The following is a 57,480-nucleotide window of genomic DNA, read 5'->3' as shown; positions in this document are numbered from 1 at the left end:
AGACCACGCCGGCGAGCGGGGTTTTTGCGCGGGCGGCGACATTCGCATGATCGCCGAAAGCGGTGCGGGCGATGCGTCGGAGGCCAAGGCCTTCTTCCTGGCCGAGTATCGGTTGAACCACCTGATGTTCGACTATCCAAAGCCGATCATCGCCATCGTGGACGGCATCGTCATGGGCGGCGGGGTCGGCATTTCCGAGCCGGCCGACATTCGTGTGGCCACCGAGCGCACCACCTACGCCATGCCCGAGACAGGGATCGGCCTGTTCCCCGACGTGGGCGGCGGCTGGTTCCTGCCGCGCCTGCCGGGCCAGACCGGCGTGTGGCTGGCGCTGACAGGCGCGCGGCTGAAGGCGGCGGATACGGTGGCCCTTGGCATCCACACGCACTTCGTGCCCGCGGATCGCGTCGATGCGTTGAAGGCCGATCTGATGCGCGAGCCCGCCGATCCGTCGTCGGTCGTGATGCGTCACGCGGGTGACGCCGGGCCTGCACCGCTGTCGGCCCACCGCGAGGCCATCGACCGGCTGTTCGCCTTCGATACGGTTGAAGAGATTTTCCAGGCGCTTGAGGCGGACGGCTCGGACTGGGCGCTGCAGCAGTTGGAAACCCTGAAGACCAAGTCGCCACAGTCGCTGAAGGTCTCACTGCGCCAGATCCGGACGGGCGCAACGCTGAACAGCTTCGCCGACAATATGGCGATGGAATACGCCCTGGGCGGCCGCGTGGTGCGCACCCACGACTTCCAGGAAGGCGTGCGGGCGGTGATCGTGGACAAGGACAATGCGCCGAAATGGTCCCCGGCGGACCTGTCGCGCGTTACCAACGAGACGCTGGATGCGCTGTTCGCGCCGTTGCCGGACAATGAAAAATGGACGCCGCTGGCCTGACCAAGGCGCCGACAAAGGGAGAGAGACCATGACCAAGATCGCCTTCATCGGCCTGGGCAATATGGGCGGCGGCATGGCTGCGAACCAGGCCAAGGCGGGCCATGCGGTCGCCGCCTTCGATTTGTCGGCGCAGGCGCTGGAACGGGCCGGAGCGGCAGGTTGCGTCGCGGTCGGATCGGTCGCTGAGGCGGTCAAGGACGCCGAGGTCGTGATCACCATGCTGCCCGCCGGGCCGCACGTGCTGAAGGTCTATTCCGAACAGATCATCGGCGCGGCGCCGTCAACCGCCCTGCTGCTCGACTGTTCGACCATCGACGTCGAAACCGCGCGCAAGGTCGCCGGTCTTGCCAAATCAGCCGGTTACGCCTTTGCCGACGCGCCCGTGTCAGGCGGCACGGCGGCGGCGGATGCGGGCACGCTGGCCTTCATGGTCGGCTGCGATGAGGGCGACTTCGCCCGCGTCGAGGCAGCGCTGGAGCCTATGAGCCGCATCACCATCCGCGCCGGCGATCATGGCGCGGGGCAGGCGGCCAAGATCTGCAACAACATGCTGCTCGGCATCTCCATGCTCGGCACGTGCGAGGCCATCGCCCTGGCCGAGAAACTGGGCCTGGATCCCGAACGGTTCTTCGAGATCGCGTCCAAGTCTTCGGGGCAGTGCTGGAGCGTGACCAGCTACTATCCCTGGCCGGGTCCGGTGCCGACCGCGCCGTCCAACCGCGACTATCAGGGCGGGTTCGCCACGGCCATGATGTTGAAGGACCTGAAGCTGGCCCAGGACGCAGCGGCGAAATCCGGCGCCTCGACGCCTCTGGGCGCACAGGCCGAGGCGCTTTACGCTCTGTTCGACGGGATCGGGCACGGCGGCCGCGATTTCTCCGCCATGCTGCAGATGCTGCGCGGCAAGCTGGATGAGCTTAACCCGGCATAGATTCGTCTTTCGCATTGTGATTGCGGCCCGTGCAGCTTCGGCGGCGCGGGCCTTTTCGTATGAGGCCGCAGCCGCGACGCAGATCGCCGACGGCTGGTGCGACCAAGGCGCGCGCCCACCGCGTTTGCCTTATTCCGTTCGCCGGAAGGAGCCTGCGAAGAGTGAAGCTAAAGCAGCGGCTTAGCGCCCGTGGCTCGTTGGGACGGCTCGAGCAGAGATCGAAAATCGCCCGAAATTTGGCCGAACGGCGCTTGCGGCGCACATCGCTCCTGTGTCATGTAACCGCTTACATCGCTTATCGACGGATCTTCGAAAAGGGGCCGGGACGATAGGGAGCAGGGAGAATTTAATTGGACATGGCCGCGCCTAGCGCTGCGTCTGCACGGCAGGAGGGCCAGCCCTTCGCCAAGGCCGCCACCATGCGCGACGTCGCCGAACGCGCCAATGTATCGGTGGCGTCCGTGTCTCGTGTACTGAACGGCTTGGGCGTGACCTCGGACGCGACGCGCCAGCGCGTGCTCGATGCGGTCGAGGATCTTCGCTACGTCCCTCACTTCGGCGCCCGCAGCTTGTCGACCAGCAAGAACGACACGATCGGCGTCATCCTGCCTGACCTGTTCGGCGAGTTCTTCTCCGAGTTGATCCGGGGCATGGACCTGGCCGCCCGCGCTCACGGCAAGCACCTGATCGTCTCCAGTTCGCATGACGGCGCGGAAGACACCTTGGCGGCCGTACGTTCGATGCGCGGGCGGGTGGACGGCATGATCGTGCTGTCGCCGCATCTGGGCGCGGCGAACCTGTCGTCAGAGTTCGCCGGTCGGATGCCGGTCCTGCTGATGAACGGCGGCGCGGCCGAGCCCGGCCGGGCGTCCATCATGATCGACAACCACGGCGGCGCCGTCGGCGCGGTCCAGCATCTGCTGTCCACTGGCCGCAGGCGGATCGCCCACATTCGCGGCGCCGCCGGCAATATCGAGGCGGACACGCGCGCGGCCGGCTATACGGCGGCGTTGGACGGTCATGACCCGATCATCGTCGAGGGCGACTTCTCTCAGGCCTCGGGGCACCGCGCCGCGACCCAGCTTCTGGCTATGACGGAGCGGCCCGACGCCGTTTTCGCCGCCAATGACATGATGGCTGTCGGGGCGCTTCTGGCCTTCCAGGAGGCCGGCGTGCGCTGTCCTGAGGACATCGCCGTCGTCGGCTTCGACGACGTGCCCATCGCCGCGCTGATGCGGCCTGCGCTGACGACCATGCGCGTCAATATCGCGGAAATCGGCCGTAGGGGCGTCGAACGCCTGATCGGCCTGGTCCAGGCCGGCGCGACCGCCGACGCCACGGACACCGCTTGCGAAATCGTTCGGCCGATCCTGGTCGAACGCCAGTCCACCGCGGCGGCCTCGTCCGCCAGGTTCAACAAAGGGTAGGCCAGCCATGTCGCTGAAAACCGATCCCATCAGGAGGGGAGAGCTCAGGATGACCCAGTTCAACACGCGTAAGGCCGCCTTGGCCGCCGCATCGGCGCTTGCCATCAGCATGGCGGTCGTCGGCGGCGCGCAGGCGCAGAACGCAACGACGACGTTGCGCGGCGCGGTCTATGACGGCCAGACCGTCGAGACGGGCGCGACGGTCGTCGCGACCGAAGTCTCCACCGGTTATGCGACACGCGCGCGCGTCGGCGCCGATGGTCGTTATGTTTTGTCCGGCCTGCGCCCCGGCACCTATCGCGTGCAGGTCACCAGCGCGGACGGCCAGACGGCGGAAGAAACCGTGACCCTGTCCCTGGGTCAGGTCGGCACGTTGAACCTGGATGTCGCCGGAGCGACGACGACAGCCGCCACCGACGGCGCGACTGAGCTCGGCGACATCGTGGTCACCGGCCGCCGGGTCTTCGAGGTGCGCACGCCCGAAGTCGCCACCAACGTGACCCAGCAGCAGATCAATAACCTGCCGCAGATCAGCCGCAACTTCCTGAACTTCGCCGCCCTGGCGCCGGGTCTTCGCGTGACCGAGGACGACACCGAGCGGACGATCTCGGCCGGCGGCCAGACCGCTCAGGCAATTAACGTCTTTATCGACGGCCAGAACCGCAAGTCGCTGATTAACGACGGCGGTGTCGCCGGTCAGGACGACAGTCGCGGCACGCCGTTCCCGCAGGGCGCCGTGCAAGAGTTCCGCGTCATCAGCCAGAACTTCAAGGCCGAGTACGAACAGGCCGGTTCGGCCATCATCACCGCCGTCACGCGCTCGGGCACGAACGAGTTTCACGGCGACGTCTTCGCCTACTATCAGGATCCCGGCTGGATTGCTCAGGATGTGATTTCGGAACGTCGCGGCGACGCCAAGGCGCCTCTGAAGCGCATCCAGTACGGCGCCAGCCTGGGCGGCCCGATCATTCAGGACCGGCTGCACTTCTTCGGCGCCTATGAGCGCAAGGACGAAGAGCGCATTTCGCAGTCCTTCCTCAACCGCACCGAATACACCAGCTTCTTCGCCAACGACCTGGGCACGACCTCGACGCCTTATGAGCAGGACGTCTTCTTCGGCAAACTGTCCTGGCAGATCAACGACCGCCAAAGGCTGGAACTGAGCAGCGAGTACAAGACGGAAGAAGATATCCGCGGAGCCAGCGGCCAGAATGCGCCCAGCCGCGCGGCGCGCAACAACGGCGAAAATATCGCCTTCAATCTGCGCCATCAGTATCAGGGCGATCGCTTCCTTAACGAGTTCGCGATCGATTACTTCACGTCAAGCTATGAACAGTCGGTGATCAATGGGTCCGACTATGGGCGCCAATACGTAATCTTCCGCGACGACAGCGCAGCGACGCCGGGGTTCCAGTATAACTTCAACAACCGCGACTCTACCGTATTCACGGCCGGCGGGCGGGCTGATGCTCAGTTCCTCGAGCAGAAGAGCACCACGATCCGTAACGATCTGACCATTCCGGATCTGGAGTGGATGGGTACGCACACGATCAAGATCGGTGCGAAATACTCGATGCAGAACTATTTCGTTCAGAAGGATTTCGGGCGTAACCCCACCTTTACCTACGACATCGAAGCTCGCCCCGAGATCAACGGCAGCCGCGATATCCCCGTCTCGGTTGACCTGGGAGTCGCCGTTCCGCCTGCGGACGTCGATAACAATGTTCTAGGCCTATACATTCAGGACGACTGGCAGATCACCTCCAAGCTGGAGCTGAACCTCGGCATTCGCTGGGATTACGAGGACAATGCGGTCAACAACGACTACCGCACGCCTGATTCCATTCGCAACATGCTGGCCGCGATCCAGAACCTGCCGAACTACGACTTCCCGTCGTATTTCAACCCGGCGGATTATATTTCCGATGGTGATCGCAAGGCCTTCAAGGGCGCGTTCCAACCGCGCTTCGGCTTCTCCTACGACGTCTTCGACGATGAGCGGACGGTCATCTTCGGCGGTGCCGGCCGCTACTACGATCGTATCGGCTTCAACTTCGCGTTCGACGAGCGGTTCAAGCCCTTCCAGTTCAACAAGACGATCTACTTCTCGAACACGGGCGGGCCTCGTGGCGGTGTCCAAACCATCGCCTGGAACCCGAGCTATCTGACGCCGCAGGGTCTTGATCCCCTGCTGGCGGCCAGCCCGGGCGCCGGCGAAGTCTTCCTGGTGCAGAACGACTTCGAGCCGCCTCGCACCGATCAGTTTAGCTTGGGCGTGCGCCAGAAGATCGGTATGTTCCAGACGGCGCTGACGCTTGCAGCCGGCAAGACGAGAGGCGAATCCAGCTGGTATATCGCCAATGCCCTGACGGAGACGGGCGGACGGTTCAACGGTCCGACGCCGGGATCGGTGGGCTTCCCGCAGTTCCGCAACCTGATCTTCTTCCAGAACACGGATAAAGAGCGCGACTACAAGGCGATCTACTTCACGGCCGACAAGCACTACAACGCCGAAGATCGCTGGGGCGTAAACATCGCCTATACCTATATGGACGCCACCCAGAACGGCAGCCGCGACTCCGGCTATGGCGCCTTCGACTTCGATTACAATGTGCCTGGACAGTCGCCTGAGTTCCCGTCGAACACCGACGAAACGCATCGTATCGTGGCGTCCGGCACCATCGGTCTGCCCGCGGACTTCCTGCTGTCAGGCATCGTGACCCTGGGTTCGGGCTTGCCCTACACCGTGTTCGACTGCCCGAACGCTCCCGCCGGCGGCCCGAACATTTGCTGGAACGGCGGTCGTCCGGACAAGCGCGCCTTCTTGCCCGGTCTGAACTTCGCCTACCGCCAGATCGACTTGCGTCTGACGAAGGGCTTCGAAGTCTATGGCGGCCAGAAGGTGGAGTTCATCGTGGATGCGATCAACATCTTCAACTTCACCAACTACAAGTCCTTCGATCAGGGCTTCAACAGCCCGCGCTTCGGCATGGGGACGGAACAGTATCTGCCGACCCGCAGCTTCCAGGTCGGCCTGCGTTACTCCTTCTAAATCCTGAGCCTGGGCCGCCTCGTGCTTGTTGCGAGGCGGCCTTTCTTTTTCGATTGAGACCCAGTGAGCGTGCCCATGAATCGTCGAAACTTCCTGATGCGGACCACCACAGGCGCGGCGGCTCTGGCCGTAGGATTTCCGGTGATGGCGGCGGCGCAGCAGGCGGCGGCGACGGGGGCGGTCAATGGGACGCAGAGACGGCCGATGCGGCTGGATCAGGAGATCGAGGAGCTTCAGGAGCGGACGTTCCGATGGTTCGAGAAGGTCACGGATCGCAGGACCGGCCTGACGCCGGATCGCTGGCCCACGCCGTCCTTCTGTTCGGTGGCGGCGGTCGGCTTCGCCCTGACCTGCTGGCCGGTGGGCGTCGAGCGCGGCTGGATGAGCCGGGCCGAGGCGCGCGAGCGGACCCTGACGACGCTGCGCTTCTTCCACGATTTGCCGCAGGGCCCGGAGGCCAGCGGCACGGCGGGGTACAAGGGCTTCTTCTACCACTTCCTGGATATGGAGACGGGGCTTCGTTACCGGACCAACGAACTGTCGACGGTCGATACGGCCCTGTTGATCGGCGGTATGCTGTTCGCCGCCCGCTACTTCGACGGCCGTCATGCCGACGAGGCAAAAATCCGTCAGAAGGCTCAAGCCATCTACGAGCGGATCGAATGGCCGTGGGCCGTTATCCGCGACAACCGCATCACCATGGGCTGGCACCCCGAGAGCGGCTTCATTCCCTCCGACTGGCACGTCTACAACGAGGGCATGCTGGTGTTGCTGCTGGCCATCGGCAGCCCCACCCATCCGGTGTCGGTCAATGTCTGGCACGAATGGGCGGCCAGCTATGACGAGAGCTGGACGGATCGCTGGGGCAGCTGGCACCTGAATTTCGCGCCCATCTTCGGGCACCAGTACAGCCATATGTTCATCGACTTCCGCGGCATTCAGGACGCCTGGATGCGTGGGCAGTCGGCCCAGCTGGGCGAATACCTCGACTATTTCGAAAACAGCCGCCGCGCCGTCTACGCCCAGCAGAAATACGCCCACGACAACCCGGGCGGCTGGGCGGGCTATTCGTCCGAGGTCTGGGGCCTGACCGCCTGCGACGGGCCGGGCGACTTCAAACAGGTCATCGACGGCAAGGAGCGCGAGTTCTTCAGCTATTCCGCGCGCGGGCCCGGCGACCGGGACGACGGCACCATCGCGCCGACGGCGGCGGCCAGCTCCATCGCCTTCGCGCCCGAAATCGTCGTGCCCTGCGTCAAGGCGATGAAGGCGCGCTACGGCGCGGGCGTCTATACCGAGTGGGGCTTCCTCGACAGCTTCAACCCGACCCTGACGGTGCGCGACGGGCCGCTGCAGCACGGCAAGATCGTGGACGGCGTGGGTTGGGTGGACGGCGACTATCTGGGCATCGACCAGGGGCCGATCGTCATCATGACCGAGAATCACAGGTCCGAGTTCGTCTGGCGCTATATGCGCGGCGAGCCCAATATCCGCCGCGCGCTCGACATCGCGGGCTTCACCGGCGGCTGGATGAACGGATGAGTTTGACGGCCCCCAGGCCCAATCTTGATAGACGCAGCGCTCTGGCCCTGATGGCGGGAGGGGCGGCTGCGGCCTGCACCCCACGCCGCGACGGCGAGACCGTGCTGCGCTTCTGGGCCATGGGTAATGAGGGCGGGACGGTGGGCCAGCTGATGCCCGAGTTCGAGCGCCGCAATCCGGGCGTCCGCGTCTCGGTCCAGCCCCTGCCGTGGACGGCGGCGCACGAGAAGCTGCTGACCGCCTACGCCGGGGCGTCGCTGCCCGACGTCAGCCAGATCGGCAATACCTGGGTGGCGGAGCTGACCGCCATCGGCGCCCTGTCGCCGACCCCGCCTGAGGCCGCGAACCTGCTGACCGACCAGTTTCCGGCGGTGCTGGAGACGAATGAGATCGCCGGCCGCGCCATGACCACGCCCTGGTATGTCGATACGCGGCTGCTGTTCTATCGCAAGGATCTGCTGGCGCGTGCCGGGTTCGATGCGCCGCCCGAGGACTGGGCCGAATGGAAGCGGGCCATGCATGCGATCAAGCGTGTGGCGGGCGACGGCAACTACGCCATCCTGCTGCCGTTGAACGAGTTCGAACAGCTTTTGACCTTCGGGCTTCAGATCGACGAGCCGCTGCTGAGGGATCGCGACACGCGCGGAAACTTCTCCAGCCCCGGCTTCATCGCGGCCCTGGCCTTCTATCGCAGCCTGTTCGACGAGCAGTTGGCGCCGCTGGCCTCGTCAACGCAGATCTCCAACGTCTGGACCGAGTTCGCCAGGGGCTATTTCAGCTTCTACTTCTCCGGGCCGTGGAGCGTCGGCGATTTCCGCAGCAAGCTGCCCGCGTCGTTCCAGCCGAACTGGGCCACGGCGGGCGTGCCGGGACCGAATGGCCTGGGCGCCTCGGCGCCGGGCGGGTCCAGCCTGGCGGTCTTCAAATCCTCCCCGCATCAGGAGGCGGCCTGGGCCCTGGTCCGCTATCTGTCCGAGCCGGCTGTGCAGGCCCGGTTCAACACCATCGTCGGCGACCTGCCCGCACGCCAGAGCGCCTGGGACATCGCAGGCGTCGAGCGTGATCCGATGCTGGCGCCGTTCCGGGGGCAACTGGCGCGCGCCAAGGCCGTGCCCAAGGTGCCGGAATGGGAGCGGATCGTGACCGAGATGCAGATCGTCGCCGAACGGATGGTGCGCGGCGAATACACGCCTGAAGCCGCCGCCGCCGAGATCGACCGTCGTGCCGACCGCCTTCTGGAGAAGCGTCGCTGGATGATGGAACAGGGCAGGGCCGTATGACCGTCGTCGATCCGACACTGGTCAAAGTGAAGCCGTCGCGCGGACGCGGCGCCCGCGAACGGGCCGCCTGGGCCTTCGTCGCCCCGGCTATGCTTGCCATCGGCCTGTTCTTCGCCATTCCGGTGATCGCGGCCCTGCTGCTCAGCCTGACTGATTTCGACATCTACGCCCTGGCGAACCTGGACAATCTGCGGTTCGTCGGCTTGCAGAACTATCAGCGGCTGTTGACCAATCCCCTGTTCTGGGGGGGCGATGAAGAACACCCTGACCTTCGCGGTGCTGGGCGTGCCCCTGTCCATCGCCGCGTCCCTGGCGGCGGCGGTGATCCTGAATGCGCGGGTGGTAAAGTGGCGGCCGATCTGGCGGGTCATGTTCTTCGCCCCCTATGTCACGACCCTGGTCGCGACGGCCGTGGTGTGGCGCTATCTGCTGCATACCCGGTACGGCGTCATCAATTGGGGTCTGGAGAGCATCGGTCTGCCCGCCGTGGATTGGCTGGGCGACCCATCCACTTCCATTCCGGCGATCTTGATGTTCGTGGTGTGGAAGATCTTCGGCTACAATATGCTGATCTTCCTGGCGGTGCTTCAGACCGTGCCGGACGACCTGTACGAGGCCGCTCGCATCGACGGCGCCGGCCCATGGAAGCAGTTCCGCCATGTCACCCTGCCGGCCATCGCGCCGACCATGCTGCTGGTTTCGATCATCTCGGTCGCCAGCTTCTTCCAGCTGTTCGCCGAACCCTATGTGATGACCCAAGGCGGACCGGCCCAGAGCACGGTGACGGTGCTCTACTTCATGTACGAAGAGGGCTTCAAATGGTGGAATCTGGGCTCCGCCAGCGCCGTCGCCTTCGTCCTGTTCCTGTGCATCCTGGCGATCACCCTGGTCCAGCTGGCGGTCGCCAAGCGGGTGGGGGCGTATCAATGAAAATCCGCGCCATCCTGCTCAATCTGGCCGTGGGCCTCATCGCCCTGATCGTGCTCTTCCCGCTGGTCTGGATGGTGTCGGTCAGCTTCATGGCGACGGGCGAGGCGGCGGTCTTTCCGCCGCCGCTACTGCCGTCTCACTGGACGATGGAGCACTACCGCGACCTGTTCTTGAACCAGGGCATGGGGCGGTATCTGTGGAACAGCTTCGCCCTGGCGACCTTGGCGACGATCCTCGCGCTCAGCTTCACCGTCCCGGCCGGCTACGCCTTCGCCAAGCTGAAGTTCGCCGGGCGCGAGCGGCTGTTCCAGTTCCTGGTCGCCGCCCTGGTGGTGCCCGCCCAGATCGGCACCCTGCCGCTGTTTCTGATGCTGAAATCGATGGGCCTGGTGAACACCTATGCCGGGGCGCTGGTGCCGTGGCTGGCGTCGATCTTCGGCCTGTTCCTAGTGCGCCAGTATGCGCTGAGCATTCCCGACGAGATGTTGGAGGCCGCGCGGATCGACGGGGCCAGCGAGGGCCAGATCTTCCGCCGCGTGGTCCTGCCGACCTTGCAGCCAATCATCGTGACCTTGGGCCTGTTCGTCTTCCTGGGCAGTTGGAACGACTTCCTGTGGCCGCTGATCATTCTGACGGATCAGTCGAACTATACCCTGCCGGTCGCCCTGGCGGCGCTGTCGCGAGAGCATGTGCAGGACATCGAACTGATGATGGCCGGCGCCGTCGTCACGGTCGCGCCCGTGCTGATCCTCTTCCTCGCCCTGCAACGCTACTACATCCGCGGCATGCTCGCGGGCAGCGTGAAGGGCTGACCAGAACTGCGAGTTCCAATGCGTAATCTCCTGCTGGCCGCCGCCTCGGTCCTGACCCTCGCCCTGGCCGCGCCTGCCGTCGCGCAGGAGACGCGCGTTCTCGACAGCATGGACGATGCGACGCGGTGGGAGGCTACGGCCTCGACCGACGTTCACGCCGCCGTCTCCGCCGTCGCCGGCCATGACGGGAAAGCGGTGCGGCTCGATTACGATTTCGACGGCAAGGCAGGTTATGCGGTGCTCAGCCGGCCGCTGCCGTTCGACCTGCCCGACAACTACGAGATCAGCTTCTGGGTGCGGGGCGCCGGGCCGACCAACACCTTCGAGGTCAAGTTGACCGACGCCACCGCCGACAATGTCTGGTGGAAGCAGACGGCGCGCTACGACTTCCCCGACGGCTGGACCCGGTTCGTGATTAAACGCCGTCAGGTTTCCAAAGCCTGGGGGCCAAGCCCTGAAACCATCCTGCGTCGCGCGGAGCGGGTCGAGTTCGTCGTGGTCGCGGCGGAGGGCGGCAAGGGCTCGGTCGAGATCGACCAACTGACCCTGCGCGCCCTGCCGGTCGATCCGCCGGTTCCGCCCCAGCCGTTGGCCAGCGATGGGCAGATGAACTCGACCGCCGCCAACGCCGTCGATCTGGACCCAAAAACCGCCTGGACCCCGCCGGTGGGCCAAGACTCGGCCCTGACATTGGACCTGGGCTACGAGCGCGAGTTCGGCGGCCTGACCCTGCGCTGGGGCGAGCGGGGCGCGGCGAGTGACTATCGCGTTTCCGCCTCGATGGACGGGCGCGACTGGCGGCCGCTGACGACGGTTACGGGCGGCAATGGCGGCGTCGACTGGTTGCGGACGCCCGAGGCGACGGCGCGCTGGCTGAGATTGGAACCGCTGAAGCCCGTTCCCGCCTCCGATGTGGTCGGCTCGTCCGGCGCGGGTCAGCGGCTGGGCGCGGCCCAGGCCACGACCTATGCGCTGAACGAGATCGAGGTCGAACCGCTGACCTTCGGCGCGGACCGCACGGTGTTTCTGGAAGCCGTGGCCAAGGAAAACCGGCGCGGCGTCTATCCGCGTGGCTTCTCCGGCGAGCAGTCCTACTGGACCCTGGTCGGGGTCGATGGGGGCGGGGAGAGCGGCCTGATCGGCGAGGACGGCGCCATCGAGCTCCGTCGCGCCGGGCCCAGTATCGAACCCTTTGTGGTCGACAACGGGCGGCTGATCACCTGGGCCGACGTCAATATCGAACAGGGGCTGAAGGACGGCGATCTGCCGATCCCGTCGGTGACCTGGACCGCCGACGACTGGACGCTGAAGATCACCAGCTTCGCCGACGGGCCGCCCTATCAGGCGCAACTGTGGGGCCGCTACGACCTGACCAACACCTCCAGCCGGCCGCGCACCCTGACGCTGGCCCTGGCCGCCCGCCCGATGCAGGTCAATGCGCCGCGTCAGTTCCTGGCCATTCCCGGTGGCGTCAGCCCGGTGGAGACGATCGGCTGGGACGGCGCCGAACTGAAGCTGAACGACACGGTGCGGGTGCAGCCGCTGGCGGCCCCGGATCAGGTCGCGCTGGCGACCTTCGACGCGGGCAGCGATCCGCAGTCCCTGATCCTGCCGTCCGCGCGCCGACCGGCCGCCGAGGTCATGACGACGACCGACGCCACAGGTCTGGCCGCCGGCCTCCTGACCTACGAGGTGACGCTGCAACCCGGAGAGACGCGCACGGTCGGCTGGGTGTCGCAACTGTCCGGCGACGCGCTGGCGCCCGAGCCGGTGGGGCAGGCGGCGGCTGTGCTGGACGCGGTCGAGACCCGGCTGGCAGCTGAATGGCGCGAGAAGCTGGACCGGGTGGACCTGACCCTGCCGCCCGCCGCCCAGCGGATCGAGGACGCGCTGAAATCGTCGCTCGCCCATATGCTGATGTCGCGTCAGGGACCGATCCTGCAACCCGGCACACGCAGCTACAACCGCTCCTGGATCCGCGATGGGGCGATGATGGCCGAGGGTTTGAACCGGCTGGGCATGGCCGAGCATTCAGCCGACTATCTGCGCTGGTACGCCCCCTATGTGTTCGAGAACGGCAAGGTCCCGTGCTGCGTCGATGCGCGCGGCGCCGATCCGGTGCCCGAGAACGACAGCCACGGCGAGTTCGTCTTCCTGGCCGCCGAAACCTATCGCTACACCAGGGACGAAGCCCTGCTGCACCAGGTCTGGCCGCAGGTGCAAAAGGCCATCGCCTATATGGACGCGCTGCGCGCCTCGACCCGCACGGCGGCCTTCCAGACGCCGGACCAGCGGCATCTGTACGGCCTGCTGCCGCCGACGATCAGCCACGAGGGCTACTCGGACAAGGCGGCCTATTCCTACTGGGACGATTTCTGGGGCCTGCTGGGCTACAAGGACGCGGTCTTCATCGCCGAGACCCTGGGCGATGCGGACGTCGCCGCACGCTATGCAGCGGCGCGCGATCAATTCGCCGCCGACATCCGCGCCTCAATCACGGCGACGGCTGTGCATCATGGCATCGACTGGATCGCGGGGGCGGCCGACCGCGGCGATTTCGACGCCACCTCGACCACCATCGCCCTGTCGCCGGCGGGCGAACAGGATAACCTGCCGCACGAGCTTCTGTCGCGAACCTTCGATCGCTACTGGGAAAACTTCCAGAACCGTCTGACCAATCGCACGGCGTGGAAGGACTACACCCCCTACGAATGGCGGCTGGTCGGCGCCTATGTGCGGCTGGGTCAGAAGCACCGGGCGCTGGAGGTGCTGGACTTCCTGATGGCCGACCGTCGGCCCGAGGCCTGGAACGGCTGGGCCGAGGTGGTGGGCCGCGAAAAACGCGAGCCGCGCTTCATCGGCGACATGCCGCACGCCTGGATCAGCTCCGACTATATCCGTTCGGCGCTCGATCTGTTCGCCTATGAGCGGGACAGCGATCACGCTCTGGTGCTGGCGGCGGGCGTGCCGGAGGTGTGGCTGGACACGAAGGAGGGTGTCGGCCTGCGGGATCTGCGCACCGCCTATGGGCCGCTGACCTACGCCTATCGCAAGGAAGGCCAGGGCTACGTCCTCACCTTGGACGACGGCGCGACGCCGCCGGCCGGATTCGTGCTTCAGTGGGCGGCGGGGCAGGGGCGGCCGGAGCGCGTTCGGATCGACGGCCGCTCAGCGACGTGGTCGGGCGACGAACTGGTCATTCCGGCAGGGGCGCGGCGGGTTGTTCTGAACTGAGCCTTCTCTCTTGAAACGGAGGGGTTAGAGCCGCTTGAAGGCTTTCCCGTCCGCGTCGAACAGGTGCGCCTGTTTTGCGGGCACGTGCAGCGTCAGTCGCTCGCCCGCCTTGGCCCGCAGTTCGCCCGCCAGCTGAACCGTCAGCGTGTCTGGCGTCGCCGGATGCTTCAGGTGCGCCATGGTCGTGGCGCCCAGAGTCTCGACGAACATGACCTCGGCGCTCAGGGCGTCGCCGTCGTCGCTGAGGATCAGATGCTCGGGACGGACGCCCAGCGTCACGGTATCGCCGAGCTTGGCCGAGGCGGCGTCCACGGCGATGCTGATCGGCTCGCCGGCCGTCGTCTCCACCGTCGCGCCGGTTGTCGAGGCCTCGACGATCTCGGCAGTCAGCAGGTTCATCTTGGGACTGCCGATGAAGCCAGCGACGAACAGGTTGGCGGGGTGTTCGTAAAGCTCCATCGGCGCGCCGACCTGTTCGATCCGACCGGCGTTCAGCACCACGATCCGGTCGGCCAGGGTCATGGCCTCGACCTGGTCGTGGGTGACGTAGATCATGGTGGTCTTCAGCTCGGCATGCAGCCGCGCGAACTCATAGCGCATCCGTACGCGCAGGGCGGCGTCCAGGTTGGACAGGGGCTCGTCGAACAGGAAGACCTCGGGTTCGCGCACGATGGCGCGGCCGATAGCGACCCGCTGGCGTTGGCCACCCGACATCGCCTTGGGCTTGCGATCCAGATAGTCGGTGATGCTGAGCGCCTCGGCGGCGGCGCGCACGCGGCGGTCGATCTCGCCCTTGTCCGTCTTGGCCAGCTTCAGGCCGAAGGCCATGTTCTCATAGGCGGTCATGTGCGGATAGAGCGCATAGGACTGGAACACCATAGCGATGCCCCGGTCCGACGGCGACAGGTCGTTGACCAAGCGGTCCCCGATCAGAACCTGGCCCGTGGTCGCCTCTTCCAGCCCCGCGATGGTGCGCAGCAGGGTGGACTTGCCGCAGCCCGACGGGCCGACGAAGACGACGAATTCGCCGTCGGCGATCTCCAGATCGACGCCCTTCAGCACCTCGACGGCGCCGAACGCCTTCTTCACGTCGACCAGACGGACATTCGCCATGCTTCCTGCTTTCCTGACCCGTTTTGTTTTGCCGCAGCGTAACCGGTTACATCGCAGGATCAATGGCGCACGATGTCTCGCCGACGATTGAAATTGCAAAACTGCAAAATTGGGCTTTCGCAAAAACGAAGCGCTGGATAGAAGTCCGCTGCCAATGGCGGGGAGTATCCGAATGACAAAGCGCAACTTCTTGATGACGACAGCCTCGATCGCCTGGTTGGCGACGGCTGCGGCCGCCCAGGCCCAGGAGGCGTCGCGCGTGGACGATGTGGTCGTCACCGGCTCCCGGATCGCGGGCGGTGAGCGGATCGCCCCGGTAGAGACTGTAGCCCGCGAAACGATCGCCGCCGCCGGCGTCGCCGATGCCTCTCAGCTGATCCGGCTGGTCACGGCGAACTCGGGCTCCGAGGCCCAGGTCGATCAGCTGAACCAGCCGCAGAGTTCGGGCACGGCCCAGTTCAACCTGCGCAATCTCGGCCTCGGCTCGACCCTGGTCCTGGTGGACGGCCAGCGCTGGACCAACAGCGCCGTGGTGGCGACGGACGGCTCGGGCTTCGTCGACATCAACTCCCTGGTGCCGATGATCGCGCTTCAGCGGGTCGAAGTGGTCAAGGACGGCGCCTCGGCGGTCTATGGCTCGGACGCGGTGGCGGGCGTGGTCAACTTCATCACCCGGCGGGGCGTGGACCGCCCCGAGATCAGCGCCAAATACGCCGTCGCCGACGGGTCGGAAGAGAGCGTGATCGAGGCGCTCGGCGGGTTCGGCCTGCTGGGCGGCGACCTGACGCTGGCGGCTTCGCATTTCCATCGCTCGGCCCTGGGTTCCGACGAGCGGGACTTCACCCAGGCCGAACGCTATGGCCGCGCGGCCTGGACGGCCGTGACCAGCTATGGCCAGCCGGGCTCCTATTTCCGACCTAGCCGCAACGGTTTTTCGCCCGATCCGGCGTGCGGCAATACGGCGTTCGGCAGCGCCTATCTGAACACGCCGACCGACAGCTTCTGTCGGCTGGACTATTCCGACTTCTTCGACCTGGCCCCGGAGGAGACCCGCACGCAGCTGTTCGCGGACTACCGGCGGCCTGTGGGCGACATGACCCTGTCGCTGCAAGGGGCGTGGTCGGCGACGAACACCATCGCGCGCCAGTCGCCGTCGCTGCCGATCCTGGCGCGGTCGCTGACGGTCCCGGCGAGTCATCCCGACAATCCGTTCGGCGAGGCGGTGCTGTTCCGGGGGCGGCTGCTGGGGGCGGAGGCCGGCGCGTCGCAAGCGGAGTTCGACTATCGCACCTGGCGTCTGGCGGCCGGGCTGGATGGGCGCTTCGGCAATGGCTGGACCTGGAACCTGTCCGCGACCAGCAGCCGCCAGCACGTCGCCTATGACAAGCCCGACACCATCGGCAGCGCCTTGCAGAATGCGCTGAACGGCCTGGCCGGAGCGGGCTGCAATCCCGCGACGGGGACGCCCGGCGTCGGGGGTTGCCAGTATTTCAACCCGTTCGGCAGCGCCTATCTGGGGACCGGAACGGCGAACAGCGCCGCCCTGATCGACAGCCTTATCGGCTCGACCGGCCTGCGGGGCGCGGCGACCCTGACGACGGCGGACGCCTCCACCAGCGGCGAGGCCCTGGCCTGGGCCGGCGGATCGATCGATGTCGCCGTCGGCGCCCAATATCGCCGCAGCGGCTTCCGTCACGACTGGAGCGATCTGGTGAACCGGGGCGATCTGCTGACGGCGGGCGTGTCGCCGGATTTCGACGGCGATCAGGAAGCTCTGGCCGCGTTCGCCGAAGCCCGCCTCCATCTGGGCGACCGGATCGAGGCGCAGTTGGCCGGGCGCTACGAATCCTACGACGGCAACGAGGGCCGGTTCAGCCCCAAGGCCGCGATCCGGTGGGACGTCACCGATGCCCTGGCCCTGCGTGCGTCGTGGGGGCAGGGGTTCCGGGCGCCGTCGGTCTATGCCCAGTCGGGGGCGCAGGCGTCGCAGCCGTCGGTCTTCGACCGGGGGGCGTTCGTCTTCGTCAACACCCTGACCTCGGGCCGAGCCGACCTGAAGCCCGAGAAGTCCGAGAGCCTGAACCTGGGCGCAGTCTGGACGCCGATCGACGGGCTGGAACTGGGCGTGGACGCCTGGCGGTTCGACTATGCCGATCAGGTGGTCAAGGAGTCGGCCCAGGCCATCATCAACCAGGCGGCGGCCGATACGGCGGCGGGGCGGACCGGCACGGAGGCGCAGAGCCGCATTACCCGCTCGGCCAGCGGCGCCCTGACCTTCGTCCAGCTTTATTTCATCAACGCCTCGTCCATCGAGACCCAAGGGATCGACCTGTCGGCCCGCTATCGGCGCGGCCTGTGGGGCGGGGAGGCGACGGCCTCGGCGACGTGGACCTATGTGGACGCCTATGACATCCGGCTGGACGCGTCGGCCGCCAAGGTGTCGGGCGTCGGTTCGACCAACCTGAACAACATCGGCCGGTCCCTGCCGCGCAATCGCGGGGAGTTCGCCGTGGGCTGGAGCGGCGGGGCGAACGCGTTGACGGCGCTGGTTCACTATACCGACGGCTACGCCAACGATCGCAGCGGGATCACCGACGCCAGCATCGCCAGCCAGACGACGGTCGATCTGCTCTACAGCCGCACGATCGGCGCTGATCTCGATCTGTCGGTCGGGGTGGTCAATGTCGCGGACAAGGCGCCGCCGCTGGCGCAGTTCGCCCTGGGCTATGACCCGGTCGTAGCCGATCCGCGCGGGCGGGTGGTCAGCATTGGCCTGAGCAAGCGGTTCTGACCAAGCGGTTCTGATCGGCGGTTGCGCGGTCAACCGGGCGGTGTATGCATCCCCCAGGGGAGAATCCGATGACCGACGGCGAGACGACGCGCAAACAGGCGTTCAAGGACCTGTCCGAGGACGCGCTGGGCTTTGGCGGCGCCGAGGTGCGGACCGCGCGCGACCTGCTGGTGCGGCCCCGACTGGTGCTCCAGGCCTGGATGATCGAGGGGCCGACGGGGGGCGGGCGTTACGCCAAGCCGTTGAAGCTGTATCTGGCGCTGAACGCGATCCTGATGCTGATCGTCTTCCTGCGCGGGGGCTTGAGCTTATACCTGGAAGGCATGCCGGCCGACGTGCTGAACCCCCTGCTTCAGGAAGCGGGCAAGTCGCGCGACGCCTTCATGTCGGACGCCGACGGCTGGATGTCGCTGGTGGCCGTGCCGATCATGGCGCCGCTCTACGCCCTGGCGGCCATGCCGCTGTTTCGCCTGTGGGACGCCGAGGACCTGGGCCTGAGATGCGGGTTTCGCGCGGCCTTCGCCTATCTGAACGCCTGGACCGTGCCGTTGCTGCCGCTGGCCTGGTTCATGTTCAGCCCCGGCCCGCTGGCCGCGGCGTGCAGCCTTTTGATGCTGGCGCTGGGCATCGTGGCCTTCATGCGGATGGGGAGGGGACGGTGGTATCGGGGCGTGGTCCCCGGCCTGGCCAAGGGCCTGATCGTGATGATCGCCATCGGGCTGTCCAGCGTCGTTGCGACCTTCATCGTGATGGTCATCGGCGTGTTCGCCGGGTTCGCGGCCTAGACGGTCGCCTGACAAAAACACCGTCTAATTCGTCTAATTCGTCTGAACTCAGCGACAGAGCGAAATTGCACAGCGCGGAAAAAGGGCGTGCAAAATGCAAGACGGTGCAATTGCTGAGCGCTGCTGTTTTCAAAGACCCGTCGACATCATAATCCCGTTCGGGGATACGTACGGTCGATTGATGAAGGCCGTCTCTAAACGCCCGATACTAAAGCGGATTTGTCGGCGAACAATGACGGCAAGGGGGGCGCCGCAGAGCGTGGATCGATCGTCGCTCCGCCTCTGTCCCGAAACCTCATTTTCGGTAGTTGTCTTGTCGACAGGGGCGCGAGCGAGGACGACAGTGTTCGCTGAAGCCTCTGATGGTCTGCAATGTCTCTGCGTTTACAAGCCGCTCAGGTCGCTTGGCTGAATACGAAGCTGACGCTCGATTTCATCGCCGCATCCCGCACCTGGATCGACGAGGATTTGATATCCGCCCTGCTGACTGCGGGCGTCGTGGATGCGAACGTCAGAGGCGCCGATGACGAAGGTGCGGCACGCAACCCTTCCATCGGAGCCGGCATTTTGCCGAACGCCCTGCGGCGGCCTGTGAATGCGATCAGCATCGCCATGTCCCTGGGCGTGCCGCGCGAGAGCGCGCGCACAAAACTGGCGGGCCTGGTGGAGCGGGGGATCTTGGTCCGGACCGACGGCGGCTTCGTCTTGCGCGCCGAGGTGTCGCAGTCGAAACCGTTCAAGTCTGCGATGGAAGCCTTTCTGCTGGCCACGGTGGAGTTCGTCGATGGGCTGGCGATGCTGAATGCATGCGGCGCCCGCGACGGCGACAGGGTCGTCACGCCAGCCTGGCCAGTCGCCGGCCTGGCGACGCGGCTGATGACGGCCCACGTCCTGAAAGGCATCCAGCACGCCTGGTCGCTGAAGCCCGAAATCAGCATGACGACGCACTACGTCCTGCTCTGGCTGTCGCATCTCACCGGAAGCGCCTTGCGGGTCGTTCAGGACGAGCCGGACGCCGGCCGTCTCGGCCCCCTGAACCCGCCGTTCGGGCCGGTGAGCGTGATCGAGGTCGCCAAGGCCGCCAGAATGGACGACGAAACGGTCCGCCGGCACCTGGGTCAGCTTGAAAAGGCAGGCCTGGTGATCCGGGTCGCGGGCAAGAGAGACATCAATCTGCCGGATCAGACCCTGGTCGCGAACTGGCTCGATTTCCAAAGCCGGACGATCCTCGGCACGCAGCAACTGGTGCGCAAACTCTATGTCGCGGGCGTGATCGTCGATCAGCCAAGCGAAACCATCCGATTATTCTGAACGACGATGATGAGGTTCGCATCCCAGATCGATGCTGGAGCTGCATTCGTCGGTTGCTCGTCGAATGCCGTCGTCAATAGGGGGCGCGCCGATGCCGGCCCTTATTGACGCGTTCGATTGGGCGACGACGCCCCTGGGGCCAAGGCGCGATTGGTCGCCCGCGCTGAGCATTACCTATGACATGATGATGGGAATGGGTTTTGCGGCCAGCGTCATGTGGGGCCCGGAGCGCACCCTGCTCTACAACGGCGCCTATATGCCGCTGCTCGGACAAAAGCATCCGAACGCCCTGGGCCGTCCGCTGGATCAGGTCTGGCATGAGGTGTGGGACGATCTGCGCCCTCTGACGGAGCGCGCGCTGGCAGGCGAAACCGTTTTTCTGGAAGACCTGCCGCTGACGATGGTTCGAAACGGCTATGCGGAAGACACCAGCTGGACACTGTCCTACAGCCCCGTGCGGGACGGCGACGCGATCGTCGGCATTCTCAATATCGCCATCGAAACGACCGAGCGGGTGCGGGGCGAGCAACACCGGCAGATGCTGGTCGACGAATGCGGTCACCGGGTGAAGAACACCCTCGCCCTGGTTCAAGCGGTCGCCCGCAGCACCCTGTCGGGCGTCGATCGTGACGTGCTGGAGCGTTTCGACGAGCGACTGAACGCCATCGCCCGGACCCAGCAGACGCTGGACGAAAAGGCGTGGAATGGCGGCGACCTCGGTGAGATCGTTCGCGACGCGGTCGGTAATCTGGTGCGCAGGCCGGTCTCGATCTCGGGGCCGTCGGTGCAGCTGTCGCCGCGTGTGGCGCAAACGGTCGCCTTGATCATCCACGAACTGACGACGAACGCGTTCAAGCATGGCGCCCTCGCCAAGCCCGGCGGCCGCGTCTCGGTCGATTGGCGGCTGGATGAGGGTGAACTTGTCCTGACGTGGATCGAAGGCGGGGGCGCGCCGGCCCATCCGCCGCTCAAGACCGGCTTTGGCGTCAAACTACTCGCGAGAGGCCTGCTGGGGGGCGGCGGCGCGGATCTTCGCTATGGCGTAGAGGGGTTCTCGGCGACGTTCACAGCGCCGGCGTCGCGTCTGACCGACAGTTGACGATGCCTTGCGAGGGGGCGAAAGCGGCTGCATCCGCTTGATCCCCGACCTTCGAGAGACCCATGACCTACACCCTATATGGCATTCCCAACTGCGACACGGTGAAGAAGGCCCGGGTCTGGCTGGAGCAGCAGGGGGTCGATTACGTCTTCCACGACTACAAGAAGGCCGGGGTGGATGCGGGGCGGCTGGGCCAGTGGGTCGACGAGCACGGTTGGGAGACGGTGCTGAACCGGGCCGGGACGACGTTCAAGAAGCTGCCGGACGCCGACAAGGCGGACATCGACAAGTCGAAGGCGATCGCGCTGATGACGGCCCAGCCGTCGATGATCAAGCGGCCGGTGCTGGATCTGGGGGATCGGCGTCTGGTTGGGTTCAAGCCCGAGACCTACGCCTCGGCGTTTACCTGAGCCGGACGGTCGCGACGACGCCGAAGTGGTCAGACGGGTATTCGCCGTTGGTCGGCGTGTCGCCGAAGCGACAGGCGTCGCCGGGCGTGAAGGCGGCCTGTTCGACGAAGATGTGGTCGATGACGCGCTCGGGATGACCCTTGGCCGGGTTTAAGGTGGTCGTGACCGCGCCGCGGGGCAGGGCGCTGAAGAAGCGGGGACCCGTCAGGGTCGCCAGGCCGGAATCCTCCTGCGTCGCATTGAAGTCGCCCATGACGATCAGGGGCGTGTCGTCCTGCGGCAGCCAGCCGAGCAGCGACGCGATCTGGCGAGCGCGGACCGGGCCGGCGTCCTGCTGCCACGCCAGATGGGTGACGACGACATCGACCGGGCGACCCTGGACGGCGACGCGAAGCCGAAGCGCGGTGCGGAAATCGTCGAGCGGCTCGAGCTTGGTCGAGGCTTCGGCCAGAACAGGCAGGCGGGTCAGCAGGGCGTTGCCATAGCGACGCGGGGCGCCCTCCGCGTCGGTCGAGACGAAGGCGACATGATAGCCGCCCAGTTCGCGCGCCAGCATCCGGGCCTGGTTCTCAAGCCCGACATTGGCGTCCTCCAGCACCTCCTGAAGGGCGATGACGTCGGCGTTCTGGGCCTTCAGGGCTGCGATCAGTAGCGGACGGCGGGCGGCCCAGTCGCCCATGTTGTGCCAGATGTTGAAGGTGACGAGCTTCAGCTCGGCGGGCGTCTTGGCCTTTGGGGCCGTGGCGCAGCCTGCCAGCGGCGCCAGCGCGGCGGCGGCCAGCAGGGTGCGACGGGGGATCATCTCGGCCTCAGCCCTCGACGTCCGTCGAGGGGCGGTCGTGGCCGTCGGCGCTTTCGGTGACCCATTCGCCGGCGGCGGTCTCGTATTCTATGGCGGCGGTCTGGTCCGGCACGCGCTGCTCGCGTGCGGCGCGGACAGCGGCGGCCTTGGCGTCGTCGTGGCTGGCGAAGGTCTCGGAATAGGTGTCGCCGGACTTGTAGGCCCAGCCGCCGTCATGTTCGACGATGCGATAGGTGACATGGGCCATGGGGACGCGCTCCTGAGATTGATGAAACCGGACCCTAGACCGAACCGGCGGCGGCCGAAACGGCGACCTTACGAAGATTTCACGCAACGCCGCGCATCCGTTGAGGCGTCGGCCAGCCTCTTGTGATCAGAAGGCCGCCGCATCAGGCTGCTGCAACGGTTCAAGGGGTACTCGTCATGCAAGACTTCATTCCGATCTTTGCGCTGTTCGCCGTCTTCGGCACGATCACCGCCATCGTCTTCGGCCCGCAGGTGCTGAAGTATCGCGAAAAGCGCGACATGCAGGAAACCATCCGCCATGCGGTGGACAAGGGCCAGCAACTGCCGCCCGAACTGATCGACGTCATGACCAAGGACGTGCAGAAGAGCCTGCCGTCGCGCACCAAGGACATCCGGCGCGGCGTCATCTGGCTGGCGTCCGGCATCGGCATCGCCGCCTTCTCGGTCGTCAGCGAACTGGGCGGGAACTTCAACGGCAATCTGGACAGCGGCCTGCTGGGCATCTCGTGCATTCCCGTCACGATCGGCCTGGCCTTCATCGTCCTGAGCTTCTTCAACAAGGGCGCGGACTGACCACGGCGGGCGGGGGAAGCTCTGATGAGCAAGTCTCTACGCGACTTCCACGATGTGGAGTTGGCCGCCCAGGCGGCGGCCGGCGGTCGGCGGGAGTATGGCGAGCTGGTGCGTCGGCACGGGTCGGCGGTACGGGGGCTGCTGCGCCGGATGGGGGCGACGCCGTCCCTGTCCGACGACGTGGCGCAGGACGCCTTTCTGCAAGGGTTCCAGCGATGCGCGGAGTTTCGCGGGCAGGGAACGTTTGCGGGCTGGATCAAGAAGATCGCCGCGCGGCTGTATCTGAAGCGGGTGGCCAAGGAGGCGCGCTACGTCGCGGAGATCGAGGCCGATCAGGCGGACGTGGTCGTCGACCGCGGCGGTCTGATGGACCTGGACGAGGCGTTGAAGACGCTCAGCGAGACCGAGCGTGTCTGCGTCGCCCTGTGCCACGGCGCGGGGATGTCGCATCCGGAAATCGCGGCAGCCATGAATTTGCCGCTTGGCACGGTGAAATCGCATGTCAAACGTGGTCTGGATAAACTCCGTGCGCGGCTTCAACCGGCGCACGGCTCAGGCGGGAGGTCGGTCCATGTCGGCTGATGAATTTGATCCGATGATCGAAAGGCTGTTCGCCCAGGCGCCGAGCCTGCCGGACGAGGCCCTGTTCCTGGCGACGGTCAAGGCGCGCATGGAGACGCGGTCGCGCTGGCGCGCTCTGACCCTGACGGCGGCCGGACTGATCGGCGGCGTGCTGGCGGTGCGCGAGGGGGTGAACATCAACTTCACTGCCGACGGCGATACGACGCTGGCGCAAGGCCTGAGGGCGGCGGCCGTCACGGCGCAGGGCGCAGCGCAGTCGGGCCTGGACGGATTGGGCCTGCAAGGTCTGGGCGTCGGGTCGCTGGACCTGATGAACGGCTCGGGCATGATGGCCTTCTGGATCGTCGCCGGGGCCCTGGTCGCCCTGATGGCGGCGGGCGTGGCGAAGCTGTCGCAGGACGTGTGAGCGCGGCTGCAAGGGTGACACCGGCGGGGCAGGGGCCTATCTGACCCCTTCACGTCAGGAGGCCCGGCGATGTCCGTCCATACCCAAGAGAGCGTCAAACGCATCACCGTGCCCGATATCGCAGGGCGCAAGGGCGGCGAGCCGATCGTCTGCCTGACGGCCTATGACGCGCCGATGGCGGCCCTGCTGGACCCGCACTGCGACGTGCTGCTGGTCGGCGACAGCCTGGGGATGGCGGTTCACGGCCTGCCCAACACCGTGGGCGTGACGCTGGAGATGATGATCCTGCATGGGCAGGCCGTCATGCGCGGCGCCAGACGGGCCATGGTGGTCGTGGACATGCCGTTCGGCTCCTACGAAGGCGGCAAGGAGGTCGCCTACGCCAACTGCGTGCGCGTGATGAAGGAGACGGGCGCCCAGGCGGTGAAGCTGGAAACCAGCATCGATATGGCCGAGATCGTCGCCTTTCTGGTCAAGCGCGGCATTCCGGTCATGGGCCATGTCGGCCTGCGCCCCCAGGCGATCCTGGCCGAGGGCGGGTTCAAGGCCAAGGGCCGGACCGACAGCGAGCGCGATCGGGTGCTGGCCGAGGCCAAGGCCGTCGCCGAGGCCGGCGCCTTCTGCATCGTCATCGAGGGCGTCGCCGAATCGCTGGCGCGCGAGATCACCGAGACGATCGACGCGCCCACCATCGGCATCGGCGCCTCGGCCGCCTGCGACGGTCAGGTGCTGGTGGTCAACGACATGCTGGGCCTGTTCGACTGGACCCCGAAGTTCGTGCGCAAATACGCCGATCTGCGCACCGAGATCGACCGGGCGGCGGCCGCTTTCGCCAGCGATGTGAAAACCCGCCGTTTTCCTGCCGAAGTCGAGACCTACTTCTCGAAAAAGCCGGCTTCGCAGTAACGGACGACGTTGCGGGCGGGGAGCCGACCTTCTAGGGTCCGCGCCGGTTTGCATTTCGCGATTTTGGGGCGACGTTTCAGTGGTTGATGTCTTCGAGCAGGTCGAGGAGGAGCTTCGCTCCGACAAGTTGAAGCGCCTGGCCAAGACCTGGCTGCCCGTTTTCGGCGTGGTGCTGGTCGTCGCCCTGATCGGCGCCCTGGGCTGGTGGGGCTGGGACAGCCTGAACTCCAACAAGGCCGCCAAGGCCGCCGAGGCCTATGACCGCGGCATGGAGGCCCTGCGCGCCGACAAGCCGATGGACGCCCGCGCCGCCTTCGAGGAAGCGATCAAGGAAGGCAACGGCGCCTACAAGGTCCTGGCCCTGCAGCAGCAGGCCGGTCTGGCCGTCAGCGCCAACAAGGTCCAGGACGCGGTTCGCCTGTTCGACGAGGCCGCCAAGGCGTCCAGCGATCCGATCCTGTCGGACCCGCCCGCCTTGAAGGCCGCCTTCCTGATCATGGATACCGCGCCGCTGGCCGAGATCGAAAAGCGCCTGACGCCGCTGGCCGAAGACAAGCGCCCGCTGCACGCCTTCGCCCAGGAAGCTCTGGCCCTGGCGCGCCTGCAACACGGCAAGACCAAGGAAGCGCGTGAGGCCTTCGTGCTGCTGCAACTGGGTCAGGACGTGCCGGACTCGATCCGTCAGCGCGCCCAGATCGCCGTGGAATCCATCGACGCCGGCACCGCAGCCGCCATCAAGCCCATCATCGACGCCGCCGCCAAGGCGACGCCGCCGGCCGCCGGCGCTGCAAACGCGATGACGCCCTCGGCTGCTCCGGCTCAGGCTGCTCCGGCCCAGGCGGCTCCCGCCGCCGCGCCGGCCGCCCAATAGTGACGACCCCTTACAGGACGCCCCCGATGAACCGAGTTCTGAAAGTCGCGCTGATCTGCGGCGTCGCCGCAACGATGGCGTCCTGCGGCACCGTTCGCCGCAACCTGCCGTTCGGTCTGGGCGGCGGCAAGGAAGACGCCGGCGCGACCGCCTCGGCCGGCCAGCGCATCTCGGTGCTGGAGTTCGAACAGAGCCTGTCGCCGTCGGCCGCCCTGTCGGGTCGCGACTTCTTCCTGCCGGGTCCGCAGGCCGTGACGGCCTGGACGCAGCCGGGCGGCACGTCCGAGAACCTGGTCGAGCATGTCATTGCGGCGCCGAACTTCCAGATCGCCTGGAAGCGGGGCATCGGCTCGGGATCGGCCCACGTCGGCAACGTCATGGCCCCGATCGTGGCCGCGGACGGCAAGATCTTCGTGCTGGACGGCGAATCGACCGTTTCGGCGGTTTCGGCCGACACCGGCGCGATCCTGTGGAAGGCCAACGTCAAGAACGCCGATCGTGACCGCAACGGCGGCTTCGGCGGCGGCGTCGCCGTGGGCGGCGGCAAGGTCTTCGTCTCGTCCGGCTACCGCTCGATGACGGCGCTGGACGCCAACACCGGCGCGGTGGTCTGGACCCAGCAGGTGGACGCCCCGATCCACGGCGCCCCGACCGTCTCGGGCAACCGGGTCTTCGTCGTGGACGTGGACAGCCAGCTGTTCGCCTTCGACGCCAACACCGGCGCCCAGGACTGGACCTATCGCGGCATCGCCGAGCCGGCGCGCGTCATGCGCGCCTCCAGCCCCGCCGTCAGCGGCACGACCGTCGTCGCCCCGTTCGCCTCGGGCCAGCTGGTCGCGCTGAGCGCCCTGAACGGCCAGGCGGTTTGGGAAGAGACCCTGTCGCGTACCAGCCGCACCAGCGCCCTGTCGGAAGTTCGCGACGTGGCGGGCCGTCCGGTCATCAGCCGCGGCATGGTCTATGGCGTCAGCCACTCGGGCGTGATGTCGGCGCTGGACCTGCGTTCGGGCCAGCCCAAGTGGCAACTGCCGGTGACGGGCGTGAATGCGCCCCTGCCGGTTGGCGACGCCGTTTTCGTGGTGTCCAAGTCGGGTCAACTGATCACGGCCAACCGCGACACGGGCCAGATCTACTGGACGCGTGAACTGAACGAGGGGCGCGAGCGCCGCGAGGGCGGTTTCCTGACCTTCGGCCGCCGCACCATCCGCCCGCAATGGTCGGGACCGCTGCTGGCCTCCAACCGTCTGGTGATGGTCAATTCATTCGGAGAGGCCGTCGCCTTTGATCCGAAGACCGGCGTGGCGCAGACGACGCTGAAGCTGGGCGCGCCAGCCTATATCGCGCCCGCCGCCTATAACGGCGCGTTGTATGTGCTGACCGACAACGGCCAACTGATCTGCATCCGCTGATTTTCAGCCCAAACTAAGCTAGAAGGCCGACATGGCTCTGAAGGTCGCCATCGTCGGCCGCCCCAATGTGGGCAAATCGACACTGTTCAACCGCCTCGTCGGCAAGCGCCTGGCGCTCGTCGACGATCGCCCCGGCGTGACCCGCGACCGGCGCTACGCCGACGGCAACATCGGCGACATGGATCTGACGCTGATCGACACGGCGGGATACGAGGACGTCACCGACGACAGCCTGGAAGCCCGGATGCGCGAGCAGACCGAGGCCGCGCTGGACGACGCCGAACTGGTCATGTTCATGATGGACGCCCGCGAGGGGGTGACGTCGCTGGACCGGATCTTCGCCGAACGCCTGCGACGGGTGCACAAGCCGGTCATCCTCTTGGCCAACAAGTCCGAGAGCCGCGAAAGCGGCGGCGGCGTCGGCGAGGCGCACGCCCTGGGCTTTGGCGAACCTGTCGCCATCTCGGCCGAGCATGGCGAGGGGATGGCCGATCTGTATGCCGCCATCGTCGCGGCCTCGCAGGACATCTTCGTCGAGGAAATCGACGAGCCGGACAAGCCGATCCGCATCGCCGTCATCGGCCGGCCCAATGCGGGCAAGTCCACGCTGATCAACCGCCTGATCGGCGACGACCGGCTGCTGACCGGGCCGGAAGCGGGCATCACCCGCGACTCCATTTCAGTCGACTGGCAGTTCGAGGGCAAGAACATCCGCCTGGTCGATACGGCGGGGATGCGTCGCAAGGCGCGGGTGCAGGAGAAGCTGGAGAAGCTGTCGGTCGCCGACACCATCAGGGCCATAACCTTCGCCGAAGTCGTCATCCTGATGATGGACAAGGACGACGCTTTCGACACCCAGGACCTGCAGTTGGCCGATCTGGTCGAGCGCGAGGGCCGCGCCCTGGTCTATGTCGCGTCGAAGTGGGACCTGGAGGACGAGCCCCAATCCCGCATGGCCAAGCTGAAGGGCATGGCCGAGGACAAGCTGCCGCAACTGAAGGGGTCGCCCTTCGTGGCCCTGTCTTCGCACAGCGGACGCGGCGTCGAGCGGCTGATGCCGGCGGTGCTTCAGGCCTATGACACCTGGTCGGTCAAGGTGAAGACCAAGGACCTGAACACCTGGCTGTCCATGGCGACCCAGCGGCACCCGCCACCCGCCGTCGACGGCAAGCGGATCAAGCCGAAATATATCGCCCAGACCAAGGCCCGCCCGCCGACCTTTGTGCTGATGGCCAACCGCGCCGAGTCGATGCCGGAGCATTACAAGCGCTATCTGGTCAACTCGATCCGCGAGAGCTTCGACCTGCCGGGCACGCCGATCCGTCTGAACGTCAAGTCCAGCGGCGTGAACCCCTATGCCGAGGGCGGCGCCAAGTCCGGGCCGGAACGCTACAAGGGCGACGCCAAGACCGCGCCGCGCCGCGTCAAGAAGGCCGAGAAGGAAGAGGCCCTGTCCAAACTGCCAGGCAAGGCGCTGGAGCAGAAGAAGACCCGCAAGGCCCAGCCCAAGATACTGGGCGGGTTGAAATCCAGCGCGTCGAAGAAGGCCGGTTCGTCCGTGGCGGTCCAGAAGGGCGCGCGCGGCGGCGCCCGCCAGGTGTCGCGTTCGGGCCGGATCCGCACGGGGCAAAAGGGCGGCGCCAAGAAGTGACGGCGTGAGCGAGGCCGAGAGCGCGCTTCCCGCCCGGCCCACCTCGCGTTGGCTGATTCTGGACGGGCAGGGGCGGGTGCTGTTGTTCCAGTTCGTGTTTTCCGAAGGACCGCTCGCCGGCACGGCCTTCTGGGCGACGCCCGGCGGCGGGTGCGAGGCCGGCGAAACCTTCGAAGCCGCCGCGCGCCGTGAACTGTTCGAAGAGACGGGCCTGGTCGTCGAAGACCCCGGCCCACAGGTCGCCCAGGTCCGCGTCAGCTTCCGCCTGCCTGACGGTCGAATGGCGGATGTGGATCAGAGATTTTTTCTGCTGCGCACCGACGACTTTCTCCTGTCGCCCAAGGGCTGGACGGACGAGGAGCAGAGGGTTCTGACGCAACACCGCTGGTGGAGCCTCGACGACATCCGCCAATCCAATGAGACGATCTGGCCGGCTGAATTGGCGGAAATCCTGATTTCGCTCCGCCTGCCGCTGATCGGCGCTCGTTAGATCAAGGCGTCGACCGAGGGGCCGGCGGTCCAGTCGCGGAACTTGATCGTCAGCGGGGGCGTGGCGGCGGCGTTCGACAGTTCGACGACGAGCGGGCCGATCTCGGAGGGGTGGGGCAGGACGGACGGGTCTTCGCCCGGATAGGCCTGGGCGCGCATGGCGGTGCGCATGCGGCCGGGATCGACGATGCTGACGCGCACGGGCGTGCTCTCGATCTCGTCGGCCCAGGCCTTCACCAGAGCTTCGGCTCCGGCCTTGGTCGCGGCGTACATGCCCCAGAAGGCCTTGGGCGCGCTGGCGACGCTGGTGGTGAAGTGGATGGCGCGGCCGGCGTCGGAGGCGCGCAGCAGCGGCTCCAGCGAGCGGATCAGGCGATAGACCGCGGTGAAGTTGGTCTTTTCGACCTTGGCGAACTCGCGCGGGTCGGCGTGCGACACCGGCGTCAAGCCCGAGGGGCCCATGGTGGCGGCGCAGTGGACCCAGATGTCCAGCTTCTTGAACCGTTCAAAGATGGCGCCGCCCAGCCGGTCGATAGCCCCGCCGTCCACCAGATCGAAAGGGATCAGGGTGGCATGGCGGCCGGTGGCGGCGAAGATGGCGTCGTCCAGCTCTTCCAGACCGCCTTGGGTGCGCGCCGTCGCAATGACGTGGGCGCCGGCCTTGGCCAGGGCCAGGGCGCTCTCATAACCGATGCCGCGCGAGGCGCCGACGACGAGGGCGATACGGTCTTTCAGGGGAAGTTCGGACATGGCCGCTGATAGCGCGGCCTCGACCCTCAAGCCAAGGCCCGCGCGCTCAGGTTTCGCCCTAGGCGCTGACCAGCAAGGATAGCTGTTTGGCGCCGAACTCGCGCCCGCCTTCCTCGATCTCGCGATCCAGCAGGCGGGTGGGGTAGTCGCCGGTGAAGTAGTGGTCGGTGAACTGCGGGGCGGCGGCGTTGCGGCCGGTCTCGCCCATAGCTCGATACAGGCCGTCGATGGACAGGAAGCCGAGCGAATCGACCTCCAGCATGTCGCGCATTTCTTCCAGCGTCTTGTTGGCGGCAAGCAGCTGGGCGCGCTCGGGCATGTCGATGCCGTAGAAGTCGGGGAACAGGATCTGCGGGCTGGCCGAGCGCAGGTGGACCTCGGTAGCGCCGGCGGCGCGCACGGCGCGAACCAGCTTCAGCGAGGTCGTGCCGCGCACGATGGAATCGTCGATCAGCACGACGCGCTTGCCGGCCAGGGCCGACTTGTTGGGGCTGTGCTTCATACGCACGCCCTTTTGACGGGCGCCCTGGCTGGGCTGGATGAAGGTGCGGCCCAAGTAGTGACTGCGGATGATGCCCATTTCGTAGGGGATGCCGCTTTCCTGGGCGTAGCCGAGGGCGGCTGGAACGCCGGAGTCGGGCACTGGCACGACGATGTCGGCCTCGACGCCCAGTTCGCGGGCGAGGCCGCGACCCATCTCCTTGCGGACCTCATAGACGGAGCGGCCGTTCACGACCGAATCCGGGCGCGAGAAATAGACGTATTCGAACAGGCAGGGACGTGCAGCGCGGGCGGGGAAGGGCTTGAGCGAGCGCAGGCCGCTGTCGTCGATGACGACGATCTCGCCGTGTTCGACGTCGCGAACGAAGGTGGCGCCCATCATGTCCAGGGCGCAGGTTTCGGACGCCAGAACCCAGCCGTCGCCCAACTGACCCAGGACCAGCGGACGAATGCCCAGCGGGTCGCGCGCGCCGATCATCTTGGTGCGGGTCTGGGCCACCAAGGCGTAGCCGCCTTCAATCCGGGCCAGGGCGTCAGTGAAGCGATCGACGATCTTGGCTTTGCGGCTGCGCGCAATCAGGTGGAGGATGACTTCGGAATCCGAAGTCGACTGGAAGATGGCGCCCTCGCTGACCAGCTGGGCGTGCAGGAATTTGAAGTTGGTCAGGTTGCCGTTGTGGGCGATGGCGATGCCGCCCTGGTCCAGATCGGCGAACATCGGCTGGATGTTGCGCAGGAAGCTGCCGCCGGCGGTGGAGTAGCGGGTGTGGCCCACGGCCGCGCGGCCGGGCATCCGCGTCATGAGGTCGGCGCCGCCGAAGGCCTCGCCCACCAGGCCCTGGTGGCGTTCGGTGTAGAAGCGCTCGTCCTTGACGCTGGCGATGCCGCAGGCTTCCTGGCCGCGATGCTGAAGGGCGTGAAGACCCAGCGCGACGACGGAAGAGCCCTCGTCCTCGTCCGCGCCCCAGACGCCGCAGACGCCGCATTCCAGACGGAGTTGGTCATCCTCCGGCTCGCGCCAGTGCTCGCGGTGAACGACGGGATCGGCGATATGGTGGCGCATCGTGGGGCTCCGATGACCGGGGGGAACTTAACGGGCGGCTTCGCGCGGCGAGTTAGGCTGTGATTGCGTCGGGGGCAAGGCTTCGTCGTCCGAAAAGCCCCGGCGTACGGACGAATCCACGACGGGCGTGATGGCGTCGGCGCCGCGCCCGATGCTGGGCAGGACGATCTGGATCATCCGCGCGCCCATGGCGCTGACCGGATAGAGGGCTGCATTTACGAGCCAGAGCGGCGTGCGCTCGCCCGGCAGGGCTGCGACGATGACCAGATGCACCGCGCCGATCAGGACCAGCGCGCGGACGCCGCCGATGAACAGGCCGAAGATGCGGTCGATGACGCCGAGGTGCGGATGGTCCTTGGCGCTCTTGGACATCATCGAACCGACCAGGCGCAGGCCAAAATAGACGACGAAGAAGGTCAGGACGGCGGCCAGGATCGACCCGGCCCATTCGGGATCGACGAAGGCGCGCGTGACGCCGGCGGTCCAGGGCAGGGCGATCAGGGCGACCAGGGCCGCCAGGGTCGCGCTGAGCAGGGTGATGACCTCGCGCACCCCGCCGCGCACCCAGCCGGCGGCGACGGAAAACAGGATCACCACGATGGCGAAGACGTCGTATCCGGTCACGCGTGCGGGATCCTGCGGTTGCTACGAGGGTCTAATAGCGGTTCTGCGAGATTCGTTCGACCACATCCGTCAGGCGCGTGACGGATGTCACCTTCACCCCCTTGGTCTTGGCGGTCAAAGTCGGGCCGAGCACCTGATCGAAGCCCAGTTTTTGCGCTTCGCGCAGGCGGGCCTCGGCGCGGCCCACGCTGCGGACCTCGCCCGACAGGCCGATTTCGCCGAAAACGACGCAGCCCTGGGGCAGGGACACGCCGGTCGCCGAACTGATCAGGGCCGCCGCCGCCGCGAGGTCGGCCGCCGGTTCGTTGATGCGCAGCCCCCCGGCGACATTCAGATAGACGTCCTGATCGCCGAAGCCGAAGCCGCAGCGGGCCTCCAGCACGGCCAGCACCATGGCCAGACGCCCCGTCTCCCAGCCGATCACGGCGCGGCGCGGGGTGCCGTAGGCGGACTTGGACACCAGGGCCTGCATCTCGACCAGCACCGGACGCGAGCCTTCGATCCCGGCGAAGACGGCGGCGCCCGGCGCGCGCTCCTTGCCTTCGCCGAGGAAGAGGGCGGAGGGGTTGGCGACCTCGCGCAGGCCGGCGTCGCCCATTTCGAACACGCCGATCTCGTCGGTGGCGCCGAAGCGGTTCTTGCCGGCGCGCAGGATGCGGAACGGATAGCCGCGCTCGCCCTCGAAGGTCATGACCGCATCGACCAGATGTTCGACGACGCGGGGGCCGGCGACCTGGCCGTCCTTGGTGACGTGGCCGACCAGAACGATGGCGGGGCCGTCGCTCTTGGCCAGACGCACCAGTTCGCCCGCGCAGGCCCTGACCTGGGTGATCGAGCCGGGACCGCTGTCGTGCACGTCGGACCAAAGGGTCTGAACCGAATCGATGATGACGATGTCGAACTTCTCGCGCTTCAGCGTGCCCAGGATGTCGCGCAGCGCCGTCGCGGCCGCCAGATTGACCGGGGCATCGGTCAGGCCCATCCGCTTGGCGCGGGCGCGGATCTGCTCAACGGCTTCCTCGCCCGAGATATAGGCCACGCGCGAACCGCGAAGCGCCGCCTTGGCCGCGACCTCCAGCAACAGGGTCGACTTGCCGACGCCCGGATCGCCGCTGAGCAGGATGGTCGAGCCGGGCACCACGCCGCCGCCGCACACACGGTCGAACTCGGCCACGCCCGTCGTGATGCGCGGCGGCTCTGGCGTGTCGGACTGAAGCGTTTCGAACTGGATGCCGCGCGTCCGGGCCGAAGCCGCCGCCGACGGCTTGATCGCGCCTGGCGGAGCCGAACGGCTTTCCTCGCTCAAGGTGTTCCACTGGCCGCAGGAACCGCACTGGCCCGACCACTTGCTGTGGACCGAGCCGCAGGACTGACAGACGTAGAGGGCGGAATCGCGAGCCATGGACTTCCTTAGCAGATCGAACGGTCGCGCCGGACATGGCGTCGGCGCACGACAGTTTCGGTCGCAAGCACAACCTTTGCCATATTGAGGGATTGAGAATGTGTCGCACACCCTTGCTTCTTGAAGCGACGCAACGTCAACATCCGCCCATCTTCTCTCGCCGAGGCCTGTCATGACCGATCCGACGACCCACTCCCAACCCGCTGTCGATCCGGCATTGGTCGCGCGGGTCAAGGGGATTTTGGTCCAGCCGAACGCCGAATGGCTGCGCATCGATGGTGAGTTCGCCACCACCAAAACGCTGTTCACTCGTTACGCGATGATCCTGGCCGCGATTGGTCCGATTGCTGGGTTGATTGGCAGCCTGATTTTCGGTGAAGCGTCGATTATCGGGGCTCTGGTGGTAGCTCTGGTATCCTACGGTCTGTCCCTTGCCGCAGTCTTTGTGCTTGGCATTCTTATCAACGCGTTGGCGCCCAGCTTCGGTTCGACCGTGGATCAGGTTCAGGCCATGAAGGTGGCGGTTTACGCTTCGACCGCAGCATGGGTCGCTGCGGTTTTCGACCTGATACCTGTGTTGAGCGTCTTGAGCCTGATCGGCGCGATTTACAGCCTGGTGCTGCTGTTCATCGGCCTGCCGATGCTGATGAAAACGCCGGAGGAAAAGAAGGTGGTCTACTACGTTGTCGTGCTGATCGCGGGCTTGGTTCTCTATGCGATTATAGGCGCGGCGATACGTGGGGTGACGCTCTCCGTCGCCGCTACGACCGGCGGTCTCCCCGGAATGGGCGCCGGCTACTGAGAATAGACGCGCGGCACGCGGGGGGTGATCGAGGTCAGCAACTCATAGCTGATGGTCCCCGCCGCGGCCGCGGCGTCGTCCAACAGGCGGTTCGGGCCGAACAGTTCGACCGGATCGCCGACCGCCACATCCAAGCCGGTGATGTCCACCGCGCAGACATCCATCGAGACCCGACCCAGCAGCGGCCGCGTCTCGTTGGCGATCCAGACCGCGCCCTGGGGCGAATAGGATCGCAGCAATCCATCGGCGTAACCGGCCGCCACGGTGGCGACCTTGATCGGGCGCTGGGCGATATAGCCGCGCGAATAGCCGACGCTCTCGCCCGCCGGCACGTCGCGGACCTGAAGCACCTCGGCCGTCAGGGTCGCCACGGGTGCAATCCGGGGATCGGGCCGCCCCTCCGGTCCGCCGCCGTAAAGACAGATGCCCGGGCGCACGGTGTCGAAGGCGAAGTCCGGGCCCAGGAAACAGCCGCTGGAGTTGGCGAACGACCGGATCACGCCCGGATAGCGATCCAGCACGCCCGCAAAGGCGTCACGCTGGCGTCGGTTCATCGGATTGGCCGGTTCGTCGGCGCAGGCGAGGTGGGTCAGGACCAGGGCCAGGCCGTCGAACGCCTCGGGCGCTTCCTCGGGTCGAATACCCAACCGGTTCATGCCGGTGTCGATCTGCAGCCCGCAGGTCCCGCCGCCCGCCGCCCTCCAGGCCTGGATCTGCGCCGGATGGTTCAGCACGGGCCGCAGGTCCGACGCCTTCAGCATCGCCGCATCGTCGCCGTGACAGCCGTCGAGCACATAGATCACCGGACCATCGGCGCCCAAGGCCGCCCGCAGCCGCACGCCCTCGGCCGCTCGCGCCACGAAGAAGGTCCGCGCCCCCTCGGCCATCAGCCGCGCCGCCACGGCCTGCGCGCCCAATCCATAGCCGTCCGCCTTGACCACCGGATGCACCGGCTGGCCGCTGACGGCCTCCAGCGTGTGATAGTTGCGCGCCAGGGCGTTCAGATCGACGGAGAGGACGGCGGGGGTCGATGCGGTCATGGCGTCCTTATGCGCCAACGCCGCGCCGATGGAAGAGGCTACTCGTAGCTGACCTCTTCATAGCCGTGCGCCAGGTTGCCGAAGCGGACGGTGTCGGCGTCGAAGGCCAGTTTGACGATGCCGATGGGGCCGTGGCGCTGCTTGCCGATGACGACCTCGGCCTGGCCTTGCAGGCGGTCCATGTCCTGCTGCCATTGCAGGTGTTCTTCGGTCCCCTCGCGCGGCTCTGCGCGGCCCAAGTAGTAGCTCTCGCGATAGACGAACATCACGCAGTCGGCGTCCTGCTCGATCGAGCCGGATTCGCGCAGATCGGACAGTTGCGGGCGTTTGTCGTCGCGCTGTTCCACCTGACGCGACAGCTGCGACAGGGCGATGATCGGCACCGAAAGCTCCTTGGCCAGGGCCTTCAGTCCGCCGGTGATTTCGGACACCTCCTGCACGCGGTTCTTCTGGCCGCCGCTATTGCCGGTCGTGACCAGCTGCAGATAGTCGACGATAATCAGGTCCAGCCCATGCTCCATGCGCTTCAGGCGGCGCGCGCGGGCCGCCAGCTTGGAGATGGACAGGCCGCCGGTGGCGTCGATGTAGAGGGGGCTTTCGCCGATCTCGACCGCCGCGTCGCGCAGCTTGCCGAAGTCCGCGGCGTCGATCTCGCCCTTGCGCAGCTTGTCCGACGAGACGCCAGACGCATCGGCGAGGATACGCATCGCCAGCTGTTCGGCGCTCATTTCCAGCGAATAGAAGGCGACAACGCCGCCGTTGACCGTCTTGCGGCCCTCCGGCGTCGGCTCCCACTGATAGGCGCGCGCCACGTTGAAGGCTATGTTGGTCGCCAGCGCCGTCTTGCCCATCGACGGACGGCCGGCGAGGATCAACAGGTCGGAGGGGTGCAGCCCCCCTAGCTTGCGGTCCAGATCGTTCAGGCCGGTGGCGAGGCCGGCCAGCTTGCCCTCGCGCTGATACGCTTCGGCCGCCATCTGAACGGCGCCGGACAAGGCGTTGGAGAAGCTGACGAAACCCGAAGAAGGCTTGCCCGTCTCGGCCAGCGAATACAGGGTCTGTTCGGCCTGTTCGATCTGCTCGTCGGCGGGCGTCTCCGGATTGGGCGCCTCCTTGATCATATCGCCGCCGATGCGGATCAGATCGCGGCGCAGCGCCAGATCATAGACGACGCGGGCGTAGTCGGGGGCGTTGGCGGCGGGCGGCGCGCGGTCCACCAGATCGGCGAGATAGCGCAGGCCGCCGAACTCCTGGAACGCCGGGTCTTGCTTGAACCGCTCCATCAGAATGGTGGGCTCGGCCAGCAAGCCTTGGCGGATATGGTCCTCGATCGCGTCAAACAGCCGCTGGTGGAAGGGTTCGTAGAAGTGCGAGCCGCGCAGCCGGTCGTTCAACCGCTCGAACACGGCGTTGTCGAACATCAGCGACCCCAGCAGCGCCTGCTCGGCCTCCAGATTGTGCGGCATCGAACTGACGCCGCCGGAGTCCAGCGGAGACGACGAGAAGGGCATGGGGGCGAAGGCGTTCATCGATTAACGCTTTAGCCCTCTCACGCCCCTGCGTCAGACGCGGACGCCGCCTGGACCGTGGACAGATCGCGCCGCCTTGGGGACGAACCGAAATTCCTCAATCGGCGCGGGTCAGGCGCACGGATAGTCGTGCGCCATCCATTCGCGGAAGGCTTGGGTCACGCTGATATTGCGACGGCTCTGCGGAATGGCGTTGAAACGGCTCAGGATGGCGTTGGGCGAGACGCTGACCTTGTCGGGCATGCAGGTCGCAGGCTGACGGCCGGCCGCCTTGGCCTGGGTCTGTTCGGCGCGGACGGTGCGAACGGCGGTTCGGAACTCGGCCATCAGGCGACGGGTGTCCGAGCGCAGCAGGGCGGTCGGGTTCTGAGGAATGGCGTTGGCGGTGGTCAGGAATTCCTGAACCGTCATGGCGTTGGCCGCGCCGGCGAAAAGCGTCAGCGCCAAGACGCCGGCTGCAATCGATCTGATCTTCATCTGGTCCCCTCCAAAGCCCCCTCTGGCAGGGCGCAGATTGAACGCCGATATGTGTCGCAACTGGGGCGAAGCGGAACGGTCAAGCTGAAGATTTCGTAATGCGAACAAGGAAAAGGGCGCTCCGAGGAGCGCCCTTGCCCGGCTGGCGTTCAGCCCGACCTCACCATTTCAGGCTGAGGCGCGCATAGCCGTAGCGGCCGTTGAAACCGAAGGGCGAATAGTAGGGGAATCCCAGAACGCCGTTGGAGTTCAGCGACGCCGGCACGAAGTCCGGATATTCGTCGAACACATTGTCCACGCCGATCGCCACGCCCACGCGTTCGGTCAGCTGGAACCGACCTTCCAGATCCACGACCGTCTTGGCCCCGGTGCTGTAGTCATTCGCCGCCGTCGAGCCGGGTTGCAGCACGTCGCCATAGTAGGTGGCGCGAACCGTGGCGCCCCACTTGTCCCGGCTCCAGTCCGCCGACGCCGAGACCTTTGTATCGGGCGTGCCGTCTTCGATGGTCAGGATGCGCTGGCGGGCGAACAGGGTCGGGATTGGGTTCAGCACCGAGGAGGAGGTCGGCACCCGGTTGACCGACACATCGTTGAAGTTGGCCGCAACGGTGAAGTCGAAATCGCCGAGCGTGTCGGTCGGCAGGCGATACCGGCCGGTGACATCCACGCCTTCGGTCGAGGTCGAGACGCCGTTCAGGAAGAAGCGCGCGGCCTGGACGCCTTGCGGATCCAGCAGGCCGGCGACCTGCCCCGAGAACGTCCGGTTGATCAGTTCGGATAGAACGATCTGATCGTCGATGTCGATCTTGTAGGCGTCCACGGTCAGGTCGAACCGGCCCAACCGCACCACGGCCCCCAGCGAATAGTTGGTCGAGGTCTCGGCCTTCAGCGGCCGCGCGCCAAGGGCCGCTGCGACGGTGCTGGTGGCCGGGAAGGTACCGGTTTCGACCACGGCGGCGTTCTGGATCACCGAGGCGGTGGAGGTGAAATACGACTGCTGCAACGACGGCGCGCGGAAGGCGGTCGAGACTGAACCCCGCAGGGCGAAGCTGGGGGTGAAGTCGTAGCGGGCCGACAGCTTGCCCGTCTGGGTGTCGCCGAAGTCGGAATAGTCCTCGAATCGCACGGCGCCCTCGACGCGCAGCTTGTCGGTCAGGGGGATTTCGACGTCGGCGTAGGCGGCGAAGTTGTCGCGATCGACATCGACGGCGTTCGAGGGCTGGAAGCCGACGAAGCCCTGGGCGCCGCCAGTCAGGGCCGTGTTGGCGCCCAGGGGGCCGCGGTTGTAGCTCTCGGGCTGACCGGCCTCGATCTTGTAGTTTTCCCAGCGCTGCTCCAGGCCCCAGGCGAAGTTCAGCGGGCCGCCGGACAGACCGACCTCGAACTCACGGCTGAAGTCGGCGCCCAGCACCAGTTGGTCATAGATCAGGCTGCCGGAATCGAAACTGGTCGGCGAAGTCGCGCCGTAGGTGGAGTTCAGCGAATCCTCGGTGCGGAAGTCCAGGGCGTTGCGGCCATAGGTCAGGCTGATGTCCGTATTCCAGCCCGCCAACTCGCCGCGCAGGCCGCCCGCCAGCGAGGCGTCCTTCGAATTGATGGCGACCTTCGGCAGGAAGCCGTTCGGATAGATCGAGGCGACATTGTTGACGTTGTCGGACAGGCGAGGGAAGGCGGCGCCTTCGCTGTCGCGGTCCTGATAACCGGCCCAGCCATAGGCCTCCCAACCATTGCCCAAACCCTTGCCGGCGTTGGCGAAAACGGTCCATTGTTCCACGTCCGGGTCGCCGAAGCGGGCGGTGATCGCGCCGTTGGCCGCCGCGCGGGGGTCATAGTCCGAACGATTGGTCGACTCGCGGTTCAAATACTCCGCCGACAGGGTCAGAAAGCCGTCGTCGCCCAGCGAGAACCCCTGCCAGGCCGAGGTCGTGACGGTGCCGCCATCGTTTTCGTCACGTTCGCCGCGCGCGGTCTTCACCGTGGTGAAGTACTGGCCGTAGGTCACGCTGGCCCCGCCGCCGCTGGAAGCCTCCTTCAGGCGCAGGTTGACCACGCCGGCGATGGCGTCGGAGCCATATTGCGCCGAGGCGCCATCGCGCAGCACCTCCACCCGGTCCAGAGCGCCGGTCGGAATGGTGTTCAGATCAACGGCGGCCGAGCCCCGTCCCACGACGCCGTTGACGTTGACCAGGGCCGAGGCGTGGCGACGCGTGCCGTTGACCAGCACCAGCGTCTGGTCCGGCGACAGGCCGCGCAGGGTGATCGGGCGGATCGAGTCCGAGCCATCGTTGGCCGACGGCCGCTGGAAGGTCAGCGAGGGCACGGCCTGGGCCAGGGCGGTGGCGAACTCGGTCGTGCCGCGCGTCTGCAACGCCTCGGACGTCACGACATCGACGGGCGCCAGGGTGTCGAGGCGCGACCGGTTCTGGACCCGCGTGCCGGTCACGACGATGTCGTCCACCTGCGCCGCCTCACCGGCGACGGGTTCGGCGTTTTGAGCAAAGGCCGGGGTGGCGCTCAGCAGGGCGAAGGTCGAGACGGTGGCGAGCAGGGCCGGTGCGGCGGCCCGTTGGGAAAGAGAGCGCATCGAGAGATTTCCTAAAGTCTGTTTTTGGCGCGAGCGCGCGTCGCCGCCGCTAACCGCGACAGGCTTTTTATGTTCGGCTTGGATTGGATATGGCGTGCGTTCTTAGTCGCAACATCGCGCGATGGCGGGCGGGGTCGCCCTAGAACGGGGGGTGATCTTCATGGCCTCTCCAACCGCAAGGTCGGGGAGGTCCCGGCGGTCATGGCCATATCAGGGCGAAGGTGCGGCGGGTCAATCGACGCAGGCGACCATGTTTCGTTGCAGCAGGCAGTAGCAAATCTATCGTCACGCAAATGGGGCGCTCCGAAGAGCGCCCCATTCGGCTGTGATATCGCTTGGCTTAGAAGTTGTAGCTCAGACGGCCGTAGACGAAGCGGCCGTTGAAGCCGTAGGGCGAGTAGCTTGGATAGCCCACCGAACCGGTCGCGCCGTTGATGTTGGTCGGCGTGGCGGTTGGATATTCGTCGGTCAGGTTGTTCACGCCGACCGCGAGCGAGACGCCGAAGGGCAGGGTGTAGCGACCCTCCAGATCCACCAGCAGCGCGTCGCCCGTTTCGTAGTCCAGGGTGGCGTTGTTGTTGGCGACCAGAACGCTGTCGTAGCTGGTGCCCTTCAAGGTCGCACCAAAATCGCCGAGCGACCAGTCGACGCTCGCGACGATCTTCTGTTCGGGCGTGCCCTGCTCAAACGACAGTTTGGAAGAGCGGTCGAACAGGAAGGCGTCGGACGGGGCAATGGCCAGGTTGCTGGGAACGGCAGGCGTCTTGGTCACTTCGGTGGAGTTGAAGTTGCCCGCCAGTGTGAAATCGAACCGCCCGAAATCCTGCTGTGTCCGATAGCGCGCCACGACATCGACGCCGCTGGTCGAGGTGTCGACACCGTTCAGGAAAAACCGCGCGCCGGTGACGCCGAACGGAGCGAGCAGCGCCTGAATGGCAGCCGTGGATTGCGCCGTCTGGCTGGGCCGCGCAACGCCCAGCGTCTCGGAATAGATGATCCGGTCAGCGACATCGATGCGGTAAGTGTCCACCGTCAGTTCAAAGCCTTCATGTCGGAAGACCGCGCCAAGCGAGTAGTTGGTCGAGGTCTCGGGCTCCAGGGGCTTTGAGCCCAAAGCGATCGCGATGGGATCATCGACCCGGTACGAGCCGTTCTGCTGCAGCACCACGCCGCCTGCTGTCGCGACAAGGTTGGTGGCGATGTAGCTGAAGTACTGTTGCTGAAGGGCTGGCGATTTGAAGCCCGTCGAAATGGCGCCACGCAGGGCGAAGGCCTCGGTGAAGTCGTAGCGTCCCGAAATCTTGCCCGTGAATTGATCGCCGAAATCGGAATAGTCCTCGTAACGCCCCGCCAGGCCGACGCTGAACTGCTCGGAGAACTTGCCCTCCAGGTCGATGTAGGCGCTGATGTTGTTGCGATCGACATCGACCGCATTGGATGGCGCAAAGCCGGGGAAGCCCTGCGATCCCGCGCCGCCGGCCGTGACGGGGCCCTTGTTGTAGGATGTCGGTTCGCCTGCGGTGACGTTGAAGTCCTCGCGTCGGTACTCGACGCCGAAGGCAACGTTGAGCGGTTCATACAGATTCGCTTCGATCTGCTTGACCGCATCCACGCCGATGGTCAGTTGACCGTAGCTGAGGCCGCCGGCGTCGAACTGGGTCTGAGACGCGGCGCCGTAGGAGGCGTTCAGGGAATTCAGGACGCGATAATCCAGCTCATTACGCCCATAGCCGACCGAGATGTCCCAGTCGAAGCCGGCTGCGGGACCTTTCAGGCCGCCATATATATTATAGTCGTCGATGTCGGCGGCGATGATCGGCAGGAAGCCATTGGGATAGATGGCGGTGACGTTGTTGGAATTGTTGAAGGCGCGGGCGGTCGCCGCAGCCTCGGACTTGCGCTTCTGATAGCCGCCGAAGGCGTAGGCTTCCCATTCGCCGCCAAGCGGTTTGCCGGCGTTGAAATAGCCGGTGTAGGCTTCGGTATAGGGATCGCCGAAGCGACCGATGACGCTGGTTGCACTGCCTCCGTTGACGGCGGTGGTCGCGGCGTAGTCGGAGCGATTGGTGGGCTGGCGTTTCTGGACCTCGCCCGAAAGGGTCAAAAAGCCGTCGCCGAGCAGGGGCAGGCCGATCCAGCCGGCGAGCGAGGTCTGTTCGCCGTCGCGGCGGCTGTGCTCACCGCGCGCGGTCGTGAAGTCGGTATCGTAGATGCCGTAGTTGGCGGTGATGCCGCCGCCGCTCGACGCCTGGCGCAGACGCAGATTGATGACGCCGGCGATGGCGTCGGCGCCGTACTGCGCCGAAGCGCCGTCACGCAGGACTTCGACCGAGCCGAGGCTGATCGATGGAATCGTATTCAGATCGAAGGCGGTGGAGCCACGGCCAAGCGCGCCGTTGACATTGACCAAGGCGCCGACATGGCCGCGCTGACCGTTGATCAGGACCAGGGTCTGGTCAGGAGCCAGACCGCGCAGGGTTGCCGGACGAACGTGATCCGAGCCGTCGGAAATGGCGGGACGAGGGAAGTTGATGGACGGGGCGGTGGCGGCGAGGGCGGCGGCCAGCTCTGTGCCAGTGCCCTGTTTCGCCAGAGTTTCGCCGGTGATGACATCGACGGGCGCGACGCTGTCGAGCCGGCTGCGCCCAACGGTGCGCGTGCCGGTGACGACGATCTCATCGACATCGGTGGCTTCGCTTGGCGGAGGGGTGGTCTGGGCGAACGCCGATGAGGCGATGAAGAGCGCGCTGGTGGAGGCGAAGGCCAACAGGGCCTGACGACCGTATCCGAGTTTCATTGATAGTCCCCGACGATGCACGACAGCCCTCTATGTCGGCGCTCGGCAGGCCGCCATGCCGTCGCCCGCGGCTGGCATCTCGAAAGGCGCAAAAATCTTGCGCATATAATCGAAACGCGAGACGCGATTGCAGGCTGTGACCGCAATGTGACGGCGTCAAGCAAGCTTAATGTCTAGATGCCTGTTTCGAAGATCAATGATCTGGGTTTGTTGTAATCTTGTCATAGGTCAGGGTGACGATCGGCCGTTCGGTTGGCGACCGTCTGCCGCGCAGCAAAAAGGGCGCGTCCCTTGCGAGACGCGCCCTTGATGTCTTTCAGGATCCGGTCGGATCAGGCTTCGTCGCCGAAGCCTTCTTGTTGACCGGCGCCGCCTTCGATCAGTTCCTGGGCCGATTGCTCGGCAGCCTGGCGCTCATCGTCGAACTGGCTGCGGATCACATCCTCGCCCTTGGCTTGGCGCTCGGCCTCGTCCATCGAGCGGGCGATGTTGATCTTGACCGTGGCGCGGACCTCGGCGTGCAGGCGAACCGGCACTTCGTGGACGCCCAGGCTCTTGATCGCCGTGTTCAGGACGACCTGAGAGCGCTCGACCTTGCCGCCTTCGGCCTGGATGGCCTCGGCGACGTCGCGACCGGCGACCGAACCGTACAGATGACCGGTTTCACCGGCCTGACGGATCATGACGTAGGTCTGGCCGTCGATCTTGTCGGCGACCTTCTGAGCGTCGGCCTTGTTCTTCTCGTTGCGCTGCTCGATGGCGGCGCGGTCGAGTTCGAACGCCTTCAGGTTGGCGGCGGTGGCCCGGCGGGCCTTGTCGCGCGGCAGAAGGAAGTTGCGAGCGAAGCCGTCCTTGACAGTGACGACGTCGCCGATGGCGCCGAGGTTATCGACGCGTTCCAGCAGAACGACCTTCATCTCACTTCACCACGTAAGGCAGGAGGGCCAGATAGCGAGCGCGCTTGATGGCCTTGGCCAGTTCACGCTGCTTCTTCTGGGAGACGGCGGTGATGCGCGAAGGCACGATCTTGCCGCGTTCGGAGACGTAACGCTGCAGCAGCTTGACGTCCTTATAGTCGATCTTCGGCGCATTGGCGCCCGAGAACGGGCAGACCTTGCGGCGACGATAGAAGGGGCGGCGGCCGGCGGCGCCGGAGCCCGCCGGTGCGCCCGGGGTCGGGGCGGTGGTATCGGTCATGTTCCGGGTTCCTTATTCGGCGTCGGCGGCGGCGTCGTCGCGCGGGGTGCGCTCGCGCTCACGCTCGCGTTCACGCTCGCGGCGGGCCAGCAGCGGCGACAGTTCCAGGTCGAGTTCCTCGACGCGGACGGTCAGCCAGCGCAGCACGTCTTCGTTGATCGACAGCTGACGCTCGACTTCGGCCATGGCGGCCGGAGGGGCGTCGACGGCCAGCAGCGAATAGTGAGCCTTGCGGTTCTTCTTCACGCGGTAGGTCAGGTTGCGCAGACCCCAGTATTCGATCTTGGCGACCGAGCCGCCACCGGCGACGATCAGATCCTTGATGGTGTCATTCAGCGCTTCGGCCTGTTGCGCCGAGATATCCTGGCGCGTCATGACCGTGTGCTCGTAAAGAGCCATGCGGTAGTCTCCCTTGTGGGCGTCGGCGCGGAAACGACCGGGTAAGTCGGTCTCCACGATGGCTCCTGGCGCGGCGGCCGGACCGAACGTCCAACCCTTTGGTGCTCCGCGACAGGACCGAAGCCCTGGAAAGCGGGCGCGTATAGGGGAAAAGGGGCGAGGAGGCAAGGATGGCGGCAGACGCTTGTGGCGCCCCGCGACCCCGCCTAAACCAGCCCCATGCCGAAGCTGACGTCCGCGGTCGATCCGCAAAGCCAAAAGTACAAGTCCCTGCACGCGCACAACAGCGCCCTGGTCGCCGAGTTGCGCGACCATGTGGCCAAGGCCGCGCGCGGCGGGTCCGACAAGTCGCGCGAGCGTCACGTCGCTCGCGGCAAGCTGTTGCCGCGCGACCGGGTCGAGCGGCTGCTGGACCCCGGCTCGCCCTTCCTGGAGATCGGGCAACTGGCCGCGCACGACATGTATGACGGCGAGGCCCCGGCGGCGGGCGTCATCGCCGGGATCGGTCGGGTGTCCGGCCGCGAGGTCATGATCGTCTGCAACGATCCGACGGTGAAGGGCGGCGCCTATTTCCCCATGACGGTGAAGAAGCACCTGCGCGCCCAGGAAATCGCCGAGCAGAACCGCCTGCCGTGCGTCTATCTGGTCGACAGCGGCGGGGCCAATCTGCCGCACCAGGCCGAGGTGTTTCCCGACCGCGACCACTTCGGCCGCATCTTCTTCAACCAGGCCCGGATGAGCGCCAAGGGCATCGCCCAGATCGCCTGCGTCATGGGCCTGTCCACCGCCGGCGGCGCCTATGTGCCGGCCATGTCGGACGAGACGGTCATCGTCAGGAACCAGGGCGCCATCTTCCTGGCCGGCCCGCCGCTGGTGAAGGCGGCGACCGGCGAGGTCATCTCGGCGGAGGAACTGGGCGGGGCCGAAACCCACGGCCGTCGCTCGGGCGTGGTGGATCATGTCGCCGAGAACGATGAGCATGCGCTGGAAATCGTGCGCTCCATCGTCGCCAATCTAAACACGACCAAGGCCGTCGAGATGGATGTGCGCGAACCGCGCGCGCCGGCGTTCGACGCCGAAGAGCTCTACGGCCTGATCCCCGACGACGTGCGCGCCCCTTATGATGTGCGCGAGGTCATCGCCCGACTGGTGGACGGGTCGGAGTTCGACGAGTTCAAGAGCCTGTACGGCTCGACCCTGGTGTGCGGGTTCGCGCGCATCTGGGGCTATCCGGTCGCCATCCTGGCCAACAACGGCGTCATCTTTTCCGAAAGCGCCCAGAAGGGCGCGCACTTCATCGAACTGGCCTGCAAGCGCAAGATTCCGCTGCTGTTCCTGCAGAACATCAGCGGCTTCATGGTCGGCGGCAAATATGAGGCAGGCGGCATCGCCAAGGACGGCGCCAAGCTGGTGACGGCCGTGGCCTCGGCCGAAGTGCCCAAGTTCACTGTCCTGATCGGCGGCAGTTTCGGGGCTGGAAACTACGGCATGTGCGGCCGGGCCTATTCGCCGCGCTTCCTGTTCACCTGGCCTAACAGCCGGATCGGGGTCATGGGCGGCGAGCAGGCCGCCAGCGTCCTGGCTACCGTGCACCGCGACGCCGACACCTGGAGCGCAGACGACGCCGAGGCCTTCAAGGCGCCGATCCGCCAGAAGTATGAGGACGAGGGCAATCCCTATTACGCCACCGCCCGCCTGTGGGACGACGGCGTCATCGACCCGGCCCAGACCCGCGATGTGCTGGGCCTGGCCATCAGCGCCAGCCTGAACGCCCCCGTCCCGGAGACGACGTTCGGCCTGTTCCGGATGTGATTTGGGGTGAGCGTGTGGTGTCAGTGAGCAAGGAGTGAGCTTGTCGCCCAGCCGGACAGCCGCTCACCCCTCGCTCACTTGCACTTTTCACTGAAGCGGCGCCGTTCGCCCCGTCGCGCGTTGATCCTTTGAAGGAGTCCCCCATGACAGACAAACCGACCGAAGCCGACCTCAACGCCCTGGACGTCACCGACGCCGAGGCGGCCGAGATCAACAGCATCGCCCAGCCGCTGGTGCCCGATGCGGCGCCGGACGCCGACGATGATCTGGTGCAGATCGATTCGACCACCGATGGCGTCGTCTTCGTCACCATCAATCGGCCGGCCAAGAAGAACGCCTTCGACGCCGCGACCATCGCGGCCCTGCATGAGGCGTTCGAAACGCTGCATGGCGCGGACCGGGTGCGGGCCGTCTTCATTCGGGGGGCGGGCGGCACCTTCAGCGCCGGGGCCGATCTGAACTGGATGCGCGACGCCGCCGGTTGGTCCGAGAGCGACAACCGCGACGACGCCATGGGCCTGGCGAAAATGCTGAAGGCCCTGCACGACATTCCCGCCCTGACGGTGGCGGTGGTCGAGGGCAACGCCATGGGCGGCGGAGCGGGCATCGTCGCCGCCTGCGACATGGCCGTGGCGGTCGAGGGAGCGCGTTTTGCCTTCTCCGAAGTCAAGCTGGGTCTGATCCCGGCGACCATCGCCCCCTATGTGATCGAGGCCGTCGGCGCGCGCCGCGCCCGTCAGCTGTTCCTGACCGCCAACGCCTTCGACGCTGACTACGCCGCCCATGCCGGCCTGATCGACCTGGTCCTGCCCGAAGGATCGGTGGACGAGTTCATCTCGATGCTGAGCGACAGCCTGACCAACAATGCGCCGGGTGCGATGGGCGAGGCCAAGCGTCTGGTCAACGACATCGCCCACCACAAGATCGACAACGGTCTGATGGACGAAACCGCCAAACGCATCGCCCGCGCCCGCGTGTCGGAAGAAGGCCGCGAGGGCGTCGCCGCCTTCCTGGAAAAGCGCAAGGCCAGCTGGACGGTCTGATTGCGCTGATCGGTCGCCGGAAACGGCGGCCGATTTCAGGCGTAGTTGAAGCTGATCGAAATCCGGTCGGCCTTGGCCAGATTGGTCGGCACCTCGTGCCGCAGCCAGCTTTCCCACATCAGAACCGTGCCGGCCTGAGGCTGCAGATAGACGAACGGCCGCTCGGCCTCGCTCGCGTCATCGGTCACCGACGGGCGGGCCATCATGAAGGGCAGGCGGGGGTCTTCCAGCTTCAGCGATGAGGCGCCGTCTGGCACGTCGATATAGACGGTGCCCGACAGGAAGGCGTGCGGGTGGATGTGACCTGTATGACCCCCGCCGGGCTTCAGGATGTTGACCCACAGATTGTCGAGGCGGGGCTTGCGCGCTAGGTCGAAGTTCAGCGCCTTGGCGTAGGCGACGGCATGGCGATCCAGATGCCGCTTTAGCTCGGCGAACTCTGGGAAGCGTTGGGGCAGGTCGTTCAGCGATCCGTAGGAGGTGTAGCCGCGATAGGCGTTCGCCTTGCACCAGCGGCGGCCAGCCTCGTCCTCCTCGGCCATCATCCGGATGACGTCGATCAGCTGTGCGTTAAAGTCGGACCAGCCGCGGCCGGCGGCAAGGGAGGCTTCATAGACCTGGGTGACGAAGAGGGGGCGCAAGGACATGGAGGGGGCTTAACGCCTGCTGCGTCGCGTGAGAAGGGTCGTGCTCTGCCTCTCGCCTGATGCGCACGATCCGGCTAAGACCGCTTCATGTTCAAGTCCGTCCTTGTCGCCAATCGCGGCGAAATCGCCTGCCGCGTCTTCCGCACCGCCAAGCGGATGGGGATTCGCACCATCGCCGTCTATTCCGAGGCGGACGCCAACGCCTTGCATGTGCGCGAAGCCGACGAGTCGGTGCTGATCGGTCCGGCGGCGGCGCGCGAATCCTATCTGGACGGCGCCAAGGTGCTGGCGGCGGCCAAGGCGACCGGCGCAGAGGCGATCCACCCCGGATATGGCTTTCTGAGCGAGAACGCCGACTTCGCCGAGGCCGTCGCGGCGGCGGGCCTGATCTGGATCGGGCCGGACCCGTCCTCGATTCGCGCCATGGGCCTGAAGGACGCGGCCAAGGCGCTGATGATCCAGGCCGGGGTGCCGGTGACGCCAGGCTATCAGGGCGCGGACCAGTCGGAGGAAACCCTGACGGCCGAGGCGGCGCGCATCGGCTATCCGGTGCTGATCAAGGCGGTCGCGGGCGGCGGCGGCAAGGGGATGAAACGGGTCGATGATCCGGCCGATTTCGCCGCCGGTCTGGCCAGCGCCAAGCGGGAAGGGGCTGCGGCCTTCGGCGACGACCGGGTTCTGATCGAACGCTACATCAACCGCCCCCGCCACATCGAGGTGCAGGTGTTCGGCGACAAGCACGGCGAGGTCGTGCACCTGTACGAACGCGACTGTTCGCTGCAACGCCGCCACCAGAAGGTGATCGAAGAGGCGCCCGCGCCGGGCATGAGCGAGGCTGTGCGCGCCGCCGTGACCGGGGCCGCGATCAAGGCGGCCAAGGCGGTCAACTACGTCGGGGCCGGCACGATTGAGTTCATCGCCGACGCCTCGGACGGGCTGAAGGCGGACGGCGTCTGGTTCATGGAGATGAACACCCGACTGCAGGTCGAGCATCCCGTGACCGAGAGCGTGACGGGCGTCGATCTGGTCGAATGGCAGTTCCGCGTCGCGGCGGGCGAGCGGATCCCTCTGAAGCAGGATGAGATTCAGCTGAACGGCTGGGCCATGGAGGCGCGGCTATATGCCGAGGATCCGGCCAACGGCTTCCTGCCCTCCATCGGCAAGCTGGAGCATTTCGTCATGCCCGAAGGCATCCGCGTCGACACAGGCGTGGAACAGGGCGGCGAGGTCAGCCAGTTCTACGATCCGATGATCGCCAAGCTGATCGTGCATGAAGACACGCGAGAGGCGGCGGCGGCGCGGCTGGCCGATGCGGCGCGCGAGGTCGAGGTCTGGCCAGTCAAGGCCAACGCCGGCTTCCTGAAACGCTGCCTGGAGCACCCACGCTTCGTCGCCGGCGACGTGGACACGGGCTTCATCGCGGCGGAGGAGGCGGCGTTGCAGCCGCAGCCGTCCGACGAAGCAACGCTGGCGGCCCTGACCCTGATTGCAGAAGCGGCGGCGGATGCGGTCGAGGCGCGTTCGGACCGGTTCAGTCCCTGGGGCGGGCAGCCGGGTCTGTCCTATGGCGTGCGCCTGAATGCGCAGGCGCAGACGACCGTCTGGGCCCATGTCGACGGTCAGGGCGTGTCCGCTGCGGTGACGCCGGTTGAAACGGGCTGGCGCGGTTCGCAGGGCGAACTTGCCCACGTTGGCTTCGACCAGGTTCAGGCCGGGGATCGCCTGTTCGGCTATCAGGCCGTCGACGACGGTTTCGTCCTGTTCGTCGATGGCGAGGCGCGTCGCGTTGCGCCCTATCGCGCCGCTGTGGGGTCGGGCGCGGGCGCGGTGTCGGACGGCTCCCTGCGCGCGCCCATGCCGGGCAAGATCGTGGCTACGCCGGTCAAGGCCGGCGATGCGGTGACGAAGGGCCAGCCGGTTGTGGTGCTGGAAGCCATGAAGATGGAACACGCCCTGACCGCGCCGTTCGACGGCGTGGTGGAGAGCGTCGCGTCTCTTGGCGATCAGGTCGTCGAGGCGGCCGTGCTGGCGGTCGTGAAGGCGGACTAAAGCCCCACGCCGCCGATCGGGCGTGTCACGACCGTATCGCCCCACAGCGCAATCAGGCCGAGCGCCGGACGCATCACCCTGGATTCGCGGATCGTGTTGAACCAGGCATCGTGCGAGGCCTTGCTCATCCAGACCTCTGTGACGAGCAGGGCGTCTGCGTCATTCACGTCGTGCGCCACGACGTAGCTGTGGCAGCCTGGTCGCTTCACATTGGGGTCCAGCAGGCAGAGGCCCAGTTCGTCGCGGCGGCCGGGGTGGGCCGTCAGGCGGGTAATCAATCCGTACATACTGGTCCTAAACGCGCTGGGCGAACTGAGCGGCGCGCGATCATGACTAACCCCTTTAGATTAAGAATCTGGCCAATGCGCCTAAGGGGCGCTACGTGGGCGCCATGCCGCTTCACATGATCAAGCTGGGCGTCGGGGTGCCGGACGTCGAATGGCTGGAAACCCGCGCCGCCAAGGGCGGGCCGCTGGTGGTTCATACGCGAATGACACCGAAACGGGCGACCGAGATCGAGGACGGCGGCTCGCTTTACTGGGTGGTGAAGGGAACGATCGTCTGTCGACAGCCGGTGCTGGACATCACAACCTTGGGCGAGGGCAAGCAGAGCCGATGCGAGATCACGCTCGAACCCAAAGTCATTCGCACCGCGCCCATGGCTCGGCGTCCCTTCCAGGGTTGGCGATATTTCGAGCCAAAAGATGCGCCGGTCGATCTGACCGACCTCGACGCTGGCGAGGCTCCGGAAGAACTGGTGCGTCAGCTGCGCGAACTGGGCGCCTGGTAGGCCAAGCCCTCAAAGTTTTTGGGAGTTGACCCCGGCGAGTCGGCGTGGCCTGTGCCGCGTCCGATGATCGCGCTCAGCCCCCAGACCCGTACCGCCTTCCGCGACCTGCTGAACCTGGCATGGCCGGTGATCCTGGCGCGCATCGGCATCATGACCATGGGGCTGACCGACGCCATCGTGGTGGGCAACTATTCCAGCCAGGAACTGGCGTTCCATTCTCTGGCCTGGGCGCCGACGTCGATCGTGGTGACGACGGCGGTGGGCCTGATGCTGGGCGTGCAGGTGATGACGGCGCGGATGCTGGGCGAGGGGCGTCGGCACGCGGTCGGCTCGGTGCTGCGTCGCGGCCTGACCTATTCGTTGCAGATCGGCGTCGTGTCGATGATCGCCCTGATCGCCATTGGCCCGTGGGGACTGGGCAAGCTGGGGCTGGAGGACGGTCTGGCGGAGGGCGCGGGGCCTGCCCTGGTGGTGTTCGCCCTGTCCATGCCCTTCTATCTGATCTCGGTGACGGGCCAGTTCTTCCTGGAGGCTCTGGGCCGGCCCAAGCCCGGCATGGTGGCCATGTGGGTGGCGAACGGGGTCAATCTGGTGCTGAACATCGTGCTGGTCCCGGACCTGCTCGGCTTCGGCTTCGACGGCGCCTTCGCCTCGGCCTGGGCGACGTTCGGGGCGCGGGCGGCGCTGGCGATCTTTCTGGTGATCTACATCCTGCGTCTGCCCGAGGCGCGGGCGCTGGGCATCTTCGACAAGCCCGAGCGCGATCCCAAGGCCGCGCGCGAACAGGTCAAGGTCGGCCTGGGCGCCGGCGCATCCTATTTCATCGAGGTCGGGGCCTTTTCCGGTTTCACCTTCTTCGCCGGTCAGATCGGTACGGCGGAGACGGCGGCCTGGGCGGTTGTGCTCAACGTCTCGGCCATCGTCTTCATGCTGCCGATGGGGCTGTCGTCAGCGACCGCGGTGCTGGTGGGGCGCAGCTATGGCGCCGGCGACGGGCGAGGGGTGATGCGCGCCGGGCTGGTCGGGCTGGGCGTCGTCACGGCCCTGACATTGGTTGTCGCCCTGCTGGTTTGGCCCAGCGCCCATCTGATCGTCGGCGCCTATAATCGCGATCCGGCCCTGCTGGCCATCGCCGCTCCGGCCCTGGTGCTGGCGACGTTGTTCTTTGTGGCGGATGGCATTCAGGTCGTGGCGGCCCAGGCCAACCGCGCGGCAGGCGACGTCTGGTGGCCCACCATCATGCATTTCGCCGCCTACGGCGCGGTGATGATGCCGCTGGGCTGGGTTTTGGCGCATCAGATGGGCGTCAACGGCCTGGTCTGGGCGGTGGTGATCGCCAGCCTGGCGTCCTCGACCCTGCTGACCGGGCGTTTCATCCGTATTGCGCGCCGTCTGCCGCAAGGCGTTTGAGGAAACCGCGCCGCCGCTCTATATCCCTGCGCTTCCCCGAACACCTGGACGATCATGGCCCGCATCCTCATCACCTCGGCGCTGCCCTACATCAATGGCATCAAGCACCTGGGGAATCTGGCGGGCTCGATGTTGCCGGCCGACGTCTGGGCGCGGTTTAAGCGGGCCCAGGGGCATGAGGTCCTCTATATCTGCGCCACCGATGAGCACGGCACCCCGGCCGAGCTGGCCGCCGCCGCCGCCGGCCAGGACGTGCGCACCTATTGCGACGAGCAGCACGAGATTCAGAAGGCCGCCGGTCAGGCCTTCGGGCTCAGCTACGACTGGTTCGGCCGGTCGTCGAACCCGCAGAACCATCGCCTAACCCAGCATTTCGCCGAGGCGCTGGAGAAGAACGGCCTGATCGAGGAGCGGGTGGATCGGATGATCTATTCGATCGACGACGCCCGTTTCCTCCCCGACCGCTATGTCGAGGGGACGTGCCCGCACTGCGGCCATGTCGGCGCGCGCGGCGATCAGTGCGACAACTGCGGACGCCTGCTGGATCCGACCGACCTGATTGATCCCTATTCGTCGGTGTCGGGCTCCAAGAACCTGGAGGTGCGCGACACGCGTCACCTCTATCTGCTCCAGACCAAGATCGAGCCCGAGATTCGCGCCTGGGTCGACGGCAAGACGGGCTGGCAACAACTGGCCAAGTCCATCGCCTACAAACATCTGGACGAGGGGCTGATCGACCGGGGCATCACCCGCGACCTGGCCTGGGGCGTGCCGGTGACCAAGGATGGCTTCCCCCGTCCGGGCATGGAGGACAAGGTCTTCTACGTCTGGTTCGACGCCCCCATCGAATACATCGCCGCGACCGAGGAATGGGCCGAGGCGACGGGCGGATCGTGGCGTGACTGGTGGCGTCTGGACGAAGGGGCGGACGACGTTCGCTATGTCCAGTTCATGGGCAAGGACAACGTGGCCTTCCACACCGTGTCGTTCCCGGCAACCATCATCGGCTCGGGCGAGCCGTGGAAGACGGTGGATCAGCTGAAGGCGTTCAACTGGCTGAACTGGTACGGCGGCAAGTTCTCCACCAGCCAGAAGCGCGGCGTCTTCATGGATCAGGCGCTGGAGCTGCTGCCGGCCGACTACTGGCGCTGGCGACTGACGGCCTATGGACCGGAGCACGCGGACTCGGCCTTCACCTGGGAGGACTTCCAGGCTTCGACCAACAAGGACCTGGCCGATGTGCTGGGTAACTTCGTCAACCGCATCGTCAAGTTCGCGGAATCCAAGTTCGACGGCGTGGTGCCTGAGGGCGGCGAACCCGGGCCGTTCGAGATCCAGCTGGAGGCCGACATCAAGGCCGCCGTCGCCGAGGCGACCGAACAGCTGGAGGCGATGGAGTTCAGAAAGGCCGCCGTCGCCATCCGCGTCGCCTGGGTGCTGGGCAACGAGTATCTGCAGGTCGCCGCGCCCTGGACGGCGCTGAAGACCGATCGCGACCGCGCGGCGGTGGGGGTGCGCACGGGTCTGAACCTGGTGGCCCTGTTCGCGCGTCTGGCCGCGCCGATCCTGCCCTTCACCGCGCCCAGGATCGCGGCGTCGGTTGGGGTGGACGACTTGAGCTGGCCTGGCGCCGACGAGGATTTGCTGAACCGTCTGCCTGTGGGCGGCAAGGTGGAAGCTCAGGGCGTCTTGTTCGCCAAGATCGAGGACGCCCAGGTCGCGGAGTGGTCCGAACGCTTCGGCGGCGCGGACGCCTGATCCGAAGTGGATAAGCGATGACGCCGACCCTGACGTCCCTGACCGACGAAGCGCGCGCCGCCATTCGTGAGCGGTTGGCGCGCACGGGGCGGGCGCAGATCGACGGCGTCCTGGCCCCCACGGACGCGCAGGCGCTCTACGACGCGGCGACGCGCGTCGATTACAATGTCGTGACGCGACGCGGGACCGGCCATGTCGATCTGCCCGCCGCCTGGCTGGCTTCTCTGACGCCGGATCAGAAACAGGCGCTGGGTCAGGCGGTGCAGGTCTCGGCCCAGGCCGATTTCCAGTATCTGTACGACAATCATCCGATCTACGATCTGGTCCAGGCGGGGCAGGCGGCGCCGGTGTGGGCCGATCTGTTGGCCTTCCTGAACGGCGAGGCCTTCCTGGGTCTGATGCGGGACGTGACGGGCGAGCCGCAGCTTGCCCTGGCCGATGCGCAACTGACCCGTTATCGCGCCGGCCATTTTCTGACCGAGCATGACGACCACGCCGAGGGCAAGAATCGCTTCTTCGCCTATGTGCTGAACCTGACGCCGGCCTGGCGGATCGAGTGGGGCGGCCTGCTGGCTTTCCATGGCGCCGACGGCAATGTGGCGGAGGCCTTTACGCCGCGCTTCAACACCCTGAACCTGCTGAAGGTGCCCACGCCCCATTCGGTGACGCAGGTCGCCCTGTCGGCGGCGGCGGACCGGATTTCGGTCACCGGCTGGCTGCGCGGTCGCTGATCAGTCCTGCTCGGCGAACACGACGGGAAGCCCCGCCGTGTTCCAGGCCTGGATGCCGCCGGTCAGGTTGAACAGCGGCTGGCCGTCGGGGCCGGTCGGGCCGACGAAGGCGCAGACCTGGTGGCTGCGGCCGCCCTTCAGGCATTGAACGATGATCTTCTTGTCGGCCGGAAGGTCCAGCGCCTCCCAGGCGGCGGGCATCTGGCTGAGCGGGGCCAGGATCGCGCCGTCGATGCGGGCGGCGGCGAACTCGTCCGGCTCGCGCACATCGATCAGCACCGCTTCGCCCGCCTGCAGCCAGGCGGCGGCGTCTTCGACGGTGACCGTGGCGACGGTCATGGCGCGACCGTCGGTTCGGCGGGCGCCGGCGTCGGGCTGTCCTCGGTGCGCTTCTGGCCCAGATGTTTGGCCGTTTCCTCGGGACCGATCTCAAGGAAAGCAGGGGCCGAGGCGTTGAACTCTTCCGTATGGCCGGTGCGGACCACCACCTGGCGGGCGCCGTCCCAGATCATGTGCAGGGCGACATAAAGGACGACGACCAGACCGATATAGCCGATCCAGCTGAAGCGGTGCAGAAGCTTGGCGATATAGGTGGCGGCGACGCCCATCAGGGCGATCGACAGGACCAGGCCGAAGACCATGATCCAGGGGTGTTCGTGCGCGGCGCCGGCGACGGCCAGGACATTGTCCAGCGACATGGTGATGTCGGCGACCATGATCTGAAGCAGGGCGGCGCCGAAGCTCTTGCGCTTCAGGCCCAGTTCCTCGGGCGACGGTCCAGAGCCGTGCTCGATGCTCATGGCCAGTTCGAGTTCCTTTTCGGCCTCGGCCTGGTCGTGCGTCGCCTGCTCGCGCAGTTCGCGCCACATCTTCCAGCACACCCACAGCAGCAGCAGGCCGCCGGCCAGCAACAGGCCGACCAGAGCCAGAAGCTGCACAGTGATCAGCGCAAAGCCGATTCGCATGACGACGGCGGCGGCCAGGCCAATCAGAATGGCCTTCTTGCGCTGGTCCTGGGGCAGGGCGGCGGCGGCCAGGCCCACGGCGACGGCGTTGTCGCCGGCCAGGACGAGATCCATCAGCAGGACCTGGCCCAGGGCCGTGGCCTGGCTGGCGAGTTCGGGAGACGAGAGGAATTCCATTTCCGCTCCTTAGCCTCGGTGCGGCGTTCTGTCAGCCGCGTTGCGCGCGCGCCGCTTCATAAAGCGCCACCGCCGCCGCATTGGACACGTTCAGACTCTCGAAGCCGCCCGGCATGGGGATCTTGGCCAGGACATCGCAATGTTCGGCGACCAGACGACGGATGCCGTCGCCTTCGGACCCCATGACCAGAACGGTCGGCTGATGATCCAGCGCCTCCTCCAGCGTCTGTTCGCCCGTTCCGTCCAGGCCGACGGCGCGCCAGCCCAGATCGGCCAGACGCTCCAGCGCGCGCGACAGATTCGTCACCCGCGCATGGGGCAGGCGTTCGGTCGCGCCGACCGCAGCCTTGGCCAGGGCGCCCGCCAGAGCCGGGGCGTGACGGTCCTGAACGATGATTCCCCGCGCGCCGAAGGCCAGGGCCGAGCGGAAGATGGCGCCGACGTTCTGGGGGTCGGTCAGCTGATCCAGCATGACGATGACGCCCTCGGCCGGCTCGGCCAGGTCTTCCAGCGACACGCCTTCCAGCGGCTGGACCTTGAAGGCCAGTCCCTGATGCACGGCGCCCGGGGGCAGCATCCGGGTCAGGGTCTGGATATCGACCACCTCGATCCTGTGGCCGTTTGCGAGAGCATTGTTCTCGATTTCGGCGGCGCGCTCGGCCGTGGCCAGCAGACGACCCATGCCGCGACGGGCGGGATTCGCCAGAGCGGCCAAAACCGGGTGGCGCCCCCACAGAAAATTATCGGCGTCCGACTTGCCCCGATCGGGCGAACGGGGCTGACGAGGGGTTTCCTCGCGCCGGCCAAACCCTTGCGCAGCGGGCTTTTGGCCCTTGTCGCGGGGGCCGTCGGGACGGTTTCCGAAGACCTGTTTTTTACCGCTTTTACGGTCGTTGCGTTCTGATTTCGACGACACTATAAGACGCCCTCCGATTTGGAGCCCCAAGGGCTTTCGGGTCTGGGCGCCCCCTCTATCCTAGAGGAGGCGACAAGCCGAAGGCTTTTGTTTCGTCCCGCTTCTTTATGGGCGGAAACGAGGGGTCCGACGGTTCGACAAGGCGCGCTGGGGGAATGTCCCGAGCGGCAAAGGGGGGGGACTGTAAATCCCCTGCGTAAGCTTCGAAGGTTCGAGTCCTTCTTCCCCCACCACGCGCCTTGACGGATACGACGGATCAGGACGACGGAGAGGAACCGGCTGCGGCGTTCCGAAAGAACTTCCGCAGTCTCCGCGCGGGTATAGCACAATGGTAGTGCAGCAGCCTTCCAAGCTGAGGATGTCGGTTCGATCCCGTCTACCCGCTCCAGGTTTTTAAAAAGATCAGCATCGCGCCCCTCCGCTGACGGACCCGGGCCATCAGGAGTTTGGCCATGGCCAAGGAAAAGTTCGAACGG

General features: G+C 66.4%; 50 protein-coding genes and 2 tRNA genes (1 of these 52 only partly in view). 32 read left to right on the top strand and 20 right to left on the bottom strand.

What is annotated here, in order from left to right:
• The 9 genes from VH88_RS06755 to VH88_RS06715 form a co-directional block, all read left to right on the top strand.
• Positions 1–889 carry the 3' portion of an enoyl-CoA hydratase/isomerase family protein gene (locus VH88_RS06755; RefSeq protein WP_045810576.1) on the top strand. 161 nt of this gene lie to the left of the window's left edge, so the window shows 889 of its 1,050 coding nt (coding positions 162–1,050); the start codon falls outside the window, past its left edge; it ends in the stop codon at positions 887–889.
• A gap of 28 nt (positions 890–917) precedes the next feature.
• On the top strand, positions 918–1,820 hold the full coding sequence (gene mmsB, locus VH88_RS06750) for a 3-hydroxyisobutyrate dehydrogenase (RefSeq protein WP_039245264.1): 903 nt from the start codon (positions 918–920) through the stop codon (positions 1,818–1,820).
• A 356-nt stretch (positions 1,821–2,176) separates the two neighbouring features.
• Positions 2,177–3,247, top strand: coding sequence for a LacI family DNA-binding transcriptional regulator (locus tag VH88_RS06745; RefSeq protein WP_197071014.1), 1,071 nt, complete (start codon positions 2,177–2,179; stop codon positions 3,245–3,247).
• A gap of 49 nt (positions 3,248–3,296) precedes the next feature.
• Positions 3,297–6,299, top strand: a complete 3,003-nt coding sequence (locus tag VH88_RS06740; protein ID WP_045810575.1) for a TonB-dependent receptor — start codon at positions 3,297–3,299, stop codon at positions 6,297–6,299.
• Between the two features lie 75 nt (positions 6,300–6,374).
• Positions 6,375–7,841: a glucoamylase family protein gene (locus VH88_RS06735; protein WP_045810574.1), complete on the top strand. Its 1,467-nt coding sequence runs from the start codon at positions 6,375–6,377 to the stop codon at positions 7,839–7,841.
• The gene (locus VH88_RS06730) at positions 7,838–9,121 is read left to right on the top strand and encodes a sugar ABC transporter substrate-binding protein (RefSeq protein WP_197071013.1); all 1,284 of its coding nucleotides are present in this window, start codon (positions 7,838–7,840) and stop codon (positions 9,119–9,121) included. Before VH88_RS06735 ends, VH88_RS06730 begins: the two co-directional genes overlap by 4 nt.
• Positions 9,122–9,373: 252 nt before the next feature.
• Positions 9,374–10,051, top strand: coding sequence for a carbohydrate ABC transporter permease (locus tag VH88_RS06725; protein WP_231576605.1), 678 nt, complete (start codon positions 9,374–9,376; stop codon positions 10,049–10,051).
• Entirely contained in the window at positions 10,048–10,863 is an 816-nt protein-coding gene (locus tag VH88_RS06720; protein ID WP_045810572.1) for a carbohydrate ABC transporter permease, read from the top strand. The genes VH88_RS06725 and VH88_RS06720 overlap by 4 nt, the downstream gene beginning before the upstream one ends.
• An 18-nt stretch (positions 10,864–10,881) precedes the next feature.
• Entirely contained in the window at positions 10,882–14,097 is a 3,216-nt protein-coding gene (locus VH88_RS06715; RefSeq protein WP_052689518.1) for a discoidin domain-containing protein, read from the top strand.
• Positions 14,098–14,121: 24 nt separating this feature from the next.
• Here the strand turns inward: VH88_RS06715 and VH88_RS06710 are convergent, their stop codons facing one another.
• Positions 14,122–15,210, bottom strand: coding sequence for an ABC transporter ATP-binding protein (locus VH88_RS06710; protein ID WP_045810571.1), 1,089 nt, complete (start codon positions 15,208–15,210; stop codon positions 14,122–14,124).
• A gap of 172 nt (positions 15,211–15,382) precedes the next feature.
• On the opposite strand from VH88_RS06710, the gene VH88_RS06705 reads away from it, so the two are divergent.
• The 5 genes from VH88_RS06705 (at position 15,383) to VH88_RS06685 (ending at position 21,606) form a co-directional block, all read left to right on the top strand.
• Positions 15,383–18,001, top strand: coding sequence for a TonB-dependent receptor domain-containing protein (locus tag VH88_RS06705; protein WP_045810570.1), 2,619 nt, complete (start codon positions 15,383–15,385; stop codon positions 17,999–18,001).
• A gap of 68 nt (positions 18,002–18,069) precedes the next feature.
• On the top strand, positions 18,070–18,786 hold the full coding sequence (locus tag VH88_RS06700) for a hypothetical protein (RefSeq protein WP_039245249.1): 717 nt from the start codon (positions 18,070–18,072) through the stop codon (positions 18,784–18,786).
• A gap of 372 nt (positions 18,787–19,158) precedes the next feature.
• Positions 19,159–20,097, top strand: coding sequence for a winged helix-turn-helix domain-containing protein (locus tag VH88_RS06695; RefSeq protein ID WP_045810569.1), 939 nt, complete (start codon positions 19,159–19,161; stop codon positions 20,095–20,097).
• A gap of 91 nt (positions 20,098–20,188) precedes the next feature.
• On the top strand, positions 20,189–21,196 hold the full coding sequence (locus tag VH88_RS06690) for a sensor histidine kinase (RefSeq protein WP_052689517.1): 1,008 nt from the start codon (positions 20,189–20,191) through the stop codon (positions 21,194–21,196).
• Positions 21,197–21,258: 62 nt separating this feature from the next.
• A complete protein-coding gene (locus VH88_RS06685) occupies positions 21,259–21,606 on the top strand; it encodes an ArsC family reductase (RefSeq protein WP_045810568.1) in 348 nt (115 codons plus the stop codon).
• On the opposite strand, the gene VH88_RS06680 is transcribed toward VH88_RS06685, so the two are convergent.
• Both VH88_RS06680 and VH88_RS06675 read right to left on the bottom strand, forming a co-directional pair.
• Positions 21,599–22,408: an endonuclease/exonuclease/phosphatase family protein gene (locus VH88_RS06680; RefSeq protein ID WP_045810567.1), complete on the bottom strand. Its 810-nt coding sequence runs from the start codon at positions 22,406–22,408 to the stop codon at positions 21,599–21,601. The genes VH88_RS06685 and VH88_RS06680 overlap by 8 nt on opposite strands.
• 7 nt (positions 22,409–22,415) lie before the next feature.
• The gene (locus VH88_RS06675; RefSeq protein WP_017506104.1) at positions 22,416–22,655 is read right to left on the bottom strand and encodes a DUF2188 domain-containing protein; all 240 of its coding nucleotides are present in this window, start codon (positions 22,653–22,655) and stop codon (positions 22,416–22,418) included.
• Positions 22,656–22,831: 176 nt separating this feature from the next.
• Between VH88_RS06675 and VH88_RS06670 the strand changes: the two genes are divergently transcribed.
• From VH88_RS06670 to VH88_RS06635, 8 genes are all read left to right on the top strand, one after another.
• Complete coding sequence (locus VH88_RS06670) at positions 22,832–23,227, top strand: DUF6249 domain-containing protein (RefSeq protein ID WP_045810566.1); 396 nt, start codon at positions 22,832–22,834, stop codon at positions 23,225–23,227.
• A 24-nt stretch (positions 23,228–23,251) separates the two neighbouring features.
• A complete protein-coding gene (locus VH88_RS06665; protein WP_045810565.1) occupies positions 23,252–23,809 on the top strand; it encodes an RNA polymerase sigma factor in 558 nt (185 codons plus the stop codon).
• Positions 23,799–24,215 carry a hypothetical protein gene (locus VH88_RS06660; RefSeq protein WP_045810564.1) on the top strand — a complete coding sequence of 139 codons (417 nt, stop codon included), beginning with the start codon at positions 23,799–23,801 and terminating at the stop codon, positions 24,213–24,215. Before VH88_RS06665 ends, VH88_RS06660 begins: the two co-directional genes overlap by 11 nt.
• Before the next feature lie 69 nt (positions 24,216–24,284).
• Positions 24,285–25,121, top strand: a complete 837-nt coding sequence (panB, locus tag VH88_RS06655; protein ID WP_045810563.1) for a 3-methyl-2-oxobutanoate hydroxymethyltransferase — start codon at positions 24,285–24,287, stop codon at positions 25,119–25,121.
• A 79-nt stretch (positions 25,122–25,200) separates the two neighbouring features.
• Positions 25,201–25,992 (top strand): tetratricopeptide repeat protein, encoded by a 792-nt coding sequence (locus VH88_RS06650; protein ID WP_045810562.1) that lies wholly within the window; start codon positions 25,201–25,203, stop codon positions 25,990–25,992.
• A gap of 26 nt (positions 25,993–26,018) precedes the next feature.
• On the top strand, positions 26,019–27,401 hold the full coding sequence (locus VH88_RS06645; protein ID WP_045810561.1) for a PQQ-binding-like beta-propeller repeat protein: 1,383 nt from the start codon (positions 26,019–26,021) through the stop codon (positions 27,399–27,401).
• A gap of 31 nt (positions 27,402–27,432) precedes the next feature.
• Positions 27,433–29,052 carry a ribosome biogenesis GTPase Der gene (der, locus tag VH88_RS06640; RefSeq protein WP_045810560.1) on the top strand — a complete coding sequence of 540 codons (1,620 nt, stop codon included), beginning with the start codon at positions 27,433–27,435 and terminating at the stop codon, positions 29,050–29,052.
• A 4-nt stretch (positions 29,053–29,056) separates the two neighbouring features.
• Entirely contained in the window at positions 29,057–29,542 is a 486-nt protein-coding gene (locus VH88_RS06635; protein WP_045810559.1) for an NUDIX hydrolase, read from the top strand.
• Here the strand turns inward: VH88_RS06635 and VH88_RS06630 are convergent.
• Genes VH88_RS06630 through radA form a run of 4 tightly spaced genes read right to left on the bottom strand, consistent with a single transcriptional unit; the run spans position 29,539 to position 33,881 of the window.
• The gene (locus tag VH88_RS06630; protein WP_045810558.1) at positions 29,539–30,291 is read right to left on the bottom strand and encodes an SDR family NAD(P)-dependent oxidoreductase; all 753 of its coding nucleotides are present in this window, start codon (positions 30,289–30,291) and stop codon (positions 29,539–29,541) included. The two genes, VH88_RS06635 and VH88_RS06630, sit on opposite strands and share 4 nt — an antisense overlap.
• 58 nt (positions 30,292–30,349) lie before the next feature.
• Complete coding sequence (purF, locus tag VH88_RS06625; RefSeq protein WP_045810557.1) at positions 30,350–31,855, bottom strand: amidophosphoribosyltransferase; 1,506 nt, start codon at positions 31,853–31,855, stop codon at positions 30,350–30,352.
• Between the two features lie 27 nt (positions 31,856–31,882).
• Positions 31,883–32,479 (bottom strand): CvpA family protein, encoded by a 597-nt coding sequence (locus VH88_RS06620; protein ID WP_045810556.1) that lies wholly within the window; start codon positions 32,477–32,479, stop codon positions 31,883–31,885.
• Positions 32,480–32,510: 31 nt separating this feature from the next.
• Positions 32,511–33,881: a DNA repair protein RadA gene (radA, locus tag VH88_RS06615; RefSeq protein ID WP_045810555.1), complete on the bottom strand. Its 1,371-nt coding sequence runs from the start codon at positions 33,879–33,881 to the stop codon at positions 32,511–32,513.
• Positions 33,882–34,053: 172 nt separating this feature from the next.
• On the opposite strand from radA, the gene VH88_RS06610 reads away from it, so the two are divergent.
• On the top strand, positions 34,054–34,683 hold the full coding sequence (locus tag VH88_RS06610; RefSeq protein WP_045810554.1) for a Yip1 family protein: 630 nt from the start codon (positions 34,054–34,056) through the stop codon (positions 34,681–34,683).
• Here the strand turns inward: VH88_RS06610 and alr are convergent.
• The 8 genes from alr to rpsF form a co-directional block, all read right to left on the bottom strand.
• Positions 34,677–35,723, bottom strand: a complete 1,047-nt coding sequence (gene alr / locus VH88_RS06605) for an alanine racemase (protein ID WP_045810553.1) — start codon at positions 35,721–35,723, stop codon at positions 34,677–34,679. The two genes, VH88_RS06610 and alr, sit on opposite strands and share 7 nt — an antisense overlap.
• Positions 35,724–35,761: 38 nt before the next feature.
• Complete coding sequence (locus tag VH88_RS06600; RefSeq protein ID WP_039245217.1) at positions 35,762–37,252, bottom strand: replicative DNA helicase; 1,491 nt, start codon at positions 37,250–37,252, stop codon at positions 35,762–35,764.
• Positions 37,253–37,363: 111 nt separating this feature from the next.
• A complete protein-coding gene (locus VH88_RS06595; RefSeq protein ID WP_045810552.1) occupies positions 37,364–37,729 on the bottom strand; it encodes a hypothetical protein in 366 nt (121 codons plus the stop codon).
• A gap of 160 nt (positions 37,730–37,889) precedes the next feature.
• Positions 37,890–40,313 carry a TonB-dependent siderophore receptor gene (locus tag VH88_RS06590; protein ID WP_045810551.1) on the bottom strand — a complete coding sequence of 808 codons (2,424 nt, stop codon included), beginning with the start codon at positions 40,311–40,313 and terminating at the stop codon, positions 37,890–37,892.
• Between the two features lie 340 nt (positions 40,314–40,653).
• Positions 40,654–43,110 carry a TonB-dependent siderophore receptor gene (locus tag VH88_RS06585; protein WP_045810550.1) on the bottom strand — a complete coding sequence of 819 codons (2,457 nt, stop codon included), beginning with the start codon at positions 43,108–43,110 and terminating at the stop codon, positions 40,654–40,656.
• Between the two features lie 332 nt (positions 43,111–43,442).
• Positions 43,443–44,027, bottom strand: a complete 585-nt coding sequence (gene rplI / locus VH88_RS06580; RefSeq protein WP_017506581.1) for a 50S ribosomal protein L9 — start codon at positions 44,025–44,027, stop codon at positions 43,443–43,445.
• Position 44,028: 1 nt separating this feature from the next.
• Positions 44,029–44,307 (bottom strand): 30S ribosomal protein S18, encoded by a 279-nt coding sequence (gene rpsR / locus VH88_RS06575; protein ID WP_008259463.1) that lies wholly within the window; start codon positions 44,305–44,307, stop codon positions 44,029–44,031.
• A 12-nt stretch (positions 44,308–44,319) separates the two neighbouring features.
• Positions 44,320–44,706 (bottom strand): 30S ribosomal protein S6, encoded by a 387-nt coding sequence (gene rpsF / locus VH88_RS06570; protein ID WP_026108635.1) that lies wholly within the window; start codon positions 44,704–44,706, stop codon positions 44,320–44,322.
• Positions 44,707–44,925: 219 nt separating this feature from the next.
• On the opposite strand from rpsF, the gene VH88_RS06565 reads away from it, so the two are divergent.
• Both VH88_RS06565 and VH88_RS06560 read left to right on the top strand, forming a co-directional pair.
• A complete protein-coding gene (locus tag VH88_RS06565; protein WP_045810549.1) occupies positions 44,926–46,518 on the top strand; it encodes a carboxyl transferase domain-containing protein in 1,593 nt (530 codons plus the stop codon).
• A gap of 143 nt (positions 46,519–46,661) precedes the next feature.
• Positions 46,662–47,561: an enoyl-CoA hydratase-related protein gene (locus VH88_RS06560; protein ID WP_045810548.1), complete on the top strand. Its 900-nt coding sequence runs from the start codon at positions 46,662–46,664 to the stop codon at positions 47,559–47,561.
• 35 nt (positions 47,562–47,596) lie between these two features.
• Here the strand turns inward: VH88_RS06560 and VH88_RS06555 are convergent, their stop codons facing one another.
• Entirely contained in the window at positions 47,597–48,208 is a 612-nt protein-coding gene (locus tag VH88_RS06555) for a TIGR02466 family protein (RefSeq protein WP_045810547.1), read from the bottom strand.
• A gap of 87 nt (positions 48,209–48,295) precedes the next feature.
• Here VH88_RS06555 and VH88_RS06550 point away from each other — a divergent pair, with 87 nt between their 5' ends.
• Positions 48,296–50,257, top strand: coding sequence for a biotin carboxylase N-terminal domain-containing protein (locus tag VH88_RS06550; protein WP_045810546.1), 1,962 nt, complete (start codon positions 48,296–48,298; stop codon positions 50,255–50,257).
• Here VH88_RS06550 and VH88_RS06545 read toward each other — a convergent pair.
• On the bottom strand, positions 50,254–50,544 hold the full coding sequence (locus VH88_RS06545; RefSeq protein WP_039247635.1) for a putative quinol monooxygenase: 291 nt from the start codon (positions 50,542–50,544) through the stop codon (positions 50,254–50,256). The genes VH88_RS06550 and VH88_RS06545 overlap by 4 nt on opposite strands.
• A 104-nt stretch (positions 50,545–50,648) precedes the next feature.
• Between VH88_RS06545 and VH88_RS06540 the strand changes: the two genes are divergently transcribed.
• The 4 genes from VH88_RS06540 to VH88_RS06525 are packed head-to-tail and all read left to right on the top strand — an operon-like array spanning position 50,649 to position 54,946.
• Positions 50,649–51,047: a DUF1489 family protein gene (locus VH88_RS06540; protein WP_045810585.1), complete on the top strand. Its 399-nt coding sequence runs from the start codon at positions 50,649–50,651 to the stop codon at positions 51,045–51,047.
• 51 nt (positions 51,048–51,098) lie between these two features.
• The gene (locus VH88_RS06535) at positions 51,099–52,457 is read left to right on the top strand and encodes an MATE family efflux transporter (protein ID WP_231576604.1); all 1,359 of its coding nucleotides are present in this window, start codon (positions 51,099–51,101) and stop codon (positions 52,455–52,457) included.
• Between the two features lie 54 nt (positions 52,458–52,511).
• On the top strand, positions 52,512–54,215 hold the full coding sequence (gene metG / locus VH88_RS06530) for a methionine--tRNA ligase (RefSeq protein ID WP_045810544.1): 1,704 nt from the start codon (positions 52,512–52,514) through the stop codon (positions 54,213–54,215).
• Between the two features lie 17 nt (positions 54,216–54,232).
• On the top strand, positions 54,233–54,946 hold the full coding sequence (locus tag VH88_RS06525) for a 2OG-Fe(II) oxygenase family protein (RefSeq protein WP_045810543.1): 714 nt from the start codon (positions 54,233–54,235) through the stop codon (positions 54,944–54,946).
• Here the strand turns inward: VH88_RS06525 and VH88_RS06520 are convergent, their stop codons facing one another.
• From VH88_RS06520 to rlmB, 3 genes are read right to left on the bottom strand one after another with little or no spacing between them, the layout of a single operon-like run.
• A complete protein-coding gene (locus tag VH88_RS06520) occupies positions 54,947–55,285 on the bottom strand; it encodes a rhodanese-like domain-containing protein (RefSeq protein WP_045810542.1) in 339 nt (112 codons plus the stop codon). It lies immediately after the preceding gene.
• Entirely contained in the window at positions 55,282–56,088 is an 807-nt protein-coding gene (locus VH88_RS06515) for a TerC family protein (RefSeq protein WP_045810541.1), read from the bottom strand. Before VH88_RS06515 ends, VH88_RS06520 begins: the two co-directional genes overlap by 4 nt.
• A gap of 31 nt (positions 56,089–56,119) precedes the next feature.
• Positions 56,120–57,004 carry a 23S rRNA (guanosine(2251)-2'-O)-methyltransferase RlmB gene (gene rlmB, locus VH88_RS06510; protein ID WP_082064401.1) on the bottom strand — a complete coding sequence of 295 codons (885 nt, stop codon included), beginning with the start codon at positions 57,002–57,004 and terminating at the stop codon, positions 56,120–56,122.
• A gap of 149 nt (positions 57,005–57,153) precedes the next feature.
• On the opposite strand from rlmB, the gene VH88_RS06505 reads away from it, so the two are divergent.
• Positions 57,154–57,237: transfer RNA gene (locus VH88_RS06505), tRNA-Tyr, on the top strand.
• A gap of 81 nt (positions 57,238–57,318) precedes the next feature.
• Positions 57,319–57,392, top strand: a tRNA-Gly gene (locus VH88_RS06500).
• The last annotated feature ends 88 nt before the right edge of the window (positions 57,393–57,480 follow it).

It is taken from the genome of Brevundimonas sp. KM4 (genome assembly GCF_000964075.1).
In the GTDB taxonomy this organism is placed as follows: Bacteria; Pseudomonadota; Alphaproteobacteria; order Caulobacterales; family Caulobacteraceae; genus Brevundimonas; species Brevundimonas huaxiensis.
Note: the sequence above shows the minus strand (reverse complement) of the source record. Positions and strands in the feature narration are given on the sequence as shown.

Coding starts and splice junctions, on each gene's coding strand:
- VH88_RS06560 (WP_045810548.1), top strand. CDS start 46,662: ATGACAGACAAACCGACCGAAGCCGACCTCAACGCCCTGGACGTCACC.
- VH88_RS06590 (WP_045810551.1), bottom strand. CDS start 40,313: ATGCGCTCTCTTTCCCAACGGGCCGCCGCACCGGCCCTGCTCGCCACC.
- VH88_RS06730 (WP_197071013.1), top strand. CDS start 7,838: ATGAGTTTGACGGCCCCCAGGCCCAATCTTGATAGACGCAGCGCTCTG.
- VH88_RS06725 (WP_231576605.1), top strand. CDS start 9,374: ATGAAGAACACCCTGACCTTCGCGGTGCTGGGCGTGCCCCTGTCCATC.
- purF (WP_045810557.1), bottom strand. CDS start 31,855: ATGCGCCACCATATCGCCGATCCCGTCGTTCACCGCGAGCACTGGCGC.
- VH88_RS06740 (WP_045810575.1), top strand. CDS start 3,297: ATGACCCAGTTCAACACGCGTAAGGCCGCCTTGGCCGCCGCATCGGCG.
- rpsR (WP_008259463.1), bottom strand. CDS start 44,307: ATGACCGATACCACCGCCCCGACCCCGGGCGCACCGGCGGGCTCCGGC.
- VH88_RS06660 (WP_045810564.1), top strand. CDS start 23,799: ATGTCGGCTGATGAATTTGATCCGATGATCGAAAGGCTGTTCGCCCAG.
- VH88_RS06665 (WP_045810565.1), top strand. CDS start 23,252: ATGAGCAAGTCTCTACGCGACTTCCACGATGTGGAGTTGGCCGCCCAG.
- VH88_RS06550 (WP_045810546.1), top strand. CDS start 48,296: ATGTTCAAGTCCGTCCTTGTCGCCAATCGCGGCGAAATCGCCTGCCGC.
- VH88_RS06700 (WP_039245249.1), top strand. CDS start 18,070: ATGACCGACGGCGAGACGACGCGCAAACAGGCGTTCAAGGACCTGTCC.
- VH88_RS06520 (WP_045810542.1), bottom strand. CDS start 55,285: ATGACCGTCGCCACGGTCACCGTCGAAGACGCCGCCGCCTGGCTGCAG.
- VH88_RS06685 (WP_045810568.1), top strand. CDS start 21,259: ATGACCTACACCCTATATGGCATTCCCAACTGCGACACGGTGAAGAAG.
- radA (WP_045810555.1), bottom strand. CDS start 33,881: ATGGCTCGCGATTCCGCCCTCTACGTCTGTCAGTCCTGCGGCTCGGTC.
- VH88_RS06600 (WP_039245217.1), bottom strand. CDS start 37,252: ATGAACGCCTTCGCCCCCATGCCCTTCTCGTCGTCTCCGCTGGACTCC.
- VH88_RS06675 (WP_017506104.1), bottom strand. CDS start 22,655: ATGGCCCATGTCACCTATCGCATCGTCGAACATGACGGCGGCTGGGCC.
- VH88_RS06745 (WP_197071014.1), top strand. CDS start 2,177: ATGGCCGCGCCTAGCGCTGCGTCTGCACGGCAGGAGGGCCAGCCCTTC.
- VH88_RS06670 (WP_045810566.1), top strand. CDS start 22,832: ATGCAAGACTTCATTCCGATCTTTGCGCTGTTCGCCGTCTTCGGCACG.
- mmsB (WP_039245264.1), top strand. CDS start 918: ATGACCAAGATCGCCTTCATCGGCCTGGGCAATATGGGCGGCGGCATG.
- VH88_RS06715 (WP_052689518.1), top strand. CDS start 10,882: ATGCGTAATCTCCTGCTGGCCGCCGCCTCGGTCCTGACCCTCGCCCTG.
- VH88_RS06720 (WP_045810572.1), top strand. CDS start 10,048: ATGAAAATCCGCGCCATCCTGCTCAATCTGGCCGTGGGCCTCATCGCC.
- der (WP_045810560.1), top strand. CDS start 27,433: ATGGCTCTGAAGGTCGCCATCGTCGGCCGCCCCAATGTGGGCAAATCG.
- VH88_RS06680 (WP_045810567.1), bottom strand. CDS start 22,408: ATGATCCCCCGTCGCACCCTGCTGGCCGCCGCCGCGCTGGCGCCGCTG.
- VH88_RS06645 (WP_045810561.1), top strand. CDS start 26,019: ATGAACCGAGTTCTGAAAGTCGCGCTGATCTGCGGCGTCGCCGCAACG.
- VH88_RS06515 (WP_045810541.1), bottom strand. CDS start 56,088: ATGGAATTCCTCTCGTCTCCCGAACTCGCCAGCCAGGCCACGGCCCTG.
- VH88_RS06555 (WP_045810547.1), bottom strand. CDS start 48,208: ATGTCCTTGCGCCCCCTCTTCGTCACCCAGGTCTATGAAGCCTCCCTT.
- VH88_RS06525 (WP_045810543.1), top strand. CDS start 54,233: ATGACGCCGACCCTGACGTCCCTGACCGACGAAGCGCGCGCCGCCATT.
- rplI (WP_017506581.1), bottom strand. CDS start 44,027: ATGAAGGTCGTTCTGCTGGAACGCGTCGATAACCTCGGCGCCATCGGC.
- rpsF (WP_026108635.1), bottom strand. CDS start 44,706: ATGGCTCTTTACGAGCACACGGTCATGACGCGCCAGGATATCTCGGCG.
- VH88_RS06540 (WP_045810585.1), top strand. CDS start 50,649: ATGCCGCTTCACATGATCAAGCTGGGCGTCGGGGTGCCGGACGTCGAA.
- VH88_RS06630 (WP_045810558.1), bottom strand. CDS start 30,291: ATGTCCGAACTTCCCCTGAAAGACCGTATCGCCCTCGTCGTCGGCGCC.
- metG (WP_045810544.1), top strand. CDS start 52,512: ATGGCCCGCATCCTCATCACCTCGGCGCTGCCCTACATCAATGGCATC.
- panB (WP_045810563.1), top strand. CDS start 24,285: ATGTCCGTCCATACCCAAGAGAGCGTCAAACGCATCACCGTGCCCGAT.
- VH88_RS06595 (WP_045810552.1), bottom strand. CDS start 37,729: ATGAAGATCAGATCGATTGCAGCCGGCGTCTTGGCGCTGACGCTTTTC.
- VH88_RS06695 (WP_045810569.1), top strand. CDS start 19,159: ATGTCTCTGCGTTTACAAGCCGCTCAGGTCGCTTGGCTGAATACGAAG.
- VH88_RS06690 (WP_052689517.1), top strand. CDS start 20,189: ATGCCGGCCCTTATTGACGCGTTCGATTGGGCGACGACGCCCCTGGGG.
- alr (WP_045810553.1), bottom strand. CDS start 35,723: ATGACCGCATCGACCCCCGCCGTCCTCTCCGTCGATCTGAACGCCCTG.
- VH88_RS06545 (WP_039247635.1), bottom strand. CDS start 50,544: ATGTACGGATTGATTACCCGCCTGACGGCCCACCCCGGCCGCCGCGAC.
- VH88_RS06705 (WP_045810570.1), top strand. CDS start 15,383: ATGACAAAGCGCAACTTCTTGATGACGACAGCCTCGATCGCCTGGTTG.
- VH88_RS06610 (WP_045810554.1), top strand. CDS start 34,054: ATGACCGATCCGACGACCCACTCCCAACCCGCTGTCGATCCGGCATTG.
- VH88_RS06565 (WP_045810549.1), top strand. CDS start 44,926: ATGCCGAAGCTGACGTCCGCGGTCGATCCGCAAAGCCAAAAGTACAAG.
- VH88_RS06585 (WP_045810550.1), bottom strand. CDS start 43,110: ATGAAACTCGGATACGGTCGTCAGGCCCTGTTGGCCTTCGCCTCCACC.
- VH88_RS06710 (WP_045810571.1), bottom strand. CDS start 15,210: ATGGCGAATGTCCGTCTGGTCGACGTGAAGAAGGCGTTCGGCGCCGTC.
- VH88_RS06735 (WP_045810574.1), top strand. CDS start 6,375: ATGAATCGTCGAAACTTCCTGATGCGGACCACCACAGGCGCGGCGGCT.